Origin of the sequence: Pseudomonas sp. KCJK9000 (assembly GCF_046230725.1) — a bacterium.
GTDB classification, from domain to species: domain Bacteria; phylum Pseudomonadota; class Gammaproteobacteria; order Pseudomonadales; family Pseudomonadaceae; genus Aquipseudomonas; species Aquipseudomonas promysalinigenes.
The window spans coordinates 1-54,551 of record NZ_JBJJLN010000024.1 but is presented as its reverse complement, the minus strand read 5'-3'; the positions used below and the strand labels follow the sequence as shown (position 1 = coordinate 54,551).

Annotated in this window: 57 protein-coding genes (1 of these 57 running past the window's edge); 35 read left to right on the top strand and 22 right to left on the bottom strand. The window is 60.4% G+C overall.

What is annotated here, in order from left to right:
• On the bottom strand, positions 1–1,046 hold the 5' portion of the coding sequence (gene trpB, locus ACK59H_RS12910; protein ID WP_186476090.1) for a tryptophan synthase subunit beta. Its footprint begins 172 nt before the window's first position; the window shows 1,046 of its 1,218 coding nt (coding positions 1–1,046); the start codon lies at positions 1,044–1,046; its stop codon lies beyond the left edge, outside the window.
• Between the two features lie 110 nt (positions 1,047–1,156).
• On the opposite strand from trpB, the gene ACK59H_RS12905 reads away from it, so the two are divergent.
• Complete coding sequence (locus ACK59H_RS12905; protein WP_060479075.1) at positions 1,157–2,053, top strand: LysR family transcriptional regulator; 897 nt, start codon at positions 1,157–1,159, stop codon at positions 2,051–2,053.
• On the opposite strand, the gene ACK59H_RS12900 is transcribed toward ACK59H_RS12905, so the two are convergent.
• A complete protein-coding gene (locus ACK59H_RS12900; protein ID WP_060479074.1) occupies positions 2,050–2,373 on the bottom strand; it encodes a YqjD family protein in 324 nt (107 codons plus the stop codon). The genes ACK59H_RS12905 and ACK59H_RS12900 overlap by 4 nt on opposite strands.
• Positions 2,374–2,522: 149 nt before the next feature.
• On the opposite strand from ACK59H_RS12900, the gene ACK59H_RS12895 reads away from it, so the two are divergent.
• Positions 2,523–2,738, top strand: coding sequence for a dodecin (locus tag ACK59H_RS12895; protein ID WP_060479073.1), 216 nt, complete (start codon positions 2,523–2,525; stop codon positions 2,736–2,738).
• 103 nt (positions 2,739–2,841) lie between these two features.
• On the top strand, positions 2,842–3,063 hold the full coding sequence (locus ACK59H_RS12890; protein ID WP_060479072.1) for a DUF1161 domain-containing protein: 222 nt from the start codon (positions 2,842–2,844) through the stop codon (positions 3,061–3,063).
• 36 nt (positions 3,064–3,099) lie between these two features.
• Here the strand turns inward: ACK59H_RS12890 and ACK59H_RS12885 are convergent, their stop codons facing one another.
• Positions 3,100–4,104: an LLM class flavin-dependent oxidoreductase gene (locus ACK59H_RS12885; RefSeq protein WP_060479071.1), complete on the bottom strand. Its 1,005-nt coding sequence runs from the start codon at positions 4,102–4,104 to the stop codon at positions 3,100–3,102.
• A gap of 154 nt (positions 4,105–4,258) precedes the next feature.
• On the opposite strand from ACK59H_RS12885, the gene ACK59H_RS12880 reads away from it, so the two are divergent.
• Together ACK59H_RS12880 and ACK59H_RS12875 are read left to right on the top strand one after the other, a co-directional pair.
• Positions 4,259–4,684 carry an OsmC family protein gene (locus ACK59H_RS12880; RefSeq protein ID WP_060479070.1) on the top strand — a complete coding sequence of 142 codons (426 nt, stop codon included), beginning with the start codon at positions 4,259–4,261 and terminating at the stop codon, positions 4,682–4,684.
• A gap of 134 nt (positions 4,685–4,818) precedes the next feature.
• The gene (locus ACK59H_RS12875) at positions 4,819–5,052 is read left to right on the top strand and encodes a DUF1161 domain-containing protein (protein WP_060479069.1); all 234 of its coding nucleotides are present in this window, start codon (positions 4,819–4,821) and stop codon (positions 5,050–5,052) included.
• Positions 5,053–5,082: 30 nt separating this feature from the next.
• Here the strand turns inward: ACK59H_RS12875 and ACK59H_RS12870 are convergent, their stop codons facing one another.
• Positions 5,083–5,496 (bottom strand): hypothetical protein, encoded by a 414-nt coding sequence (locus ACK59H_RS12870; RefSeq protein WP_060479068.1) that lies wholly within the window; start codon positions 5,494–5,496, stop codon positions 5,083–5,085.
• Between the two features lie 53 nt (positions 5,497–5,549).
• Positions 5,550–5,963 carry a hypothetical protein gene (locus ACK59H_RS12865; RefSeq protein WP_060479067.1) on the bottom strand — a complete coding sequence of 138 codons (414 nt, stop codon included), beginning with the start codon at positions 5,961–5,963 and terminating at the stop codon, positions 5,550–5,552.
• 67 nt (positions 5,964–6,030) lie between these two features.
• Between ACK59H_RS12865 and ACK59H_RS12860 the strand changes: the two genes are divergently transcribed.
• Positions 6,031–7,113, top strand: coding sequence for an aminopeptidase (locus ACK59H_RS12860; RefSeq protein ID WP_060479066.1), 1,083 nt, complete (start codon positions 6,031–6,033; stop codon positions 7,111–7,113).
• 38 nt (positions 7,114–7,151) lie between these two features.
• On the opposite strand, the gene ACK59H_RS12855 is transcribed toward ACK59H_RS12860, so the two are convergent.
• Both ACK59H_RS12855 and ACK59H_RS12850 read right to left on the bottom strand, forming a co-directional pair.
• Positions 7,152–7,802 carry an HAD family hydrolase gene (locus ACK59H_RS12855; RefSeq protein ID WP_060479065.1) on the bottom strand — a complete coding sequence of 217 codons (651 nt, stop codon included), beginning with the start codon at positions 7,800–7,802 and terminating at the stop codon, positions 7,152–7,154.
• A gap of 20 nt (positions 7,803–7,822) precedes the next feature.
• Complete coding sequence (locus tag ACK59H_RS12850; RefSeq protein WP_060479064.1) at positions 7,823–8,371, bottom strand: gamma carbonic anhydrase family protein; 549 nt, start codon at positions 8,369–8,371, stop codon at positions 7,823–7,825.
• 102 nt (positions 8,372–8,473) lie between these two features.
• Here ACK59H_RS12850 and prlC point away from each other — a divergent pair, with 102 nt between their 5' ends.
• The 5 genes from prlC to ACK59H_RS12825 all read left to right on the top strand — a co-directional run bounded on the left by prlC (position 8,474) and on the right by ACK59H_RS12825 (position 14,674).
• On the top strand, positions 8,474–10,525 hold the full coding sequence (gene prlC / locus ACK59H_RS12845) for an oligopeptidase A (protein WP_060479063.1): 2,052 nt from the start codon (positions 8,474–8,476) through the stop codon (positions 10,523–10,525).
• Entirely contained in the window at positions 10,522–10,803 is a 282-nt protein-coding gene (locus ACK59H_RS12840) for a YheV family putative zinc ribbon protein (RefSeq protein WP_060479062.1), read from the top strand. Before prlC ends, ACK59H_RS12840 begins: the two co-directional genes overlap by 4 nt.
• An 86-nt stretch (positions 10,804–10,889) precedes the next feature.
• Positions 10,890–11,948: a PA0069 family radical SAM protein gene (locus tag ACK59H_RS12835; protein WP_060479061.1), complete on the top strand. Its 1,059-nt coding sequence runs from the start codon at positions 10,890–10,892 to the stop codon at positions 11,946–11,948.
• A gap of 294 nt (positions 11,949–12,242) precedes the next feature.
• Positions 12,243–12,962, top strand: a complete 720-nt coding sequence (locus ACK59H_RS12830; RefSeq protein WP_060479060.1) for a carbonic anhydrase — start codon at positions 12,243–12,245, stop codon at positions 12,960–12,962.
• 194 nt (positions 12,963–13,156) lie between these two features.
• Positions 13,157–14,674, top strand: a complete 1,518-nt coding sequence (locus ACK59H_RS12825; RefSeq protein WP_060479059.1) for a SulP family inorganic anion transporter — start codon at positions 13,157–13,159, stop codon at positions 14,672–14,674.
• Between the two features lie 2 nt (positions 14,675–14,676).
• Here the strand turns inward: ACK59H_RS12825 and ACK59H_RS12820 are convergent, their stop codons facing one another.
• The gene (locus ACK59H_RS12820; RefSeq protein WP_225915507.1) at positions 14,677–15,738 is read right to left on the bottom strand and encodes a hypothetical protein; all 1,062 of its coding nucleotides are present in this window, start codon (positions 15,736–15,738) and stop codon (positions 14,677–14,679) included.
• Between the two features lie 127 nt (positions 15,739–15,865).
• Positions 15,866–16,510: a hypothetical protein gene (locus tag ACK59H_RS12815; protein ID WP_060479057.1), complete on the bottom strand. Its 645-nt coding sequence runs from the start codon at positions 16,508–16,510 to the stop codon at positions 15,866–15,868.
• Between the two features lie 368 nt (positions 16,511–16,878).
• Between ACK59H_RS12815 and coxB the strand changes: the two genes are divergently transcribed.
• Genes coxB through ACK59H_RS12795 form a run of 4 tightly spaced genes read left to right on the top strand, consistent with a single transcriptional unit; the run spans position 16,879 to position 21,120 of the window.
• Positions 16,879–18,006, top strand: a complete 1,128-nt coding sequence (coxB, locus tag ACK59H_RS12810) for a cytochrome c oxidase subunit II (protein WP_060479056.1) — start codon at positions 16,879–16,881, stop codon at positions 18,004–18,006.
• Between the two features lie 43 nt (positions 18,007–18,049).
• Entirely contained in the window at positions 18,050–19,639 is a 1,590-nt protein-coding gene (gene ctaD, locus ACK59H_RS12805) for a cytochrome c oxidase subunit I (protein ID WP_060479055.1), read from the top strand.
• Positions 19,640–19,649: 10 nt separating this feature from the next.
• A complete protein-coding gene (locus tag ACK59H_RS12800; RefSeq protein WP_060479054.1) occupies positions 19,650–20,216 on the top strand; it encodes a cytochrome c oxidase assembly protein in 567 nt (188 codons plus the stop codon).
• Between the two features lie 16 nt (positions 20,217–20,232).
• A complete protein-coding gene (locus ACK59H_RS12795) occupies positions 20,233–21,120 on the top strand; it encodes a cytochrome c oxidase subunit 3 (protein WP_060479053.1) in 888 nt (295 codons plus the stop codon).
• On the opposite strand, the gene ACK59H_RS12790 is transcribed toward ACK59H_RS12795, so the two are convergent.
• Entirely contained in the window at positions 21,121–21,324 is a 204-nt protein-coding gene (locus ACK59H_RS12790) for a twin transmembrane helix small protein (protein WP_060479052.1), read from the bottom strand.
• A 49-nt stretch (positions 21,325–21,373) separates the two neighbouring features.
• Here ACK59H_RS12790 and ACK59H_RS12785 point away from each other — a divergent pair, with 49 nt between their 5' ends.
• Genes ACK59H_RS12785 through ACK59H_RS12765 form a run of 5 tightly spaced genes read left to right on the top strand, consistent with a single transcriptional unit; the run spans position 21,374 to position 25,257 of the window.
• The gene (locus ACK59H_RS12785) at positions 21,374–22,111 is read left to right on the top strand and encodes an SURF1 family protein (RefSeq protein WP_060479097.1); all 738 of its coding nucleotides are present in this window, start codon (positions 21,374–21,376) and stop codon (positions 22,109–22,111) included.
• A complete protein-coding gene (locus ACK59H_RS12780; protein ID WP_060479051.1) occupies positions 22,080–22,661 on the top strand; it encodes a hypothetical protein in 582 nt (193 codons plus the stop codon). Before ACK59H_RS12785 ends, ACK59H_RS12780 begins: the two co-directional genes overlap by 32 nt.
• Positions 22,662–22,670: 9 nt before the next feature.
• Positions 22,671–23,750: a COX15/CtaA family protein gene (locus ACK59H_RS12775; protein WP_060479050.1), complete on the top strand. Its 1,080-nt coding sequence runs from the start codon at positions 22,671–22,673 to the stop codon at positions 23,748–23,750.
• Positions 23,735–24,628 (top strand): heme o synthase, encoded by an 894-nt coding sequence (cyoE, locus tag ACK59H_RS12770; protein WP_060479049.1) that lies wholly within the window; start codon positions 23,735–23,737, stop codon positions 24,626–24,628. The genes ACK59H_RS12775 and cyoE overlap by 16 nt, the downstream gene beginning before the upstream one ends.
• On the top strand, positions 24,625–25,257 hold the full coding sequence (locus tag ACK59H_RS12765; RefSeq protein WP_060479048.1) for an SCO family protein: 633 nt from the start codon (positions 24,625–24,627) through the stop codon (positions 25,255–25,257). The genes cyoE and ACK59H_RS12765 overlap by 4 nt, the downstream gene beginning before the upstream one ends.
• A 158-nt stretch (positions 25,258–25,415) precedes the next feature.
• Here the strand turns inward: ACK59H_RS12765 and ACK59H_RS12760 are convergent, their stop codons facing one another.
• The 3 genes from ACK59H_RS12760 to ACK59H_RS12750 form a co-directional block, all read right to left on the bottom strand.
• A complete protein-coding gene (locus ACK59H_RS12760) occupies positions 25,416–26,186 on the bottom strand; it encodes a MetQ/NlpA family ABC transporter substrate-binding protein (protein ID WP_060479047.1) in 771 nt (256 codons plus the stop codon).
• A 64-nt stretch (positions 26,187–26,250) separates the two neighbouring features.
• A complete protein-coding gene (locus tag ACK59H_RS12755) occupies positions 26,251–26,922 on the bottom strand; it encodes a methionine ABC transporter permease (protein ID WP_060479046.1) in 672 nt (223 codons plus the stop codon).
• A complete protein-coding gene (locus ACK59H_RS12750) occupies positions 26,922–27,929 on the bottom strand; it encodes a methionine ABC transporter ATP-binding protein (RefSeq protein ID WP_060479045.1) in 1,008 nt (335 codons plus the stop codon). The genes ACK59H_RS12755 and ACK59H_RS12750 overlap by 1 nt, the downstream gene beginning before the upstream one ends.
• A gap of 225 nt (positions 27,930–28,154) precedes the next feature.
• Between ACK59H_RS12750 and katE the strand changes: the two genes are divergently transcribed.
• Positions 28,155–30,284 carry a catalase HPII gene (gene katE / locus ACK59H_RS12745; RefSeq protein WP_060479044.1) on the top strand — a complete coding sequence of 710 codons (2,130 nt, stop codon included), beginning with the start codon at positions 28,155–28,157 and terminating at the stop codon, positions 30,282–30,284.
• 77 nt (positions 30,285–30,361) lie between these two features.
• Here the strand turns inward: katE and ACK59H_RS12740 are convergent, their stop codons facing one another.
• The 4 genes from ACK59H_RS12740 to zur all read right to left on the bottom strand — a co-directional run bounded on the left by ACK59H_RS12740 (position 30,362) and on the right by zur (position 33,227).
• Positions 30,362–31,069: a PA5502 family lipoprotein gene (locus ACK59H_RS12740; RefSeq protein WP_060479043.1), complete on the bottom strand. Its 708-nt coding sequence runs from the start codon at positions 31,067–31,069 to the stop codon at positions 30,362–30,364.
• Positions 31,070–31,196: 127 nt separating this feature from the next.
• Complete coding sequence (gene znuB, locus ACK59H_RS12735) at positions 31,197–31,979, bottom strand: zinc ABC transporter permease subunit ZnuB (RefSeq protein WP_060479042.1); 783 nt, start codon at positions 31,977–31,979, stop codon at positions 31,197–31,199.
• Positions 31,972–32,745 (bottom strand): zinc ABC transporter ATP-binding protein ZnuC, encoded by a 774-nt coding sequence (gene znuC / locus ACK59H_RS12730; protein ID WP_060479041.1) that lies wholly within the window; start codon positions 32,743–32,745, stop codon positions 31,972–31,974. The genes znuB and znuC overlap by 8 nt, the downstream gene beginning before the upstream one ends.
• Positions 32,742–33,227: a zinc uptake transcriptional repressor Zur gene (gene zur, locus ACK59H_RS12725; protein ID WP_060479040.1), complete on the bottom strand. Its 486-nt coding sequence runs from the start codon at positions 33,225–33,227 to the stop codon at positions 32,742–32,744. The genes znuC and zur overlap by 4 nt, the downstream gene beginning before the upstream one ends.
• 66 nt (positions 33,228–33,293) lie before the next feature.
• Here zur and ACK59H_RS12720 point away from each other — a divergent pair, with 66 nt between their 5' ends.
• A complete protein-coding gene (locus tag ACK59H_RS12720) occupies positions 33,294–34,202 on the top strand; it encodes a zinc ABC transporter substrate-binding protein (RefSeq protein ID WP_060479096.1) in 909 nt (302 codons plus the stop codon).
• Positions 34,203–34,482: 280 nt separating this feature from the next.
• Here ACK59H_RS12720 and ACK59H_RS12715 read toward each other — a convergent pair whose 3' ends face one another.
• Both ACK59H_RS12715 and ACK59H_RS12710 read right to left on the bottom strand, forming a co-directional pair.
• Positions 34,483–35,433, bottom strand: coding sequence for a homoserine kinase (locus tag ACK59H_RS12715; protein WP_060480220.1), 951 nt, complete (start codon positions 35,431–35,433; stop codon positions 34,483–34,485).
• A 71-nt stretch (positions 35,434–35,504) separates the two neighbouring features.
• Complete coding sequence (locus tag ACK59H_RS12710) at positions 35,505–35,792, bottom strand: DUF2782 domain-containing protein (RefSeq protein ID WP_027917186.1); 288 nt, start codon at positions 35,790–35,792, stop codon at positions 35,505–35,507.
• Between the two features lie 74 nt (positions 35,793–35,866).
• On the opposite strand from ACK59H_RS12710, the gene polA reads away from it, so the two are divergent.
• Positions 35,867–38,614, top strand: a complete 2,748-nt coding sequence (gene polA, locus ACK59H_RS12705; RefSeq protein WP_060480219.1) for a DNA polymerase I — start codon at positions 35,867–35,869, stop codon at positions 38,612–38,614.
• Positions 38,615–38,997: 383 nt separating this feature from the next.
• Here polA and yihA read toward each other — a convergent pair whose 3' ends face one another.
• Positions 38,998–39,630, bottom strand: coding sequence for a ribosome biogenesis GTP-binding protein YihA/YsxC (gene yihA, locus ACK59H_RS12700; RefSeq protein ID WP_027917188.1), 633 nt, complete (start codon positions 39,628–39,630; stop codon positions 38,998–39,000).
• Between the two features lie 193 nt (positions 39,631–39,823).
• On the opposite strand from yihA, the gene ACK59H_RS12695 reads away from it, so the two are divergent.
• The 7 genes from ACK59H_RS12695 to ACK59H_RS12665 all read left to right on the top strand — a co-directional run bounded on the left by ACK59H_RS12695 (position 39,824) and on the right by ACK59H_RS12665 (position 47,012).
• Entirely contained in the window at positions 39,824–40,126 is a 303-nt protein-coding gene (locus ACK59H_RS12695; RefSeq protein WP_060480218.1) for a cytochrome c5 family protein, read from the top strand.
• 31 nt (positions 40,127–40,157) lie between these two features.
• Positions 40,158–40,775 carry a cytochrome c gene (locus ACK59H_RS12690; protein ID WP_060480217.1) on the top strand — a complete coding sequence of 206 codons (618 nt, stop codon included), beginning with the start codon at positions 40,158–40,160 and terminating at the stop codon, positions 40,773–40,775.
• 153 nt (positions 40,776–40,928) lie between these two features.
• A complete protein-coding gene (gene dsbA / locus ACK59H_RS12685; protein WP_060480216.1) occupies positions 40,929–41,564 on the top strand; it encodes a thiol:disulfide interchange protein DsbA in 636 nt (211 codons plus the stop codon).
• 11 nt (positions 41,565–41,575) lie between these two features.
• On the top strand, positions 41,576–42,430 hold the full coding sequence (locus ACK59H_RS12680) for an endonuclease/exonuclease/phosphatase family protein (RefSeq protein WP_060480215.1): 855 nt from the start codon (positions 41,576–41,578) through the stop codon (positions 42,428–42,430).
• A gap of 98 nt (positions 42,431–42,528) precedes the next feature.
• The gene (locus ACK59H_RS12675) at positions 42,529–44,469 is read left to right on the top strand and encodes a GGDEF domain-containing protein (RefSeq protein WP_060480214.1); all 1,941 of its coding nucleotides are present in this window, start codon (positions 42,529–42,531) and stop codon (positions 44,467–44,469) included.
• A 65-nt stretch (positions 44,470–44,534) separates the two neighbouring features.
• On the top strand, positions 44,535–45,311 hold the full coding sequence (locus ACK59H_RS12670; protein WP_060480213.1) for an N-acetylmuramoyl-L-alanine amidase: 777 nt from the start codon (positions 44,535–44,537) through the stop codon (positions 45,309–45,311).
• An 81-nt stretch (positions 45,312–45,392) separates the two neighbouring features.
• Complete coding sequence (locus ACK59H_RS12665) at positions 45,393–47,012, top strand: EAL domain-containing protein (protein ID WP_060480212.1); 1,620 nt, start codon at positions 45,393–45,395, stop codon at positions 47,010–47,012.
• Positions 47,013–47,024: 12 nt separating this feature from the next.
• Here ACK59H_RS12665 and ACK59H_RS12660 read toward each other — a convergent pair whose 3' ends face one another.
• Positions 47,025–48,803, bottom strand: coding sequence for a KinB sensor domain-containing domain (locus ACK59H_RS12660; RefSeq protein ID WP_409264477.1), 1,779 nt, complete (start codon positions 48,801–48,803; stop codon positions 47,025–47,027).
• Positions 48,800–50,146, bottom strand: coding sequence for a sigma-54-dependent response regulator transcription factor AlgB (gene algB / locus ACK59H_RS12655; protein ID WP_060480210.1), 1,347 nt, complete (start codon positions 50,144–50,146; stop codon positions 48,800–48,802). The genes ACK59H_RS12660 and algB overlap by 4 nt, the downstream gene beginning before the upstream one ends.
• Before the next feature lie 208 nt (positions 50,147–50,354).
• Between algB and ACK59H_RS12650 the strand changes: the two genes are divergently transcribed.
• The 5 genes from ACK59H_RS12650 to gltP all read left to right on the top strand — a co-directional run bounded on the left by ACK59H_RS12650 (position 50,355) and on the right by gltP (position 54,367).
• The gene (locus ACK59H_RS12650) at positions 50,355–51,176 is read left to right on the top strand and encodes a BON domain-containing protein (RefSeq protein ID WP_409264476.1); all 822 of its coding nucleotides are present in this window, start codon (positions 50,355–50,357) and stop codon (positions 51,174–51,176) included.
• A gap of 177 nt (positions 51,177–51,353) precedes the next feature.
• The gene (locus ACK59H_RS12645) at positions 51,354–51,647 is read left to right on the top strand and encodes a hypothetical protein (RefSeq protein ID WP_060480208.1); all 294 of its coding nucleotides are present in this window, start codon (positions 51,354–51,356) and stop codon (positions 51,645–51,647) included.
• Positions 51,648–51,676: 29 nt separating this feature from the next.
• Positions 51,677–51,838 carry a DUF1328 domain-containing protein gene (locus tag ACK59H_RS12640; RefSeq protein WP_003252966.1) on the top strand — a complete coding sequence of 54 codons (162 nt, stop codon included), beginning with the start codon at positions 51,677–51,679 and terminating at the stop codon, positions 51,836–51,838.
• A 2-nt stretch (positions 51,839–51,840) separates the two neighbouring features.
• The gene (locus tag ACK59H_RS12635) at positions 51,841–52,314 is read left to right on the top strand and encodes an inhibitor of vertebrate lysozyme family protein (protein WP_060480207.1); all 474 of its coding nucleotides are present in this window, start codon (positions 51,841–51,843) and stop codon (positions 52,312–52,314) included.
• Positions 52,315–53,038: 724 nt separating this feature from the next.
• Positions 53,039–54,367 carry a glutamate/aspartate:proton symporter GltP gene (gene gltP, locus ACK59H_RS12630; RefSeq protein ID WP_060480206.1) on the top strand — a complete coding sequence of 443 codons (1,329 nt, stop codon included), beginning with the start codon at positions 53,039–53,041 and terminating at the stop codon, positions 54,365–54,367.
• Positions 54,368–54,551 lie beyond the last annotated feature (184 nt).

The window sequence follows — 54,551 nt, the reverse complement described above, 5'->3', positions numbered from 1 at the left end:
CGGCAGGTGGCGTGGAATGCATCCAGCGCTTCGTCGTCGGTGATGCTGACGTACTCCACGCGCTTCACTTCGTGCAGGTAGGCGTGCTCAGGGCCAATGCCTGGGTAGTCGAGGCCGGCGGAAATCGAGTGGGCGTCGGTGATCTGGCCGTCGTTGTCCTGCAACAGGTAGGTACGGTTGCCGTGCAATACGCCTGGAACGCCGCCGTTGAGGCTGGCTGCGTGTTTGTCGGTATCGACACCGTGGCCGCCGGCTTCCACGCCGATGATCTGCACGCTTGGCTCTTCAAGGAATTCATGGAACAGGCCCATGGCATTGGAGCCGCCGCCAACACAGGCGATCAGGCTATCTGGCAGGCGGCCTTCCTTTTCTTGCAACTGGGCGCGGGTTTCCTTGCCGATGATCGACTGGAAGTCGCGGACCATGGCCGGATACGGGTGCGGGCCGGCTACGGTGCCGATCAGGTAGAAGGTGTCGTCGACATTGGTGACCCAGTCACGCAACGCCTCGTTCATGGCGTCCTTGAGGGTACCGGTGCCGGCGGTCACTGGCACGATTTCGGCACCCAGCAGCTTCATGCGGAACACGTTGGCCTGCTGGCGCTCGATGTCGGTGGCCCCCATGTAAATCACGCAAGGCAGGCCAAAACGCGCGGCCACGGTGGCCGTCGCCACGCCGTGCATGCCGGCGCCGGTCTCGGCGATCAGGCGCTTCTTGCCCATGCGTTTGGCCAACAGCACCTGGCCAATGCAATTGTTCACCTTGTGCGCGCCGGTGTGGTTGAGCTCTTCACGTTTGAAGAAAATCTTGGCGCCGCCGCAGTGCTCGGTCAGGCGCTCAGCGAAGTACAAAGGGTTCGGGCGGCCGATGTAGTCGCGCTGAAAGTACGCCAGGTCTTCGAGGAACTTAGGGTCGGCCTTGGCTGCTTCGTATTCGCGGGCCAAGTCCAGCACCAGTGGCATCAGGGTTTCAGCCACATAGCGGCCGCCGAACGAGCCGAACAGGCCGTTGGCGTCGGGGCCGGGACGGTATTGGGACTGGGTCATGGGGCGCTCCAAGGCGTGATGAATGAGTGATGGGCTTTACTCTAACCACGCCAAGCCCGGTTGAAAACCGATAAGATTGCGCAAACTTGTCAGGAAAACTCACAGGTATCATGGCCCACGACCTCCCTCCCCTCAACGCCCTCAGGGCTTTCGAAGCCACTGCCAGGCTCAACAGCGTCAGCCAGGCGGCCGAAGCGCTGCATGTTACTCATGGGGCCGTGAGCCGGCAGATCAAAGTGCTTGAAGAGCATTTGGGCGTGGCACTGTTCGTCAAGGACGGGCGGGGCATCAAACTCACAGATGCCGGGTTGCGTCTGCGAGACGCCAGCGCGGAGGCGTTCGACCGGCTGCGCAGTGTGTGTGCGCAGTTGAATCGCGATCTGAGCCAGGCACCGTTCGTTTTGGGTTGCTCTGGCAGCCTTTTGGCCCGCTGGTTCATACCCCGCTTGGGGCGGTTGAACGCTGAGTTGCCTGAATTACGCTTGCACCTTTCGGCGGGTGAAGGCGATCTGGATCCACGTCGGCCCGGTCTCGATGCGCTTTTGGTATATGCCGAACCGCCATGGCCGGCAGATATGCAAGTCCATGTGCTCGTTCAGGAGCGCATAGGCCCGGTGCTGAGCCCGCACTTTACTGGTTTTGAGCGCCTGCGCGCTGCGCCTGCCGAGGCGCTGCTCAGTGAGGCCTTGCTGCATACCACTTCCAGACCACAGGCGTGGCCGACATGGGCAGCTGATCAGGGGCTCCGGGCTGAGGCTCTGAATTACGGCCAGGGGTTCGAGCACCTGTATTATTTGCTCGAAGCCGCGGTTGCCGGCTTGGGCGTGGCAATAGCGCCGCAGCCATTGGTCGCTGATGACCTGCAAGCGGGGCGCTTGAGCGCACCTTGGGGCTTTTCGCCAACCCCTGCCGCGCTGGCGCTGTGGGTGCCCAGGCGCGCCGCTGACGGGCGCGCCGAGCAATTGGCGCAGTGGCTACGTGCCGAACTCGCCAGGCAGAACGCTTAGTTGCGCTTGCACAGCAGGTACGCCGCCAGCAGGCCCAGTGCGCCGATGGCTACGCCTGCGGTGGTGTACGGGTGCTCTTGGGCATAGTCGCGGGTTGCGATGCCGGTCTGGCGGGTACGCTCCTTGACCTCCTCATAAGCATCGCTGATCAGGCTGCGCGAATGGCGCAGTGCACTTTCAGCGCTGCTGCGCATTGCCTTCACTGATTTTTGGGTTTCCTCAGAGGCGTCGTGCTTCAGGCTCTCCAGGCTTTTCAGGAGGCTTTCGATCTCCGCTTCCATGCTCTCCAGGGATTTTTTACGCAGCGAGTTGCGGTGCATGTTGACTCTCCTTCGCAGTATGGGCTCTAAGAAATGCGACTACTGGGCTTGGGGAAAGTGCGATCGAACTTTAGCGAGCAGTCACCGCTCGCAGGTAAACCAGGCCTGCGCTGCTAGGCTGAATTTCACCGTCCCCCAAGGAGAGTGCCATGTCCGATCATCACACCTACAAAAAGACCGAGCTGGTAGGTTCGTCCCAGACCAGCATCGAAGACGCGATCAACAATGCCCTGGCCGAAGCCGGCAAGAGCATCAAGCATATGGAGTGGTTCGAGGTCGTCGAAACCCGTGGCCATATCCGCGACAACAAGGTTGAGCATTTTCAGGTCACGCTGAAAGTCGGCTTCCGTATCGCCAATAGCTGAAACATGACCGCTCTGGCACAGCCGGGCGTGATGGCGTTATAACTCTGGAGAGCGCCCAAGCGGCGTTCTTCAAGCTTTCTCATCTGTACAAGGAATGCAATCGATGAAGAAACTGATGTTTGCGGTAGGCTTGATGGCAGTGGCGAGCGGTGCGATGGCGGCTGGTAAACCCTGTGAAGAGCTCAAGGCTGAGATTGCCCAAAAGCTCGACGCCAAGGGTGTTCAAGGCTACACCCTGGAGGTCGTGCAGAAGGGTGAGGTCAACGGCAAAGTGATTGGCAGCTGCGAAGGCGGTAGTAAGGAAATTGTTTACCGCCGTAATTGATGCGGGCCTTCTTCGCGGGGCCACCCGCGAAGAGCGTCACTGCGCCTTGAGCGCTTGCGCTAGCAGCTCATAGGACCGAACACGGTCTGCATGTTCGTACAGATCACAGGTGAAGATCAGCTCATCCGCGCCGGTCTGTTCTAGCAGTACCTCTACCTTGGCTCTGACCTTCTGCGGGCTGCCGATCATCGCAAGGCCCAGGAAGCTCCCCACGGCATCGCGTTCATGGGGCAGCCACAGGCCATCCATGCTCGGCACAGGGGGCTTTTGCATCAGGCTCTGGCCACGGATCAACGCCAGGATGCGTTGGTAGACCGAGGTAGCCAGGTGTTCTGCCTTCTCGTCAGTCTGCGCCACTACCATAGGAATGCCCAGCATCACATAGGGCTTGGCCAGCGTTGTCGATGGCTTGAAGTGGTCGCGATAAATGCGGATCGCCTCATGCATGTAGCGTGGCGCGAAGTGCGAGGCGAAGGCGTAGGGCATGCCGCGCATGCCGGCCAATTGTGCGCTGAACAGGCTGGAGCCGAGCAGCCACATGGGCACCTCGGTGTCATGCCCTGGTACAGCGATCACTTTCTGATCATCGGTACGCGGGCCCAGATAGCGTGACAGCTCCTCGACGTCATCGGGGAAGTCGTCGGCGCTCCCTGCGCGGTCACGGCGCAGGGCATAGGCGGTCATCTGATCGGAACCCGGCGCGCGGCCCAGGCCAAGGTCGATCCGCCCTGGATACAGGCTGGCCAAGGTACCGAACTGCTCGGCGATTACAAGCGGCGCGTGGTTGGGCAGCATGATCCCGCCTGAACCGACGCGAATGGTCGATGTGCCGCCTGCCAAGTAGCCAAGCAAAACCGAAGTGGCCGAACTGGCGATGCCGTCCATGTTGTGATGTTCGGCTACCCAGAAACGGTTGTAGCCGAACTTTTCAACATGGCGGGCAAGGTCCAGAGAATTGCGCAGTGCTTGCGCCGGGCCTTGGTCGGCGCGCACTGGCACCAGGTCGAGGGTTGAAATTTTCAGGTCACGCAACTGCGTCATCGGAGCCTCCGCAATAGTGGTTGGCCCGAAGGCCCTAAGAACTCTGTATGGGCAGATTCGACAGAATCAATGCTCGCTGGGCAATTGCGCTGAACTTGCAGCCGGGCAGCACCCTCGTAGATGTAGGTACATAACCCTTGAAACCGGAGGCATCATGAAAAAGACAGCATCGGCGATTTGGCAAGGTGGCCTGAAGGATGGCAAAGGCCTGCTTTCTACCGAAAGTGGGGCGCTCAAGCAGAACCCGTATGGATTCAACACCCGCTTCGAAGGGTCGCCCGGCACCAACCCGGAAGAGCTCATCGGCGCGGCCCATGCAGGCTGCTTCTCGATGGCGCTGTCGATGATGCTGGGTGAAGCGGGCTTTACTCCAGAGCGTATCGATACCATTGCCGAAGTCACCCTGGACAAGCAGTCAGACGGCTTTGCCATTACAGCCGTTCACCTGATTCTCAAGGCCAAGGTACCTGGGGCAAGTCAGGAGCAGTTTATTGAAATTGCCAACAAGGCCAAAGCGGGTTGCCCGGTGTCCAAGGTGCTAAACGCCGACATCAGCCTGGATGCTTCATTGGTTGGATAAGGCCCGGGTGATGCGTGCTACTTGATGACGCTGCACATCTGGCTGTTCACACTGGCATGAAGCGGCGAAACAGGGACGCTTTGCTGTAGTCTAAACAGCGTCGGCAGCTCAGCTGCCTAGCCAGGAGCTGTTCCATGATTCGCGTAGCAATCGCCCTATTGGCTTCGCTTTTGGCCACTTCTGCATTGGCGGCGGTAAAACCGTGCGAAGAACTCAAGAACGAAATCGAAGCCAAGATCCAGGCCCAGGGCGTGACCTCCTACACCCTGGAGATCGTACCCAACAGTGAGGTCAAGGATCCGAACATGATCGTTGGCACTTGCCAGGGTGGTACGAAAAAGATCATTTACCAGAAAAATGATCGATAAATAGCTGGGGCCGCAACGCGGCCCCAGTTTTCATGGGATGCAGAATACGTCGCTCGGTTCGTCGACCAATACCTTGCGGCTAGCATCGTACAGCAGCACCTGCGGCTCCATTACCGGTGCGCGGGCTTCGAGGCGATAACGCTGGCCGGCCTTGAAGTCGTCATAACGCACAGTCAGATAGCACGTCCGATCCCTGGGTTGGGTCATCGTGCCACCGGCATATATCTCGTAATCGAAGCGCACAACCAGTTCGTGCTTGCCAGGCGACACCTGAAAGAAGCGGCCATCGTCAAGGCGTTGGCCGTCGAGGCGGTCGGCCATGATGACTCGGCCGGGTGTCATGGTATAGAGCTCGATCCAGGCCTGCTTCGGATCGGCCGGCGGCAAGGGGCTGGCGCAGGCTCCCAATGCAGTCAGGGCAATCAGCATCATGGGCTGGCGCATGGCAACACTCCACTGGCAATACTCAGTTACAAGCATAGCGCCGTTCGTGCACTTCAGGTGCGTTGGCAACCGGCTGGTAGGCCTTGGCTCACCAGTTTCTGCTGGTGGTCATAGAGCTTGATCCAGGGGCGAAAGCCAATGCTGCCGGCTTGTAACTGGTAGCGCTGGCCTGCACTGAAATCCTTGAATGTCAGTTTGACCCGGCAATCGCGCCACAAAGGCTCCTCGACCGGGCCGATATTGCTCGGCGCTACTGGAAACTGGTAACGCACGGTTAGCTCGTGGCTGCCGGGTTGGACCTCGAAATAGCGGCTGTCGGCCCAATCGCGCTGGTCAACCTGTGCTGCGTCGAGGGACGTTTCGCCGTATGGGGTAAGGTCGACCCAGGCGAGGTTAGGGTCCGGGTCCGGCAGTGTCGAGCAAGCGCTAATCAGCAGCAGTGGGGCGGTGAGCAGTAGAGCACGCATGGCGAAACTCCCCCTTGGCGAGATAGTCTTGGAGCGCATTGGCCTTGAGCGAGTTGGATAACCTCAGATGCATTTCTCTGTTCTTTTCAAGCGCTCAGGCCCCGGGCCACTCGACCGCTTTTTCAGCTGTTTGGTTCCTTTGCTGGGGGCTTTTCTGCTAAGCGGTTGCTCCAGCTTGGGTTACTACAGTCAGCTCGCACAAGGCCAGTGGCAGTTACTGCAGGCGCGTCAGCCTGTGGAGCAGGTGATAGCTGACCCGGCCAGCAGCCCTCGCTTGCGAGCACGTCTTGCTCATGCCGAACAGGCCCGGGCATTTGCCAGCGAGCGGTTGAAACTGCCAGATAACCGTAGCTATCGGCTTTATGCCGACCTACAGCGCCCATACGTCGTATGGAACGTATTCGCCACCCCGGAACTGTCGCTGCAACCGGTGACGCATTGTTTTCCCATCGCCGGTTGCGTCGCTTACCGCGGTTATTACCGCCAAGGGGCCGCACGCGGAGAGGCGGCGCTAATGCGCCAGCAGGGCCTGGACGTATACGTGAGCGGGGTTGAAGCCTACTCGACCCTGGGCTGGTTCGATGACCCGATTCTGTCGTCGATGGTGGCTTGGGGGGATGAACGGCTTGCTACGCTGATCTTCCATGAACTGGCCCACCAGCGCTTTTATGTGCAGGACGACACGGCATTCAACGAATCGTTTGCCACTTTTGTGGAACGTGAGGGCTCGCGGCAATGGCGCGTAGCGCGCGGGTTGGCGCCGCTTGGCACGGCGCAGTTGCAGCAGCGTGAGCAGTTTACCCGGCTGGTGCTGACCAGCCGCGAGCGGTTGCAGGCAATCTACGCAGCGCCCCTGGACGATGCGCACAAGCGTGTGGCCAAGCAGGCCGAGTTCGAGCGTTTACGGGCCCTGTACAAGCAGGTGCGCGACAGCCAGTGGGGCGGCGATAAGCGATACGACGCATGGATCTATGGGCCGTTGAGCAATGCCAAGTTATTGCCGTTTGGACTTTATGATCAGTGGGTGCCCGCGTTCGAGCGGCTATTTCATGAGGTGGGTGGGGATTGGCCGCAATTTTATCGACGGGTCGAGGAGCTTGGGCATTTGCCCGCAGCAGACAGGAAGGCGGCGTTACAGCGTTTGATGTGAACCCAGGATTCTGGGGCTGCATCACAGCCCCACAGTCATCAGGGCCGAGTCAAAGCCTGGTGCAGTTCGGCCAGTGTGGCGAAGTGGAAGGCTGGCGCCTCGGCGGCGAGTTCTGCCTGGCTGCCGAACCCATAGCCCACGGCCACCGCCTGGAGGCCGTTGCTGCGGGCACCGATCAGGTCATGCTTGCGGTCCCCGATCATCAGCGTCTGGGTAGGGTCCAGCCGTTCTTCGTCCAGAATATGGCGAATCAGCTCGACCTTGTTGGTGCGGGTGCCATCGAGCTCGCTGCCATAGATCACCTTGAAATGGTGGTCGAAGGCAAAGTGCCTGGCAATTTCCCGGGCGAACTTCCAGGGTTTTGAAGTCGCGATGTACAGCGTTCTGCCCTGCCCCGTCAGGTCTTCGAGCAGTGCTGGCACCCCTTCGAACACAAGGTTTTCGTAAAGGCCGGTGACACTGAAACGCTCGCGATAGAAATTCACCGCTTCCCAGGCCTTGGCTTCATCGAAGCCGTAGAACTGCATGAAGGCTTGTAGCAGTGGCGGGCCAATGAAGTGCTCCAGTCGCGTGAGGTCGGGTTCGTCGATGCCAAGTTTGGCCAAGGCATACTGAATCGAGCGGGTGATGCCCAAACGCGGGTCGGTCAACGTGCCGTCGAGGTCGAAAAGGATGTTCTGCTGGTGCATGTTCGTCTCGTGAGTCGGGTTCATTCCGGTTGGTCGTAGCCTTCGGCCAGGTGCTGGTCCTTGAGCTTGACGTAGTTGCCGGCGCTGTAGGGGAAGAAGGCGCGCTCCTGATCGCTCAGCAGCCTGACCTGCTTGACCGGGCTGCCCATGTACAGGTAGCCGCTGACCAGACGCTTGCCGGGCGGTACCAGGCTACCGGCGCCGATGATCACTTCGTCTTCGACGATGGCGCCATCCATGATGGTGCTGCCCATGCCGACCAGGATGCGGTTGCCCAACGTGCAGCCATGCAGCATGACCTTATGGCCGATGGTGACCTCGTCACCGATGATCAGCGGGAACCCGTCAGGGTTGAACGGCCCTGCATGGGTGATGTGCAGCACGCTGGCGTCCTGCACGCTGGTGCGCGCGCCAATGCGGATGCGGTGCATATCGCCACGGATCACCGTCAGCGGCCAGACAGAGCTGTCCTCGCCGATTTCCACATCGCCCAGAACCACCGCCGAGCGGTCGACGAATGCCCTGGGTCCCACTTTCGGAGTGTGTTGCTGGAAGCTGCGGATGGCCATGATAGCGTCTCTCATCTGTGCCGATAGGCAGGCTGCTTGCTGCGGTCGGCGTCGATTGTAATTAAGATGGGGTAGTGTTTCTTCTGCCAAGGTATCCGAACCGTGAGTGCGAACAACCCACTTCTGCAGTCCTACGATCTGCCGCCCTTCTCGCAAATCCGTGCCGAACACGTGTTGCCGGCGATCGAAGCGATCCTGGCCGACAACCGAAAAGCCATTGCCCAGATCCTCGAACAGCAGGGCAATAACCCTAGCTGGGCTGGCCTGGTACTGGCCATGGACGAACTGAACGACCGCCTGGGCGCTGCCTGGAGCCCGGTCAGCCACCTCAATGCGGTGTGCAACAGCGCCCAATTGCGCGAGGCTTACGAGTCCTGTCTGCCAGCGCTGAGCGCCTACTCTACCGAACTGGGCCAGAACCGCGCGCTGTTCGACGCCTATCAGGCGTTGGCCAACAGCCCTGAAGCAGCAAATTTCGACGTGGCGCAGAAGACCATCCTCGACCACGCCCTGCGAGACTTCCGCCTGTCGGGCATCGACTTGCCGGCCGACAAGCAGCAGCGCTATGCCCAGGTGCAGAGCAAGCTCAGCGAGCTGGGCAGCCGTTTTTCCAACCAACTGCTCGATGCCACTCAGGCCTGGACCAAGCACATTACCGACGAGGCCGCGCTGGCCGGGCTGACCGACTCGGCCAAGGCGCAGATGGCCGCTGCGGCGCAGGCCAAGGGGCTAGACGGCTGGCTGATTACCTTGGAATTCCCCAGCTACTACGCGGTGATGACCTACGCCAGCGACCGCGCCCTGCGTGAAGAACTGTACGCTGCGTACTGCACCCGTGCGTCTGACCAGGGGCCTAATGCTGGGCAGTTCGATAATGGCCCGGTAATGCAGCAGATCCTCGACTTGCGCCAGGAACTGGCCGAGCTGCTGGGCTACCAAAACTACGCCGAGCTTAGCCTGGCGACCAAGATGGCCGAGTCCAGCGATCAGGTGCTGAGCTTTCTGCGGGACCTGGCCAAGCGTTCCAAGCCGTTCGCCGCTCAGGACCTGGAGCAGCTCAAGGCCTACGCCGCCGAGCAGGGTTGCCCGGAGCTGGCCAGTTGGGATGCCGGGTACTTTGGCGAAAAGCTTCGTGAGCAGCGTTACAGTGTGTCCCAGGAAGCTCTGCGCGCCTACTTCCCGATCGACAAGGTGCTCGGCGGGCTGTTCAGCATCGTCCAGCGCCTGTACGGCATCGAAATCACCGAGCTCAAAGGCTTCGACACCTGGCACCCCGATGTGCGCCTGTTCGAAATCAAAGAAAACGGCCAGCACGTTGGCCGCTTCTTCTTCGACCTCTACGCCCGCGCCAACAAACGCGGGGGGGCGTGGATGGACGGTGCCCGTGACCGTCGCCGCACAGCGGCTGGCGCGCTGCAAAGCCCGGTGGCTAACCTTGTGTGCAACTTCACCCCGGCCAGCCCTGGCAAGCCTGCATTGCTGACCCATGATGAGGTCACCACCCTGTTCCACGAGTTCGGCCATGGCCTGCATCATATGCTGACCCGTATCGAACATGCTGGGGTGTCCGGCATCAACGGCGTGGCCTGGGATGCGGTAGAGTTGCCGAGCCAGTTCATGGAAAACTGGTGCTGGGAGCCAGAAGGGCTGGCGCTGATTTCCGGCCACTATGAAACCGGTGCAGCCCTGCCCCAGGACCTGCTCGACAAGATGCTGGCGGCGAAGAACTTCCAATCCGGAATGATGATGGTGCGGCAGCTGGAGTTTTCGCTGTTCGACTTCGAACTGCACGCCAGCCATGGCGACGGCCGCAGTGTGCTGCAGGTGCTCGAAGGGGTCCGTGATGAGGTCTCGGTGATGCGCCCGCCAGCGTACAATCGGTTTCCCAACAGTTTCGCGCATATCTTCGCTGGTGGTTACGCGGCGGGCTACTACAGCTACAAGTGGGCTGAAGTGCTGTCGGCCGACGCGTTTTCGCGCTTTGAGGAAGAGGGTGTGCTCAATGCCGATACCGGCCGAGCGTTCCGCGAAGCGATCCTGGCTCGCGGCGGCTCGCGCGCACCCATGGAGCTGTTCGTCGACTTCCGGGGCCGTGAGCCTTCCATCGATGCGTTGCTGCGCCACAGTGGCTTGACCGAAGCCGCTGCGGCATGAGTGAGGTGGTTGTGAACAAGACCAAGAAGCGCTTCATCGCCGGGGCGGTGTGCCCGGCGTGCAGCGAGCCCGACAAGCTGATGATGTGGAACGAAGATGACGTACCGCACCGTGAGTGCGTGGCCTGCGGCTTCACCGATACCCTTAATGAGCAGGGCCTTTCAGTTCCCAAGGAGCTGGGCACGCGGGTCAATCACCTGGCACCAAAAGCTGCGCCGGCCAAGGTCCAGACCGTGCAGTTCTTCCCTAATCCCAAGCTGAAGAAGCCTACCGAATAGGGTTGTACCGCAGCGCTCTGACCAGAGGTGCTGGAGCACTCACGCCAACTTCGATACTGTGTATGCATACAGTAAAGGATGAGGCGATGAGTACTCCAGCAGCGCAAAAGGGTCGTGGCACCTCGTACAACCCCGACAATCGCTTTGCCCCAAGCCGTAGCGTGGCCGAGGATGATGGCTGGTACCAGGAAGTGCCGCTGACCCAGGGTACGCAAGTCCGGGTCGAGCTCGCCAAATCGGTCATCAGCCGCAACTCCTCCCCCGACTTGCCCTTCGACCGCTCCATCAACCCTTACCGCGGTTGCGAACACGGTTGTATCTATTGTTACGCCCGCCCCTCCCACGCCTATTGGGACCTGTCGCCCGGCCTGGATTTCGAGACCAAGCTGATCGCCAAGACCAATGCAGCTGAGGTGCTTGCGCAGCAATTGAGCAAGCCAGGGTATGCCTGCGCGCCCATCAACCTGGGCTCCAATACCGACCCCTACCAGCCGATCGAACGCGAGCAGCAGGTGACCCGGCGGCTGCTCGAAGTGCTGCTGCGTTTTCGTCATCCGGTGACCATCGTGACCAAAGGTTCGCTGGTGCTCCGCGACCTTGACCTGTTGGCTGAGTTGGCCAGCCAGCGCCTGGCCAGGGTGATGATCAGCCTGACCACACTGGATGACGACCTGAAACGTGTGCTGGAGCCGCGCGCGGCCTCACCAAAGGCCCGACTGCGAGCCATCCGCGTGCTGCGCGGTGCCGGGGTGCCGGTGGGGGTGCTGTGTTCACCGATGATACCGATGGTCAACGACAGTGAACTGGAGCGCCTTCTTGAGGCGGCCAAGGAGGCTGGCGCACAAAGCGCGGCGTACATGATGCTGCGCTTGCCACTGGAGGTGGCACCCTTGTTCGAGCAGTGGCTGCAGGACCATTACCCGCAACGGGCCAACCATGTACTGAGCCTGATCCGTCAGAGCCGTGGCGGTGAACTGTACGACAGCAGGTTCGGTGCGCGGATGCGCGGTGAGGGCGTGTTTGCCGAGTTGCTCGCTCAGCGCTTTGCCAAAGCCATGAAGCGCTTGGACTTTGCGGGGCGGGAAACGCAAACGCTGGATTGTTCGGCATTCTGTCCACCTGGTGGGCAGATGGCTCTGTTCTGAGCGGGTCAGCCATAAGGTGCCACCCCCGAATGGGGCTCATGCAACCAAATAATCTGGGTAATCCCTCTTGGCAGTTGATGCTTTTTTGCTATTATTCAGTTCCCCCCTTTTCGATCTGGAACGCCCGTTCTAGAGCCCTCGAATTAAGTTTCAGTTAAGTTTTCCCCGCTAGCGTAGGAATCCAGCCAAAGCAGACTGTGATTTATCGCTCGTGCGTGTCATCTAAATCTGCGCATAGCCAGAATCTTTCACCGGTAAAATGGATTTACCTACACACCGCCAAGAGGATGAATCATGCCCGTCAAGGACCCATCCAAGGTCGTTCCGCAAGCCCCCGCGGAGAGCGCCGATGCCGCTCTGAAGCACATCGTCGACGGCTTCCTGCGTTTTCACCATGACGTGTTCCCCGAACAGCAAGAGCTGTTCAAAAAGCTTGCCACTGCGCAAACCCCACGCGCGATGTTCATCACCTGTGCCGACTCGCGCATCGTCCCCGAATTGATCACTCAAAGCTCGCCAGGCGATTTGTTCGTGACGCGTAACGTCGGTAACGTGGTACCGCCCTATGGGCAGATGAACGGCGGCGTTTCCAGCGCCATCGAGTACGCTGTGTCTGCGCTCAAAGTGCACCACATCATCATTTGCGGGCACTCGGACTGTGGTGCCATGCGCGCAGTGCTCAACCCGCAGTCGTTGGCCAAGATGCCAACCGTCTCCGCCTGGTTGCGCCACGCCGAAGTGGCCCGCACCGTGGTGGAAAACAACTGCTCGTGCGGCAGTGAGCACGAAACCATGCAGGTACTGACCAAGGAAAACGTGATCGCCCAGTTGCATCACCTGCGCACCCACCCGTCGGTTGCCTCGCGCTTGGCAGCCGGTGAGCTGTACATCCACGGCTGGGTGTACGACATCGAGACCAGCAAGATCGAAGCCTACGACGCTGCCAGCGACAGCTTCATGCCGTTGACTGCCGGCGAATCGATCCCCTGCGCCACGCCGAGAGGCCGCTACTAAGCGACCCGTCCACAGCTGAACCTTGAATAGCCGGCTGCACCCGTCATGGGTGTGGCGCGGCCTTCGGCTGCCTTGCAAATGCCTTGACTGCTCTGCCGGCGATCACGCTGGCGGCCTGCGCCTGCGTGCGCGTCAGGGATCAACCGTGCTCACGGCCAGCGGGATGGCCGTGCGACAGAGAAAGGAGAAACAGGGTGAACATTACACAGTTGAAAGCGGCCCTGCCGCGTGAGTTGTTGGCGTCGGTGGTGGTCTTTCTGGTCGCCCTGCCGTTGTGCATGGGTATTGCGATCGCCTCTGGCATGCCGCCGGCCAAGGGCCTGATCACCGGCATCATCGGCGGTATCGTAGTGGGCTTTCTGGCAGGTTCGCCGCTTCAGGTCAGTGGCCCGGCAGCAGGCCTGGCGGTACTGGTTTTCGAGTTGGTGCGCCAGCACGGCATGGCCATGCTCGGCCCGATACTATTGCTCGCCGGTGTATTGCAGTTGCTGGCGGGGCGTTTGCGCTTGGGGTGCTGGTTCCGGGTCACCGCTCCGGCAGTGGTTTACGGCATGCTGGCCGGCATCGGCGTACTGATCGTGCTCTCACAAGTGCATGTGATGTTCGACACAGCGCCTCAGCCTTCAGGTCTGCAAAACCTCTTGGAATTTCCCGCCACGCTGAGCGCTGCATTGCCGCTTGAAGCTGCAGGTTCCGGGTGGATGGCCGGTGCGCTGGGGCTGGGGACCATCTTGATCATGTGGGCGTGGGAGCGGATGCGGCCTCAGAAGTTACGCTTCGTGCCTGGTGCTTTGCTGGGCGTGGCGACGATGACCGCCATCGCGATGTGGCTGGCGCTGCCGGTCAATCGGGTGCAAGTGCCGGCAGACCTGTCCGAAGCCATCGACTGGATCCGCCCTGATGACCTGATGAAACTGGCTGACCCGACCCTGCTGGTCGCAGCCTTCGCCCTGGCCTTCATCGCCAGTGCCGAAACGCTGCTGTCGGCAGCAGCCGTCGATCGCATGCACAGTGGTCAGCGTTCGGACTTTGATCGCGAGCTCTCGGCGCAGGGGGTTGGCAATATGCTCTGCGGGCTGCTGGGTGCCTTGCCGATGACCGGCGTGATCGTGCGCAGTTCTGCCAATGTGCAGGCCGGTGCGCAAAGCCGCGCTTCGGCCATCCTGCATGGCGTGTGGCTGTTGGCATTCGTGGTGGTTCTGAGCAGTGTGCTGCAGCAAATCCCCGTGGCCAGTCTGGCTGGCGTATTGGTGTACACGGGTATCAAGCTGGTCGATTTCAAAGCTCTGCGAGGCCTGCGTCGCTACGGCCGAATGCCGATGTTCACCTATGTGGCCACAGCCATGGCAATCATCTTTACCGACCTGTTGACCGGGGTGCTGTTGGGCTTCGCGCTTACCCTGCTGAAGCTGGCATTCAAGGCGGCGCGCCTGAAGATCAGCCTCGTTCAGCTTAAGACACAGGGCCATATGGAGCTGCGCCTGAGCGGGGCGGCGACGTTCCTCAAGGTTCCTGCGCTGACCCAGGTGCTCGATAGCGTACCGGCCGGAAGCACCTTGCATGTACCGCTGAGCAACCTCAACTACATCGACCACTCTTGCCTGGAGCTGCTGGAGGACTGGAGCAAGACCAGCGGCAGCACCCTGCGCATCGAGCAGCGAGGGCTCAAGCGCAGAGTGGAAGGCCGCTTGCGCAGTGTTGCCGGTACCTAAGGTCAGTTGCTGACCTCGGTCATGTCTGGGGCACTCGGCCAGGTTCCGGTGAGGTTCACGGTGCGGGTGCCACCCAGCCATTGGCTGGCGGGGGTGTTCCACTTGATCGACTTACGGGTGTTGGAGCCGATGTTGATGAACTCGGCGGTCAGCACCATTTCGGTGGCGGTCAGCGGAATCTCTCCAAAGCTTGCCGAGCTTCCGCCGATGACGGTTCTGGAGTCTTCCACCGGGCCGGTCGGCGTTTTGTACGACAGCGTGACTTTGGTTGTGTAGGTGGTGAAGGCCGACGCCTTGCTGTTGACCAGAAGGTTCAGCACACCCACCTTGCCCACCCAGCTTGGGATCAACACCCGGCCGCCTGCATACGAAGAAAAGGTATAGGCAATGGGCAGTGGATTGGTTGCCACCTCACCACTTCTGGCCGGCAGTGTATGGGTCTCGACCTCGCTGGAGTTGCTGGTGAACACGTAGCTGGCCTTGCCTTTGCCGCTGATGCCTTGCTCACCCAGCAGACGGTTCAGGCCGCTTGCGCTGCCGGCAACGGTGAAGCTCGCTTTGCTCTTCTTGGCTACAGCGTTCAGGCCGCTGCTTGCGTAGATGACCGAGGTCACCACGCCAAAACCCTCGGAGATGCCGGCGCTGGTGGCCATGTTCATCTTGCGCGCCTGCTCCAGCAGCCAGTCGTACTGATCATCGAGCACGGTCAGATTGCTGATGGCATGCTCACCGGCGATCGCGAACTCCGACGTCATGGAGTTCTCCTTATCGAAGGTCCATTCCAGCGCCGCCTCAGGTTTGACCTCGGCTCCGGTGCTCGGATCGAGGATGGTCCCGCCTACATTGGCGTTGATGCTTTTGCACGTCACCCCCGTGGATTTGAAATCCCACTTGCGGCTTTGTTGGTTCTTGCTGATTTCGACCCCAGGCAGGCAGTCTGCGACCAGCTTGAAATCGCCAGAATCGGAATCGATGATGCCGACCGCACCCGGTTTGATGGCGGGGTTCAGGCCCCAGTTGCCCCAGATCGTCCGGTAGGTGCCGCGCAGCAAGTCTGTGTACATCCGGTTTCTTCTGATCGTCATTGTCATCACCTCGGAATGAAATAGGCCGCCCTGAGGCGGCCGGATGACAGTAAGGATCGAAGGCGGTAGTCAGCAGCAGGAGCGCTTTCCCTAATCGCCTGGCCGTTCAGGCACTGGCTTGGCCGAGTTCAACGTTCAGCTGACGCGACAGGCACGGCCAGCGCTTCCAGGCCTGGCCTGTCTGCGGGCTGCTTAGGGCTTCACGGTAGGCCTCTACCGACTCGGCGGCGAAGCTTTCGTCGTCGAGCATTTCGTCCACTGAATGATGCACCACTTCATCGAGCTGGTTGGCGAAGGTTTCACCGATCAATTGGTGGGCAATAAGGTTGGCGACCGTTGTATCAACAGGAATCAGCGGCTGCTGGAAGTGACGGATGTACAGGTCGTTGACCTCTTCGACCAGGCGGTGGGCCAAATAAGCTTCATCGAGCAGGCAATCGAGCCCCACATGCCCCTGCATCAGGCTAGGGGGTTGCAGGAAGTACGCCTCTGCAATTTTTAGCACCGGCTTGATCTGCGACTCGATGCCGGCCTCGAGCGCCACCGTGTGGGCGGCTTCCAATAGTTCAGGTACTTGATCGATGTATGCGCCGACGAAACGCGCCAAGGTACCCTGCGCGTCCTGCTCAGGCAGTTGGATCGAGGGGTGCAGGTGGGGCAGTTGCAGCTCGAGACGCGCTTTCAGCTGGCCGGTGCGGCCTTCATGATCGTGGGCTTGGCTTATTTGCTCGCGTACAGCGGCGATGTTCATGACAACTCCAGGGACAAAACGTTTCATACGGAAGACAGTAAATTAGCTCGGTATACAGAATACCTAAGACGCATTTGTTATAAAATTCGCAAACGTGTGCGCTCTCAGGCATATAGCACCCTTTCTATATTCCCATAGCCCCTCAAACTCGGGCTTTTGCGCGATTCATGGTGTTTGGTGAAGTTCATTTCATGGGCGCCGTTGCGGGGCGTTGCCTGCTGTCTATACTCCCGTTGAACGTGATTCGTTGATGAGGCCCGACTGCTTTTGCAGGGGCTCGGTCGTCGAAGTCAGGCAGTCTTGACCGCCGTTCCCTCTTGCCGCAGGCCACGCCTCCGGGACAACAAGAACGAGAAGGGGAACCCGCAATGATGCGACATCCACCTGTCTGGATGGGCCTGCTGTTGTGGTCGGTTCTAGGTCAGGCCAGTGCTGCCTGGACCGTGAACATGCACCCAGGGGCGACGGACGTTTCCAACGCCGTGTTCGACCTGCACATGACCATCTTCTGGATCTGCGTGATCATTGGCATCGTGGTGTTCGGTGCGATGTTCTGGTCCATGGTCGTGCACCGTCGTTCCACGGGTCAGCAGCCGGCGCATTTTCACGAGCACACCTGGGTAGAAATTCTCTGGACCGTGGTCCCTTTCCTGATTCTGGTCGCGATGGCTATTCCAGCGACCAAAACCCTGATCGACATCTACGACGCCAGTGAATCGGACATCGACATCCAGGTCACCGGCTACCAGTGGAAGTGGCATTACAAGTACCTGGGCCAGGATGTGGAGTTTTTCAGCAACCTGGCCACCCCCGCCGAACAGATTCATAACCAAGCCCCCAAGGACGAGCACTATCTGCTGGAAGTGGACCAGCCACTGGTGCTGCCGGTCGGCGCCAAGGTCCGCTTTCTTGTGACGGCAGCTGACGTTATTCATTCCTGGTGGGTGCCGGCCTTTGCGGTCAAGCGCGATGCCATCCCAGGGTTCGTCAACGAAGCTTGGACCCGTATCGAAAAGCCCGGTATCTACCGCGGCCAGTGCACCGAACTGTGTGGCAAGGACCACGGCTTCATGCCTGTGGTGGTCGAGGTCAAGTCCCAGGCCGATTACGACACCTGGCTCGGCGAGCGCAAGGCCGAGGCCGCCAAGCTCAAGGAACTGACCAGCAAGGAGTGGACGCTGGACGAGCTGGTCGAGCGCGGCGACAAGGTCTACCACACCACCTGCGTGGCTTGCCACCAGGCCGAAGGTCAGGGCTTGCCCCCAATGTTCCCAGCGCTCAAAGGCTCGAAAGTCGCGACCGGGCCCAAGAAAGAACACCTGAGCGTGGTATTCCACGGTCGTCCAGGCACGGCGATGGCCGCTTTCGGCAAGCAGTTGTCGGAAGTCGACATCGCCGCTGTGGTGACCTACGAGCGCAACGCCTGGGGTAACAACAAGGGCGACATGGTCACGCCGAAGGACGTGCTCGCGCTCAAGCAGGCAGAAGCCAAGTGAACCGGGTTTTGCGCGGCAATCAGCCGATTGCAGGAGACAGAACATGAGTGCAGTGATCGACGACCACGGCCACGGCCATGAACACGCCCACGGCCCCGCCAAAGGGCTGATGCGCTGGGTGCTGACCACCAATCACAAGGACATCGGCACGATGTACCTGTGGTTCGCTTTCATGATGTTCCTGCTCGGCGGCTCGTTCGCCATGGTCATCCGTGCCGAGCTGTTCCAGCCCGGGCTGCAGATTGTGGAGCCGGCGTTCTTCAACCAGATGACCACCATGCACGGCCTGATCATGGTGTTCGGCGCGGTGATGCCGGCCTTCGTCGGCCTGGCCAACTGGATGATTCCGCTGATGATCGGCGCACCTGACATGGCCCTGCCGAGGATGAACAATTTCAGTTTCTGGTTACTGCCGGCGGCCTTTCTGTTGCTGGTGTCCACCCTGTTCACCCCAGGCGGCGGGCCCAACTTCGGCTGGACCTTTTATGCCCCGTTATCGACCACCTATGCGCCAGCCAGCGTCACCTTCTTCATCTTCGCCATCCACCTGATGGGCATCAGTTCGATCATGGGCGCGATCAACGTGATCGCCACCATCCTCAATTTGCGCGCGCCTGGCATGACCCTGATGAAGATGCCGCTGTTCGTCTGGACCTGGCTGATCACCGCATTCCTGCTGATTGCCGTGATGCCGGTGCTGGCGGGCGTGGTGACCATGATGCTGATGGACATCCACTTCGGCACCAGCTTCTTCAGCGCCGCCGGTGGCGGTGATCCGGTGCTGTTCCAGCACGTGTTCTGGTTCTTCGGTCACCCCGAGGTCTACATCATGATCCTGCCGGCGTTCGGCGCGGTCAGTTCGATCATCCCGGCGTTCTCGCGCAAACCGCTGTTCGGCTACACCTCCATGGTGTACGCCACGGGCGCCATTGCCTTCCTGTCGTTCATCGTCTGGGCCCACCACATGTTCGTGGTCGGCATCCCGGTGGTCGGCGAGTTGTTCTTCATGTACGCCACCATGCTCATCGCCGTGCCGACCGGGGTGAAGGTATTCAACTGGGTCAGCACCATGTGGGAAGGCTCGCTGACCTTCGAGACGCCGATGCTGTTCGCCATCGCCTTCGTCATTTTGTTCACCATCGGTGGTTTCTCCGGGTTGATGCTGGCCATCGCCCCGGCGGACTTCCAGTACCACGATACCTATTTCGTGGTGGCGCACTTCCATTATGTGCTGGTGCCCGGTGCAATCTTCGGCATCTTTGCCTCGGCCTACTACTGGCTGCCGAAATGGACCGGCCATATGTACGATGAAACCCTTGGCAAGCTGCACTTCTGGTTGTCGTTCGTCGGTATGAACATGGCCTTTTTCCCCATGCACTTCGTGGGGTTGGCCGGTATGCCGCGGCGTATTCCCGATTACAACCTGCAATTCGCCGACTTCAACATGGTTTCGTCGATCGGTGCTTTCCTGTTTGGCACCACCCAAATCTTCTTCCTGTTCATCGTCATCAAGTGCATCCGCGGTGGAGCACCTGCCCCGGCCAAGCCTTGGGATGGCGCCGAGGGGCTTGAATGGTCGATCCCCTCGCCTGCGCCTTATCACACCTTCCAGACTCCACCGCACGTGAAATAGGAGCGCTGTGATGAACAGCCCGTCGCTCAAACGCTTGGTCACGCGCCTGCTGATGCTGACGGTTGTGATGTTCGCCTTTGGTTTTGCCTTGGTGCCGATCTACGACGTGATGTGCAAGGCGTTCGGCATCAACGGCAAGACCGGCGGGCAGTACGAGGGCAGCCAGGTCAGCGACCCGACGCGTTCGGTAAGGGTGCAGTTCATGTCCACCAACGCCAGCGACATGGTCTGGGACTTCTACTCCACCGCCGACCAACTCGAGGTCAACCCTGGCGCGGTGAACCAGATGATCTTCATTGCGCATAACCCGACCGACCGGCCCATGAGTGCGCAAGCGATACCCAGTATCACCCCAGCCGAGGCCGCGGCGTATTTCCACAAGACCGAGTGCTTCTGCTTCACCCAGCAGGTGCTGCAGCCGGGCGAGCGCATCGAGATGCCCGTGCGCTTCATCGTCGACCGCGACCTGCCGGCCAGCGTGAAGCACCTGACACTGGCCTACACCTTGTTCGACATCACTGCGCGTCACCCGCCGGTCGCCCATGCCGCGGTACAGGACGTTCAGGGCGCCCGCTGAGGGAAGGAGAACAGCAATGGCAAGTCATGAGCATTACTACGTTCCGGCACAGAGCAAATGGCCGATCATCGCCACCATCGGTCTATTCATCACGGTGTTTGGCCTGGGCACCTGGTTCAACGACCTGAAGGCTGGCCATCCTTCGTCCCATGGGCCGCTGATCTTTTTTATAGGTGGGCTGTTCTTGGCCTATATGCTGTTTGGCTGGTTCGGCGCCGTGGTGCGCGAAAGCCGCGCCGGGTTGTATAGCCCGCAACTGGATCGCTCGTTCCGTTGGGGCATGAGCTGGTTCATTTTCTCGGAAGTGATGTTCTTCATGGCCTTTTTCGGCGTGCTGTTCTATGTGCGCGTGCTGGCCGGGCCATGGCTGGGCGGCGAAGGGCACAAGGGCATTAGCCATATGCTCTGGCCAAGTTTCGAATTTGCCTGGCCCTTGCTGAACACACCGGACCCAAAGTTGTTTCCACCGCCTAAGGAAGTGATCAACCCGTGGCACTTGCCACTGATCAACACCATCTTGCTGGTCAGCTCCAGCGTGACCATCACCCTCGCCCACCACGCGCTGCGCCGAGGCCACCGCGGTGCGCTGAAACTCTGGATGGCACTGACCATTGTGCTGGGGCTGTGCTTCATCGCGCTGCAGGCTTACGAGTATCACGAGGCCTACACCCAGCTGGGGCTGACGCTGGGTTCAGGGATTTATGGCGCGACCTTCTTCATGCTTACAGGCTTTCACGGTGCCCATGTGACCCTGGGCACGATCATCCTGATCGTGATGTTCGTGCGTATCCTGCGTGGCCACTTCAACCCTGACAAACATTTTGGTTTCGAGGCGGCGAGCTGGTACTGGCACTTCGTTGATGTGGTGTGGGTCGGTCTTTTCATCTTCGTCTACGTGCTTTGATCAGAACGGTGCATGTGACACCAACTGGCCACTGATCAAGCCCCAAGCGACCAGGCCGATGGTCAGGGCCGCCAGGGTCACTCGCACGGTCAGGGCTTTGAGCAGGCGGGTCGAGTGGTCATCGTCCTTGACCAGAAACACCAGGCCACTGAACAGGCTGGCGATCGTGGCCAGCAGCAGCAGGACTATCGCGGCCTTGAGCATGGCGCTTCTCCGGGGGGTGCGGTATGTGGACAAGTATAGCGAGGCGTCGGTGAGGCCGTTTCGCCCAGGCTGGATCCCGACCCTGGTGGTGCTCGCGCTGCTGCCGGGGTTGGTCGGGCTTGGTTGCTGGCAGCTAAGCCGCGCCGAGCAAAAGCGTGAATTGCTGGCGACCTACACCGCGCATGAAGTCGATGCCCCGCTGCCTAGTACTGAGCTACAGCAGACCCAGGACGCGGCGTTTCGACGGGTGCATCTTTATGGCCGCTTCGATCCCGAGCACAGCCTGCTACTGGACAACCGCATGCGTGACGGCCAGGCCGGCGTCGAGTTATTGCAGCCCTTCCATGACCAGGCCAGCGGGCTGTGGGTGCTGGTCAATCGCGGCTGGCTGGCCTGGCCCGATCGCCGAGTCCCGGTGTTTTTCCAGACACCCGAACAGGCCTTGGCACTGAGCGCGTCGGTCTATGTGGCGCCAGGTAGTACCTTCCAGCTGCACCCGGACCCGGTAGGCGGGCAGTGGCCGCATCTGCTCACTGCAGTCGACCCCGCACAGCTCTGGCAACAGCTCGAGCGCGAAGGTTATGCCCATGAGTTACGCCTGGAACCAGGCCCCGCGGCTTATCGGCTGCAGTGGCCGGTGGTTGCCATGGGCCCTGAAAAACACCTCGGTTACGCCGTTCAGTGGTTTGCCCTGGCCGCCGCGCTGGTGCTGCTCTACCTCTATTACGGCTGGCACAACAACAAGGAGAAACAGCATGGCCACCGCCACTCCACTGGGCCTGCCTGAACGTAGCAAGCCCAGAGCCCGCGGGCGTTTGCAGCTGATACTGATACTACTGGTGGTGCTCGGCCCGATGGTCCTGGCCACTTGCATGTACAAGCTCAAGTTCTGGGTACCAGAGGGGCGCAGCTACCATGGTGCGATGATTGGCAACGGCCAGAGCCGCGCCGATATCGGTATTGCTGGTGAGGATCAGCGCTGGCAGCTGCTGGTCAGCGCCCCGGCAGCCTGCGCCGAGGATTGTCAGCGCTTGGTGTACCTGGTGCGGCAGATCCAGGTGGGCCTGGGCCGAGATGCCAGCCGCGCAAGCCATGCCCTGGCGGCTGCTCAGCCGTTGGCCAGTGACTACCAGGCGCTGCTGACCCGTGAGTATCCGCAGCTGCAGCGCTATTCACTGGATGCCCAGCGCTATCTGCAACAGGTTGGCGAAGCCGGCCCACAACTGTGGATAGTCGACCCACACGGCAATCTTGTGCTGCGTTACGACGCCAAGGTCAACGGCAAGCACGTGCTCGACGACTTACGTCATCTGCTCAAGCTGTCCAACATTGGCTAGGAGCCTGCCATGGCCAGACCTGGATTCCGCCTCGCTGTGTTCGCCACCTTGCTGGCACTGCTGGTCGTTCTGCTCGGGGCCTACACGCGGTTGACCCACGCCGGGCTTGGCTGCCCCGACTGGCCCGGCTGTTATGGCTTTATCAGCGTACCCAAAAGCCAAGCGCAGCTTGCCCATGCCGAACAGCACTTCCCTGATCATCCGGTGGAAGAGGCAAAAGGCTGGGCGGAGATGGTGCACCGCTATTTCGCCGGTACGCTGGCGGTGGTGATCGCTATCCTGGCGGTGCAGGCCGTGCGCCGGCATGCTCATGATGGCCAGCCTTACCGCCTACCCGTGTTGCTGTTAGGGGTGGTGCTGGCGCAGGCTGCGTTTGGCATGTGGACCGTTACCCTGAAGTTATGGCCGCAGGTGGTCACGGCACACCTGCTTGGCGGCTTTACCACCCTTAGCCTGCTGTTCCTGCTGTCTCTGCGTCTATCCCGGGCCTTTGCGCCCTTGCCGAAGTTGCCGCTCAGCCTCAGGCGCATAGCGGCGCTGGGCTTGCTGGTGGTGATCGGCCAGATAGCCTTGGGGGGGTGGGTCAGCGCCAATTACGCAGCGGTTGCCTGCATTGACCTGCCCACCTGCCATGGGCAGTGGTGGCCTGCGGCAGACTTCAGCAATGGCTTTCACCTGACCCAGCACGTTGGCCCCAATTACCTGGGTGGGCAGCTGGACAGCGACGCGCGCACCGCCATCCACATGAGCCACCGCCTAGGCGCCTTGCTGGTGACCTGTGTGCTGCTGCTGCTGAGCTGGAAGCTACAGCGTTGTGGCCTGCCGGGTTTGGCGCGGTTGGTCCTGCTGGCGCTGGCCGTGCAGATCGGCTTGGGGCTGAGCAACGTGCTGTTCCACTTGCCGCTGGCTGTGGCTGTGGCGCATAACGCCGGCGGTGCGCTGCTGCTATTGAGCATGGTGCTGGTGAACTACCGCATTCGTGTGGTCGACAAGGTGCGGGCTGGGGTTGGCCATGGCTGGCGGTTACGACCGGTGGCCGAGGTCGGTATCACCCATCACATGAGGAACGATTCGTGGCGACGCTTCTGAGGACGAAGGGTGCGAGCTGGCGCGATTACCTGGAGCTGACCAAGCCGAAGGTGGTGGTGCTGATGTTGATCACTTCGCTGGCGGGCATGTTCCTGGCGACCCGTGCTGGGGTAAGCCTGAGCGTGCTGTTGTTCGGTAACCTGGGCATCGGCCTGTGTGCCAGCAGCGCAGCGGTGGTCAACCATGTGGTGGACCGGCGCATCGATGCGCTGATGGCACGTACCCACAAGCGGCCATTGGCCCAGGGCCGGGTTGGCCCGGTGTCGGCTTTGCTGTTTGCCCTGGCTCTGGCGCTGCTTGGCATGGGCTTGCTGCTGACATTCACCAACGCGCTGACGGCCTGGCTGACCCTGGCCTCCTTGCTGGGTTACGCGGTGCTTTACACCGGCTTTCTCAAGCGCGCCACACCGCAGAATATTGTCATCGGAGGCCTGGCTGGCGCCGCGCCGCCCTTGCTGGGCTGGGTTGCGGTAAGCGGCCATGTCAGTGCCGAGCCCCTGCTGCTGGTGCTGATCATTTTCGCCTGGACACCCCCGCACTTCTGGGCCCTGGCCATCCACCGCAAGCAGGAGTACGCCAAGGCCGAAATTCCGATGCTGCCAGTGACCCATGGTGAGCGTTACACCAAGCTGCATATCCTGTTGTACACGCTGATATTGCTGGCGGTGAGCCTGCTGCCCTACGCCATTCACATGAGCGGCCCGTTGTATCTGGCTTGTGCCCTGGCATTGGGCCTGCGCTTCCTGCATTGGGCCTGGGTGTTGTACCGTGGCAGCCGGCCGCACGCGGCGATCGCTACGTTCAAGTACTCCATCGGCTACCTGTTCGCGCTATTCGTCGCGTTACTCGTTGACCACTACCTATTGCTGAATCTATGACTCGAACCCAGAAAACCGTCTTCATCCTCGTTGCCTTGGTCGCGCTGATCATGGGCCTTACCGTCAACAAGGTGCTCAGCGGACGCGGCCAGGCCAACCCGGCCGAGCTGATCGACGCAGGCATCATCCTGCTGCCGCAGAGCCGCGCAGTGGCTGATGTAACCATGACCAACCAGAATGGCCAGCCGGTGCAGATGGACGAGCTCAAAGGCAAATGGTCACTGCTGTTCTTCGGCTACACCTACTGCCCGGACATCTGCCCGACCACCCTGGCCCAGCTGCGCCAGGTTAAGAGCGAGCTACCCAAGGAGGCCGTGGACCGGTTGCAGGTGGTGTTGGTAAGCGTGGATCCGAACCGCGACACGCCTAATCAGCTGAAGCAGTATCTGGGCTATTTCGACAAGGATTTCGTCGGTGTGGCCGGGACCATAGACGATACCCAGAAGCTGGCCAATGCCCTGAGCATTCCATTCATCCCCGCAGACACCAGCAAGCCTGGGTACACGGTCGATCACAGCGGGAACCTGGCAATCGTCGGGCCGGATGGGCGTCAGCGTGGGTTCATTCGTGCGCCGTTCAACAACCAGAAGCTGGTGGCGCAGTTGCCTGGGCTGGTAAAGCGAGACTGAGCGATTTTCGAGCGTTTCGCGGGTAAATCCGCTCCCAACGGGTCAGGGGCAAGCTTGGAGATAAGCCAACCTGTGGGAGCGGTTTAAGCCGCGAACACGGGCATAGCCCGTGCCGTACATTGCGTCGAACGCTTAGCGGGTAAACAAGCGCGTTCGGCTTAGAACGCAGGCACTACGGCGCCTTTGTACTTCTCGTTGATGAACTGCTTGACTTCAGGCGAGTGCAACGCCGCTGCCAGCTTCTTCATGTCTTCGGAGTCCTTGTTGTCCGGGCGCGCAACCAGGATGTTCACGTACGGCGAGTCGCTGCCTTCGATGGCCAGCGCGTCCTTCTCCGGGTTCAGCTTGGCTTCCAGCGCATAGTTGGTGTTGATCAGGGCGGCATCTACCTGAGTCAGCACGCGCGGGATGGTGGCCGCTTCCAGCTCACGGAACTTGATGTTTTTCGGGTTCTCGGCCACATCCTTCACAGTGGAGAGGATGTTCTTGTTGTCTTTGAGTTTGATCACCCCAGCTTTGTCCAACAGCAGCAGGGCACGGCCACCGTTGGTGGCGTCGTTGGGAATGACTACGGTGGCGCCAGAAGGCAGCTCGTCCAGCTTCTTGAGCTTGGTGGAGTACACGCCCAGCGGTTCGATGTGCACACCTGTCACGCTGACCAGATCGGTGCCCTTGGCTTTGTTGAATTCATCCAGGTACGGCTGGTGCTGGAAGAAGTTGGCGTCCAGGCGCTTTTCGGCAACCTGCACGTTCGGCTGGATGTAGTCGGTGAACTCCTTCACCTTCAGGTCCACGCCCTCTTTGGCCAGCTGGGGTTTGACGAAATTGAGAATCTCGGCGTGCGGCACCGGGGTGGCGGCCACGGTCAGGGTATCGGCGTGGGCCGAAAAGGCCGCAACGGCGGCAGCAACAGCAAGCAGCTTCTTCATTGATCACTCCTTGTGAGGGCCGCGACGGCCCCCGAACGGGTCGGCTTGGCCGACCCCATTGGGGTTACTTACGGGAAAAATGCACGACCAGTTTGTCGCCCACGCTTTGCAGGACTTGAACCAGCACCAGCAACAGCACCACGGTGACTACCATTACATCGGTCTGGAAACGCTGATAGCCGAAGCGGATGGCCAAATCGCCAAGGCCACCCGCACCCACCACACCGGCCATGGCGGTGTACGACACCAAGGTGATGGCGGTGACGGTAATGGCCGCGAAGATGCCCGGACGGGCCTCTGGCAACAGTGCGCTGGTAATGATCTGGCGGGTAGTGGCGCCCATCGACTGGGTCGCTTCGATGATGCCGCGGTCTACCTCACGCAGGGCAGTTTCGACCAAGCGCGCGAAAAATGGTGTGGCGCCCACTACCAGCGGCGGGATAGCGCCGGCCACCCCCAGGGAGGTGCCGGTGATCAATACGGTGATCGGGATCATCACGATCAGCAGAATGATGAACGGCAGCGAGCGCAGGATGTTGACCACCAGAGACAGCAGTGCGTAAACACCCTTCTGTTCAAACATCTGCTTCGGGCCGCACAGGAACAGCAGCACGCCCAGCGGCAGGCCCAGCAGTACGGTGAAGAACAGCGAGCCGAACAGCATGATCAGGGTATCGACAGTGGCCAGCCAGATTTCGGCCCAGTCGACATTGGCGAAGAAATTCAGAGCGTCCATCAACGCAGTACCTCCATATGTACGTCAGCTGCCGTGAAGCGGGCGAATGCCGCTTCCATGTCCCCACCAATCAAAGCGAGGGTCAGCTGGCCATAGGGGACATCCTTGATGCGGTCGATACGCCCGGCCAGGATGCTGTAGTCCACACCCGTTTCGCGGGCCACGGTACCCAGCAGCGGCGCGTAGGTGGCGTCGCCCTGGAACGTCAGGCGCACGATACGCCCCGGCACGTGGGCGAAGTCATCACGTTGCTCGCCTTCATCGACCTGCTCGTCTTCCTGGACGAAACGCTTGGTGGTGGGATGTTGCGGGTGCAGGAACACCTCGGCCACCGAGCCTTGCTCGACGATCTGCCCAGCATCCATTACTGCCACGCGGTCGCAGACCCGGCGGATCACGTCCATTTCATGGGTGATCAGCACGATGGTCAGCTTCAACTCACGGTTGATTTCGGCCAGCAGTTGCAGCACCGATGCAGTGGTTTGCGGGTCGAGTGCGCTGGTGGCTTCGTCGCACAGCAGAATCTTCGGGTTGGTGGACAAGGCGCGGGCAATGCCTACACGCTGCTTTTGCCCGCCCGAAAGCTGAGCCGGAAACTTTTTTGCATGATCCGACAGGCCCACGCGGGCCAGCAGTTCTGTGACACGTTTGTCTATCTGGCTGCGCGACAGCTCACCGGCCAGGGTCAGCGGCAGCGCGACGTTGTCGGCGACTGTCTTGGACGCCAGCAGGTTGAAGTGCTGGAAAATCATCCCGACCTGCTGGCGGAAGCCGCGCAGCTGATTGGCGTTGAACGCCGTAACGTCCTCGCCGTCGACGATGATCGTGCCCCCGGAAGGCTCTTCCAGGCGATTGATCAGGCGCAGCATCGTGCTTTTACCGGCACCGGAATGGCCTATCAGGCCGAATACCTGGCCATCTTCGATGGTCAGGGTGGTCGGATTCAGTGCGGGGATTTCCCTACCGGCGACGCGGTAGGTCTTGTGTACGTTTTGGAACTCGATCACGTAGCGAACCTTGTGGGGCGCATGGAATTTGGGTCAGCGGTTGGCTGGGTCGCGCATTTTAGCCTTTTCCCATAGCTGTTCTTAGCATTTATTTCGTATTGGACCAATGCTTCGGGCATATGGCGACAATCGGTATTTCAGATTGAACGCTCGGTGAAGGGTTCCAGTCACTACTAGAACTAGCCCACCCAGGGCACGCCTGAAGACTGACGAGGAGAACCGATCATGCCCAGCAAGAAGCCGGATACGCCCAAGCACAGCGAGGCGGCAGGTACTCAAACCCCTGACCGGGCTAATACCAATGCCAAACTGCAGAGCCTGGAGGCTTTTCGCAGCGACGCCACAGGCCAGGCGCTGCGCACCAATCAGGGAGTGAAGATTGCCGACAACCAGAATAGCCTGAAGGCCGGTGCCCGCGGCCCCTCGCTGCTCGAAGACTTCATCATGCGTGAGAAGATCACCCACTTCGACCACGAGCGCATCCCTGAACGTATCGTCCACGCCCGCGGGACCGGCGCCCACGGCTATTTCCAGAGCTATGGTTGCCACGCCGAACTGACCAAGGCCGGCTTCCTTCAGGACCCTGAAAAGATCACCCCGGTTTTCGTGCGGTTTTCCACCGTACAAGGGCCGCGTGGCTCCGGCGATACGGTGCGCGATGTACGCGGCTTTGCTGTAAAGTTCTACACCGATGAAGGCAACTTCGATCTGGTGGGCAATAACATGCCGATCTTCTTCATCCAGGACGCGATCAAGTTTCCCGACTTCGTGCATGCGGTCAAACCCGAGCCGCACAACGAGATGCCCACCGGCGGTTCAGCCCATGACACCTTCTGGGATTTCGTTTCGCTGGTGCCTGAATCTGCGCACATGGTGATGTGGGCCATGTCCGACCGCGCCATCCCACGCAGCCTGCGTATGATGGAAGGCTTTGGCATCCACACGTTCCGCCTGATCAACGCACAGGGCGTGGCCAGTTTCGTCAAGTTCCACTGGAAACCACGCCAGGGCGTGCACTCGGTATTGTGGGACGAGGCGCAAAAGCTTGCGGGGAAAGACACCGATTATCATCGCCGCGACCTTTGGGAGGCCATCGAGACGGGCGATTATCCAGAATGGGAACTGGGGGTGCAGATCGTGCCCGAGGCCGACGAGCACAAATTCGACTTCGATTTGCTCGACCCGACCAAGCTCATCCCCGAAGAGCTGGTGCCCGTCACCCTGCTTGGCAAGATGGTGCTCAACCGAAACCCTGACAACTTCTTCGCCGAAACCGAGCAAGTGGCTTTCTGCCCAGGCCATATCGTGCCGGGCATCGACTTCACCAACGACCCACTGCTGCAAGGCCGTTTGTTCTCCTACACCGACACCCAGATCAGCCGCCTGGGTGGGCCGAACTTCCATGAAATCCCGATCAACCGCCCGGTCGCGCCCAACCATAGCGGCCAGCGCGATGCCATGCACCGCATGACCATCGACAAAGGCCGTGCCTCTTACGAGCCCAATTCCATCGATGGTGGCTGGCCCAAGGAAACCCCACCTGCCGCACAGGACGGCGGTTTCGAGAGTTATCAAGAGCGTATCGACGCGCACAAGATCCGCCAGCGCAGCGAATCGTTTGGCGATCACTTCTCCCAGGCCCGGCTGTTCTTCAACAGCATGAGCCCTACCGAACAGCAGCACATCATCAAGGCCTATAGCTTTGAACTGGGCAAGGTAGAGCGCGAATACATCCGCCAGCGCGAAGTGGACGAGATCCTGGCCAACATCGACCTGAAACTGGCGGCGGCCGTAGCGGCCAACCTGGGCTTGTCGGCGCCCAAGCAAGGGTCTGTCGCGGTCAAGGAAAGCAAACTCAAGCAATCGGCTGCCCTCAGCCAGATGAACCACCCCGGTGATGTGGGCATCAAGGGGCGCAAGATCGCAGTGCTGGTGACCGATGGCGTTGATGGCGCCAGCGCAGACAAGCTGATCAAGGCGCTAGAAGCACACAGCGCCCGACCTATGCTGTTGGGGCCGACCTCGGCGCCGGTGAAAACGGCAGATGGCAAGCAACTGACGGTGGATGCGTCCATGGAAGGCATGCCGTCGATCATGTTCGATGGCATCGTCGTGCCCAAAGGTGCGGACAAGGGGCTGCTTTCGAGCGGGTTGTCCAAGCACTTCCTGCTCGAAGGCTACAAGCACCTCAAGGCGATGGTGCTGACCAAGGATCTGCTCACGGGGCTTGGGCTCAAGGAAGACAAAGGCCTATTGCTCGGTGACGAGCAGAAAACCCTGGATGCCTTCGTCAAAGCGGTTGAAGGGCATCGAGTGTGGGAGCGCGAAGCCGCGGCTGAAGCGGTACCAGCCTAAATGGACCAAGGCCGCCCTTACAGGATCTGTAAGGGCGGCCTTTTATCGCCAAATCCAGGGCAGCATGCCCAAGGTACTCAGCGCTGATGCGGTACTAGCACCACTTGGGCTGGCATCGAGCGTTGGATCTCATGTTTCTGCTTGAGCTCGAAGCTGCTGTCTAGCTTGTGCACACGCTTGGCCAACAAATTCTTCAACCAGGGCGCGTCCTGCGTGCGCGGTACTTGGAAGACCACGTCGCAACCATAATTGACTACGTCTTTAGCGATGTCGTCGAGTTGGCGGCGCATGGCCTGGATATCAGTGGTTTTCAGTGCAATGACCGTGCTCGGTGCCGTAGGGTCGATCACTCGCGCCTGGGGCTTGGCCTCAGCGGCCTTCAACGCCGCCTCGGCCTTCTCCAGCTCGGCCTTGCGTGCCTGGCTTACGGCGTCACCACCAGTGACGGCCGGCGCCTGTGGCATCAACGCACGTGCCCGTGCCAGGGCGGTGGCGGCGGCATTGACATCGCCCTTCTGCAGCACGATCTGGCTACGCGCCAGATAGGCTTCGGCCAACTGGCGTTGGTTTTGCTCCAGGCGTGGGTCATCAGGTGACTGCGCTTGTAGGGCGGTCAACTGGTCTTCGGCGGTGGCCAGCTCATTGCTGGCGATGCTCTGTTGCAGCTGCTGCCAGGCATCGACTTGGGCAGGTACATCGGCCTGTTCGACCGGCGCACTGGAACAAGCGGCCAGGAGCAGGGAAAACGCGGCAACAAGCAGATAACGGGATGCGAACGGCTTCATTCCTGCGACTCTCTATTTGCGCAAAAAGCGAGCAAGTCTACACCCAGGTGCGCACGCTCGAAAATAAGTCTTACAGACCCTTTACCTGGGAAAAGGTTGCAGGGTACACCGGGATGTACCCTGATCGTCAGCGTTTGGGCAGGGCCAGGCTCAGCAAGAATAGCACTGCAGCGCAGACCACGATCGATGGCCCGGCAGGGGTGTCCTTGAACCAGGACATGGCCAGGCCACCGCAGACGGCAGTGATGCCCAGCAGGCTCGCGCCCAAGGCCATCTGCTCGGGCGAGCGGGCGTGACGCTGAGCGGCCGCAGCGGGGATGATCAGCAGCGAGGTGATCAGCAGCACGCCGACAATTTTCATGGCCACGGCAATCACCACGGCGATCAGCAGCATCAGCGCCATACGCAGGCCCGCCACCGGCAGCCCTTCGACCATGGCCAATTCTTCGTGCACAGTGATTGCCAGCAACGGCCGCCATAGCAGCGCGAGCAGCACTAATACCAACGCGCTGCCGCCCAGGATCCAGCCCAGGTCACTGGTGCTTATGGCCAGAAGATCGCCGAACAGGTACGCCATCAAGTCGATGCGCACGTCATGCATGAAACTCAGCACCACAAGGCCCAGTGACAGGGTACTGGGGGCGAGGATGCCGAGCAGCGTGTCGGAGGCCAGCGGCTGACGTTGCTGCAAGGTCACCAGCAGGATCGCCAGCAGCAGACAGCCCACGGTCACGGCCAAGGCCGGGCTCACGTCCAGCACGAAGCCCATGGCCACGCCCAACAGTGCGGCATGTGACAGGGTGTCGCCGAAGTACGCCATGCGTCGCCACACCACGAACGATCCGAGCGGGCCCGCCACCACTGCCAGAGACAAACCCGCAAGCAAGGCGTAGAGAAGAAAATCAGCCATGCTTGCAGTGCTCTCCGTGAACATGGGTGTTGGGGGCAATCACCGAGCCGTGCAGGTCGTGACTGTGGTCATGATGGTGGTGGTAGACGGCCAGGCTTGGCGCGTTCTGGCCGAACAGTTCGACGAAGGCCGGGTCGTTGCTGACTTGCTCGGGGTGGCCCGAGCAGCATACGTGGCGATTCAGGCACACCACCTGATCGGTAGCGCTCATCACCAAGTGCAAGTCGTGGGAAACCATCAACACGCCGCAGCCGTGACGGTCGCGTAGGCGGGTGATGAGGTTGTACAGCTCGGTCTGGCCGACCACGTCAACGCCCTGCACAGGTTCATCGAGTACCAGCAGTTGCGGCTCGCGCAGTAATGCCCGCGCCAGCAGTACGCGCTGCATTTCGCCGCCGGAGATGGTCTGGATCGGGCTGTCGATGACCTGCTCGGCGCCGACTTCCTGCAATGCCGACAAAGCCGCCGCGCGGTCGACCCCCGGCACCAGGCGCAAGAAACGCAACACCGAAAGCGGAAGCGTGGCGTCGACCTGGATCTTTTGCGGCATGTAGCCGATGCGCAGCTTGGGCTTGCGCCAGACCTTGCCGCGGTGGGGCTTGAGCAGGCCGAGCACTGCCCGCACCAGGGTTGTCTTGCCGGCACCGTTGGGGCCTATCAAGGTTACGATCTGGCCAGGCGCCACGGCCAAATCGATGCTGTCGAGCACGGCCTCGCCGCCAAAACTGACGCCGACCTGCTCCAGGCGGATCAGGGCGTCACTCATGCCGCACTCCGGCAGTTGGCACACAGGCCGACGATTTCAACGGTTTGGGTCTCGACGCTGAAACCCACGTCTTTGGCGCTATCGGTGATGGCGCTGCTGATGCTGTCCTGCTCCAGTTCGATCGCCACGTGGCATTCACGGCAAATCAGGAATTGACCCTGGTGAGCGTGCTCGGGGTGGCTGCAACCAATGAAGGCGTTGAGCGATGCGATGCGGTGCACCAGGCCGTTTTCCAGCAGGAAATCCAATGCTCTATATACCGTGGGTGGCGCGGCGCGGCGGCCATCCTGCTCACTAAGCACTGCCAGGATGTCATAGGCGCCCAGCGGTTTGTGGCTCTGCCAAACCAGCTCCAGCACGCGCCGGCGCAGTGCGGTCAGGCGCAGGCCCTGGCGCGTGCACAAAGCATCGGCCTCGGACAAGGCGCTATGCACGCAATGGGAATGATCGTGGGGACGGTGAGCCAGCGGCGTGATGGACATGGGCAGCGACGGTTCTGGATAGAGACGTTATTATGTTACCTGTTTCTGACGAGTCGAGTATTGATCGTGTCCCGATTCCTAGTGCTTTTTGTCGCTTTCATCGCCTGTTCAGCCCAGGCTGATGTGCGTGTATTGACCAGTATCAAGCCCCTGCAACAGATTGCCGCTGCCGTGCAGGAAGGCGTTGGCAGCCCGGATGTTTTGCTGCCCCCGGGCGCATCACCACACCACTACGCCCTGCGCCCCTCGGATGTGCGCAAGGTTGGTGATGCCGACCTGCTGTACTGGATCGGCCCTGACATGGAGAGTTTCTTGCCACGGGTGCTCGGTAGCCGTAGCAAGCCTACTGTAGCCCTGCAATCCCTGGCGGGCATGCAGCTGCGCCATTTCGGCGAGGACAGCCATTCCCACGAGCAGGCCGATCATGACGACCACGATCATGATCATCGCCCAGGCAGCCTGGACGCTCACCTTTGGCTGTCCTCGGTCAATGCCCGGGTGATCGCGGCGAAGATGGCCGCAGACCTGGCGGCGGTCGACCCGGGCAATGCCGCGCGCTACCAAAGCAACCTTAAGGGCTTCACCGAGCGCCTGGATGCACTGGATGCGCGGATCAAGGCGCGGGTGGCCGGTATCGCTGGCAAGCCGTACTTCGTGTTCCATGAAGCCTTCGACTACTTCGAGTCGGCCTATGGCCTGCAGCACACCGGCGTGTTCAGTGTGGCGTCGGAAGTTCAGCCCGGTGCTCAGCATGTGGCTGCGATGCGCAAGCGCCTGCAGGAAGTGGGTAAGACCTGTGTGTTCAGCGAGCCGCCGCTGCGCCCGCGCCTGGCCGAGACGCTGACCGCTGGACTTCCAGTGCGTCTGGCCGAGCTGGATGCCCTGGGGGGCACAGACCCGGTGGATGCCAAGGGCTACGAGCGCTTGCTCGAAAAGCTCGGCGATGACTTGGCGGGGTGCCTGGAACAGCTATAAGCCTTGGGTTTTTCTTCGGCTGTGAGATCGAGCGCCGCCCGCGCGGCGCATCGCGAGCTGCGCTCGCTCCTACGTCTGTTTCGGGCCAATTATGCCTGTGGGATTTGCGCGCGAACGCCTTGGCGCATGACGCAATATCGCGTCGTACGAACAAGGCGGTCGCGCGCACCTGCCACAGGCGTTACTGGCCCGAAACAAACGTAGGAGCGAGCGCAGCTCGCGATGCGCCGCGCGGGCGGCGCTCGATCTCAAAGGCGCTGAATCCCTCCGGTCGTAAACCTCAAAGGGCAAACGGCAAGTGCAAAGCCACTTCTTGGCGCTGTGCCAAACGTACCTCGAATTCGCTTGGGTCGTGAATCATCACGTCCATCCCGGCAAACGACTCTGCCGCAATCAGCCGCGATAGCCAGAAGCGTACGCAGCCGACCCGCAACATCTGCGGCCACAGCTCGGCTTCAGCGGCAGTGAAAGGCCGCAGCGCCGCATAGGCACCCAGCAGCGCCTGGGCACGTGGCATGTCGATCGCACCCTGCTCATCCAGGCACCAGTCATTCACGGTGATGGCGATGTCATACAGCATCGGCCCGGAACAGGCGTTGTAGAAGTCGATCACGCCAGTCAGGTGCGTACCTTCGAACATCACGTTGTCACGGAACAGGTCGGCGTGCAGGTTGGCTCTTGGCAGCGCCAGGATTTGCGCCTTGTGCGCGCGGATCTCGTCCAGCGCCGGTTGCAGCAAAGCCGCCTGAGCTGCGCTCAGGCGTGGCAGCAGTTCTTCACCCGCTGCCAGCATCCAGTCCAGGCCACGGTCGGTGCGGCGCTCGATGATCCGTTCGCGGGTAGCCAGGTGAATGTGTGCCAGCAGTTCACCGACCTGGGCGCAGTGCTGGGCATTGGGCGCCTTGATGTGCTTGCCCGACAGCCTGGGTTGCAGCAGCGCAGGCTTGCCGCAGAGCTCGCGCAGGGCATTGCCGTCACGGTCGCGCAGGGCGTAGGGCACCGGCATGTCGGCATCGTGCAGCACGTCTAGCAGGTCGATGAAGAACGGCATGTCCTCGACTGGCCCGCGCTCTACCAACGTCAGGACGAACTCCCCTTGTTCGAGGCTGACGAAGAAATTGCTGTTTTCGGTACCGGCGGCAATGCCCTGGAAGTCGAGCAGACGGCCCAGCTCGTACGGCGCCAGAAAGGTTTCCAGCTCAGGCCGGGTCACGGGGGTGAAGACTGACATGATGAAAAAAAGCCCATACGGGCACTTCCGCCGGGAAGTGCCGGGTTGATGTGAACGGTGCGCGCGTCAGATTACCACTCGAAGATCTTCCAGGACGGAATCAGCATGTCCGGTTGGTCGGAACGAATGAAATTGGCATCAGTGCCATCGGCGCGGACCAGGAAATACGGCTTGCCGTTTTTCGGCGTGATCTTGATTGCATACAGGAAGCCGTTTTGCCGGTATTCCTGGATGGTTTTATCGCCTTCCGTGCGAATGGTCACCTCGGGATCGGCCGAGGGGGCGTCTTCCGCCGCCAGGGTAACGACCGGCATGGTTGCCAACAGGCCGAGCAGTAACAGGCGATTGAGTGTACGCATGATAACCTAGTCCCTTTGTCGTCATTGATCCGGCTATTCTAGCTCCGGACCCGCCGAAAAGGTTGATTCTGCTCATGAGCCAAGCGCCCCTCGTCCTGGTGGACGGTTCCTCCTACCTCTACCGCGCCTTCCACGCCCTGCCGCCGCTGACTACGTCCAAAGGCATGCCGACTGGCGCGGTCAAGGGTGTGCTGAACATGCTCAAGAGCCTGCGCAAGCAATACCCTGACAGCTTGTTCGCCGTTGTGTTCGACGCCAAGGGTGGGACCTTCCGCGATGCCATGTTCGCCGAATACAAGGCCAACCGCCCGAGCATGCCCGATGATTTGCGAGTGCAGGTCGAGCCCTTGCATGCCAGCGTCAGAGCGCTGGGGTATCCGCTGCTATGTGTCGAAGGGGTCGAAGCCGATGACGTGATTGGCACCTTGGCGCGTAGCAGTGCCACTCAAGGCCGACCGGTGATCATCTCTACCGGCGATAAAGACATGGCGCAGCTGGTGGACGGCCACGTCACCCTGGTCAACACCATGACCGGCAGCGTGCTGGACATCGCCGGCGTGCACGAGAAATTCGGTGTCGGCCCGGAGCACATCATCGATTTCCTCGCCCTGATGGGCGACAAGGTCGACAACATCCCCGGCGTGCCTGGCGTCGGTGAAAAAACCGCGGTTGGCCTGCTGACGGGTATTGGCGGTGGTTTGAGCGACCTTTATGCCAACCTCGACAAGGTTCCGAGCCTGGCCATCCGAGGTGCCAAGTCATTGCCGGCCAAGCTGCAAGAGCACCGTGACGCGGCGTTTTTGTCCTATGAGCTTGCCACCATCAAGTGCGACGTGCCGCTGGATGTTGAAGTCGAGGCGCTGGTGTGCGGGGAGCCAGACCGCGAAGCACTGCTGGCGCTGTACACCGAAATGGAATTCAAGAGCTGGATCGCCGACATCCAGCGCGATGCGGCCAAGGTAGGCGAGGTGGTCGCGCCAGTCGAAGCGCCAGCGGCGAAGGTCGAGCCTAAATACGAAACCATCCTGGATCAGGCGCGTTTCGATGTATGGCTGCAGAAGCTGCGTGAAGCGCCGCTTTTTGCTTTCGACACCGAAACCACCAGTCTCGATGCTCAGCAGGCGCAGCTGGTTGGCCTTTCGTTCGCCGTCGAGCCCCACGAAGCCGCCTATGTGCCGCTGGCCCACGACTACGAAGGTGCTCCGGCTCAACTAGACCGCACGGCTGTGCTCCTGGCGCTCAAGCCTTTACTGGAAGACCCGACCAAGGCCAAGGTCGGGCAGAACGCCAAGTACGACATCAACATTCTTGCCAACAACTCGCCCGCCATCGAGCTGCGCGGCGTGGCCTACGACACCATGCTCGAATCGTACGTGCTCAACTCGACCGCCACACGCCATGACATGGACAGCCTGGCGCTCAAATACCTCGAGCACTCCACCATCGCGTTCGAGGACATTGCCGGCAAGGGTGCCAAGCAACTGACCTTCAACCAGATCCCCCTGGACAAGGCTGGCCCGTATGCCGCCGAAGACGCTGACATCACCCTGCGCCTGCATCATGCGCTGCAAGCCCGCCTGGCGCAGACCCCAAGCGTGCAGCCGGTGCTGATGGACATCGAAATGCCACTGGTGCCGGTACTGGCGAAGATCGAGCGCCAGGGTGCACTGGTGGACGCCGCGCTACTGAAGGTGCAAAGCGGCGAACTGGGGGTGAAGATGGCCGAGCTCGAACAGCGCGCCTATGCCCTGGCCGGTGAGGAATTCAACCTCGGTTCGCCCAAGCAGCTGGGGGCGATTCTGTATGACAAGCTGGGCATGCCGGTGCTGAGCAAAACTGCCAAGGGCCAGCCCTCCACCGCCGAGGCGGTGCTCGATGAGCTCGCCGAGCAAGGCTACCCGCTACCCGAAGTGCTGATGCAGTACCGCAGCCTGAGCAAGCTCAAGAGTACTTACACCGACAAGCTGCCGGGGCAGATCAACCCGCGTACCGGGCGCATTCATACTTCCTACCAACAGGCCGTGGCCGCAACCGGTCGGCTGTCTTCCAGCGACCCGAACCTGCAGAACATTCCGATCCGCACCGCCGAGGGGCGACGCATCCGTCAGGCTTTCGTTGCCAGCCCCGGCTATAAGCTGCTGGCGGCGGACTACTCGCAAATCGAACTGCGCATCATGGCGCACCTGGCCAAGGACGAAGGTTTGCTGCACGCCTTCCGTAATGACCTGGACGTGCACCGTGCCACTGCCGCAGAGGTGTTCAACGTGGCGCTTGAAGCAGTCACCACAGACCAGCGGCGCAGCGCCAAGGCGATCAACTTCGGCCTGATCTACGGCATGAGTGCGTTCGGCCTGGCCAAACAGATCGGCGTGGACCGCAAGCAGTCGCAGGACTACATCGATCGTTATTTCGCTCGTTACCCAGGCGTGCTGGCTTACATGGAGCGCACCCGCACCCAGGCAGCGGAGCAAGGCTTTGTCGAAACCCTGTTTGGCCGACGTCTGTACCTGCCGGATATCAATGCCAAGAACCCAGCCTTGCGCCGGGGCGCTGAACGCACTGCGATCAACGCGCCGATGCAGGGCACTGCTGCCGACATCATCAAGCGCGCCATGGTCAACGTCGACAATTGGCTCAGCGATAGCGGCCTGGATGCACGGGTGATCCTGCAAGTGCACGACGAACTGGTGCTTGAAGTGCGTGAGGACCTGGTCGACCAGGTGCAGCATGAAATACGCGCGCACATGAGCAGCGCTGCACAATTGGATGTTCCGCTTGTGGTCGAAGCAGGTATTGGTGCGAATTGGGACGAAGCTCACTGATTGAGCTTGGGAAGCTGTGTAGGATCTGCAGCGTGGTGCCGCAGATCCCGGCATGGCTCTATGCCATTAGTTCCCGAGTTTCATGAAACTATCGCAAATAGTTTTGAGGGCTCAGGAACTAAACCGGTGAAGCGGGACTCAGAGTAACTGAATGGCTGGTGAAGCCTTTCGATGCTCCTATGTTGTGTTAAGTGTTGGCAGATACCTGGACCCCGCCCTAGCGGTCCAGACTTGAACCCCGAACTTCCCCCTCCCCATACGAAGTCCGGGGTTTTTTTTGCCCGCAATTTGTCATCTGGTCTGTAGAGACGCCCCGTGGACACAGCTTGACCCGCAAAAGCGCCGGCCCATAGAGCGTCGCAGTCGCGGGTCCATCTCTGCTATCAAACAGCTGGCTTGTCTTCCAACTCCATCCAATCCGCCAGCACCCGGTACGCCTCTTCAAGGCCCAGACGTTTGGGTGCCGAGAATAACTGGATGGTCACACCATCCCCCCAGCCCTTGCGAATTTCCGACTGCACCTTGAGCAAGGTGTTCTTGCCTGCACCGTGGGTCAATTTGTCGGCCTTGGTCAGCAGGATGTGCATCGGCATGCCGCTGGCTTTGGCCCAGTCGAGCATCATCTTGTCGAAATCGGTCATGGGGTGACGCGTATCCATCATCAGGATGACACCGCGCAGGCATTCGCGGCTGCCCAGGTACGCTTCCAAGTGCTTCTGCCAGTGCTGCTTGAGCGGGATCGGGACTTTTGCATATCCGTAACCCGGCAGGTCGACCAATCGCCGTTCATCGTCCAGACTGAAGAAATTCAACAGCTGGGTGCGCCCTGGGGTCTTCGAGGTACGCGCCAGGCTGGCATGAGTCAGGGTGTTGAGGGCGCTGGATTTGCCGGCGTTGGAGCGGCCGGCGAAAGCCACCTCGTAACCTTGATCGTCCGGGCATTGTTCGACCTTGGCTGCGCTGAGGGCGAATTTGGCTTTCTGGCAGAGGCCGAGGATGGGGTTCTTGACTTGCATGGGATATCCGATGTGGGTGTTGCCAAAGCCTAGGCTGGCAAGCGGTGTCGTTTCCGTTTGGATGGCGGAAGTATATAATGCCCCAGTTTTTGTGTGCTCATTCTCCCAGCGAAGGGGAATGGGCATGGGGTGTCGAACAATAGCTCGCGCATCAGAACGCAGCGCGTCCCCCAACCCTGTCAGGTCGTTTCGCATGGCGAAGTGGCTGCTAGCTGTCGGTATGTTCCTGCCGGTTTTCAGCGCACAGGCTACACAGGATCCCGAGGCGTTGTACAACCGCACGTGTGCGGCCTGTCACGCCGGGCAGTTGCCGCAGGCACCCAAGAAGGGTGACACGGCAGCTTGGGAGCCACGGCTGGCGCAAGGCATGGAGCAACTGCTAGTGCATGTTACCCAGGGTTTCAAGGCTATGCCGCCGCGTGGATTGTGCATGGACTGCAGTACCGAGGACTACCGTTCGGTCATTCTTTGGATGAGCGGCAGTCCCGATACATAACATTTCACCCTTAGCCGTGTTGGATTAGCTGATGAACAAACTAGTCGTGAGTCTGCTGTTGACCCTGGGGGTCGCAGGTGCGGCCACTGCTGCAGAACCCCTCAAAGGCGATGCCGCTGCCGGCCAGGCCAAAACTGCCGTTTGTGGTGCCTGCCACAACCCCGACGGCAATAGCCTGGCACCGAACTTCCCGAAACTGGCCGGGCAGGGCCAGCGCTATCTGGAAAAACAGCTGCACGATATCAAGTCGGGCAAGCGCACCGTGCTGGAAATGACCGGCATGCTGGCCAGTTTCAATGACCAGGACCTCGCCGACATCGCTGCCTGGTTCGCCAGCCAGAAGGCCAGTGTCGGGGCTGCCGATCCCAAGTTGGTAGACCGCGGCCGCGCGCTGTTCAATGGCGGTAACCTGGAAAAAGGCATGCCCGCCTGTACCGGTTGCCACTCGCCCAACGGTGCAGGTATTGCCCTGGCTGGCTTCCCGCACCTAAGCGGCCAGCATGCGCAGTACGTCACCAAGCAGCTCACTGACTTCCGCGAAGGCAACCGCACCAACGATGGCGATGCCATGACCATGCGCACCATCGCCGGTAAGCTGAGCAATCACGAGATCGAAGCATTGGCCAGCTACATCCAGGGCCTGCATTAACATTCGGTTAATGCTGTAACGCTAAAGATGAAAGGGCGGCGCGGGCCGCCCTTTTTTCTGTCCGCAGCCGTTACACTACAGAACTCGGGCCCTTCGCCACCGGTCTCAGCACAGGTCGCGTCGAGGCGACCAATGAATGCTCAGGAGTAAAGCATGCGTAAACTGATTCTCAGCGCCGCGCTGGTCGCTGCCAGCGTACTCGGTATGACTGCCGTCCAGGCCGCCGAGCCTGCCACTGCCGGCAAGCAATACATCGAGCTGAGCAACCCTGTTCCGGTATCCCAGCCAGGCAAGATCGAAGTGGTCGAGCTGTTCTGGTATGGCTGCCCTCATTGCTACCACTTCGAGCCGACCATCAACCCCTGGGTCGACAAGCTGCCCAAAGATGTCAACTTCAAGCGGGTGCCAGCCATGTTCGGTGGGCCATGGGATGCGCACGGTCAGATGTTCTTGACCCTGGAAGCCATGGGTGTCGAGCATAAGGTTCACGCGGCCGTCTTCGACGCCATCCAGAATCAGCACAAGCGCCTCACCGATCCGAAAGACATGGCCGACTTCCTCGCCACCCAGGGTGTCGACAAGGACAAATTCCTTGCCACCTTCAACTCGTTCGCGATCAAGGGCCAGGTCAATCAGGCCAAGGAGTTGGCGAAGAAGTACGAGATCACCGGCGTGCCTAGCATGGTGGTCAACGGCAAATATCGCTTCGACCTGGGCACCGCCGGCGGGCCGGAAGGTGTGCTGAGCGTTGCCGACCAGCTGATCGCCAAGGAGCGCGCCGCTAAGTAAGCGGCGTAACCATGCGGCGCTTCAGATCCGCGCGTGGCATTGGCCTGCACCAGCCGCAGGTCAATGAGCATCACCTGCAGGCCCCAGGCCTGCCGGAAGATGGACGGCTGCGGCTGCTCAGTTTCAATATCCAGGTTGGCATCAGCACCGAGCGCTACCGGCATTACCTGACCCGCAGCTGGCAGCACCTGCTGCCACATACCGGGCGGGCGGGGAACCTTCAGAAAATTGGCCAGTTGCTCAGCGATTTCGACTTGGTGGCCCTGCAGGAAGCCGATGGCGGCAGCTTGCGTTCAGGCTATGTGAACCAGGTGGAGCACCTGGCTCAATTGGGTGCTTTCCCCTACTGGTATCAGCAGCTCAATCGTAATCTTGGGCGCTTTGCCCAGCACAGCAATGGCGTGCTCAGCCGGCTCAAGCCAAACCAGCTGGAAGACCACCCACTGCCCGGCCCGGCTGGACGTGGCGCTATCCTGGTGCGCTTCGGTGAGGGCGAGGACGCGCTGATCGTGGTCATGATGCACCTGGCCCTTGGCGCCAAGACGAGGGCTCGGCAACTGGCCTATATCCGTGAGCTGATTGGCGGTTATCGTCACCAGGTGCTGATGGGCGATATGAATACCCATGCCACCGACCTGCTGGAGCACTCGCCTTTGCGTGACCTGGGCCTGATTGCCCCGCAGGTCGAGGCCACCTTCCCCAGTTGGCGGCCCCAGCGCTGTCTCGATCACATCCTGCTCAGCTCAAGCCTTACCTTGGAGCGGGTCGAGGTCCTGGCCCAGCCGATTTCCGATCATCTTCCCGTTGCGGTCGAGATCCGATTGCCTGATGCATTGACTGTGGATACGCTGCCGGTCTTGAGCTAGATCAGCTCGATTACGGCCAGCCCTCAAGTGTTTGAGGGAGCCGCCGACAGCGTGTCATTACACAGCCCCCAGATGCATTACCCGTCGCGGATCAAGGCATGACCGAAGAAGCCGAGCGCTGGAAAGAAAAATACTTAAAAAGCATCGAAAAGCAGGAAAAGCTCGAGCGCCGTTGGGATGCTCGCCTTGACCTGCTGCGTCGCGGCCTGGTGCGCAGTACGCTGGCTGCAGAAGGCAGCGACAAGGTCGTGGACCAGTGCATGAAGGAAATGCGCGAGGTCATTCGCAGCGACAACATGGACGCCGGCCTCGCCGGCTTGATCCCGCGCTTGGAAAAGGCTGTGCTGGACTCTGAGCAGCGTCGTGAAACGCGCATGAACCAGGTCAGTGATGCCCTCAACGCGTTGGTGACCCAACTTCAAGGCCTGCCGGTGCCCGGTGACGTCGCCCGCCAATTGAAAAAGTTGGCGAAGAAGCTCGACGGCGGTGTTGCCCAGTCCCGAGAACTGCCGCCCCTGCTGGGTGAGCTCAGTGGCTTGCAGGGCCGCGCCCTTTCCTCTTTGAGCAAAGCCGACGACGAGGCCAGGCCTGGCTTTCTCCAACGGCTGTTTGGCAACCGTGAAAGCGAACCGCAGGCTGAGCGAGAGCAGTTGTCACCGCCCCCTTCGGCCATCGCCTCAGCCGCCGACTCGCAGCCGAGCGGCCCGGTACTGGTTGATTTGCCAGTGCAAGATGCCGATGAGCTTTTGCCGCTTGTACCGCCCGAGGCTGCAACACGGGTTGAAGAAACTGCCGACCCCACTGTACCTCAGGCCTACTCGGCACCTGAGCCTGCAGTCGAGCCTAGGGCGGAGCTGCCGCCTGAGCATGAACGCACCGACCAAGAAGCCCGCGAGCAGCATCAGGCACACGAGCCGCAGTGGCTAGCGGCCCCGGTCGATGACCCGCTCGGGGAAGACGGGCCGTACTCGCTACCCGATGCAGTAGAGCCGCCGTATAGCCAGGTGGCAGCGCACATCGAGCAGACCCTGATCGGCCTGCTGGACGACCTCAGCCTGCCAGAACGCCACAAAGCCCAAGCCTTGCAGATGCGCGAACGGGTGGCGCGCGGGCTCAACTGGTATGAGTTGATCCCGGTGCTCGATGACTTGGCTGTACTGATGCTGGCTATCACCGACAGCGGGCAGCATGAGTTCGAAACCTACTTGCAACAGCTCAATGAACGCCTCGAAGGCTTCCAGAGCCATCTGCACGAAGCCAGTGCAGGCCATGCCGATAACAGCTCGGCCGCCCGCGAACTGGACAGCCAACTGCGCGAACAGGTCGATGGCCTGCAAAGCAGTGTGCAGGGGGCAGTGGATGTGGACAGCCTCAAGCACATTCTTGAGAGCCGCCTGGAGGGGCTGCTTGGCACCATGGACGAGCACCAGCGCGAGCGGGACCGTCGCGAGCAAGAGCTTGCCGGGCGCCTTCAAGGCCTGGCCGAGCGTGTTGCCAGCATGGAACAAGAAGCGCTGGGTTATCGCGAACACCTTGAAGAGCAGCGCCAGAAGGCGTTGATCGACCCGTTGACCGGTTTGCCCAACCGCGCAGCCTGGGCCGAGCAAGTCGAGCGCGAAACTCGTGACTGGCAGGAGCAAGGTGGGCACTTGGCCATGGCCATTCTCGATCTGGATCACTTCAAGCGGATCAACGATAGCTACGGCCACCTGGCAGGCGACAAGGTGCTGAAGATAGTTGCCGACCAATTGCGCAAACGGCTGCGCCCACGTGACTTCATTGCACGGTTCGGCGGCGAAGAGTTCGTACTGTTGTTGCCGCAGACCTCGCCGGCGGCGGCTAGCCAAGTTGCTGAGGCAATGCGCGCCGCCATCGAGGCCTGCCCGTTTCACTTCAAAGGCGAGCGGGTGGTCATCACCACCTCAATCGGCCTGAGCGCCTGGCGTTCAGGCGAGCGCGGCGACCAGGTCCTCAAGCGCGCGGATGCGGCGTTGTACCGGGCCAAGGATCTTGGCCGTAACCGGGTAGAACAAAGCTGAGGGGGTAGCCAACCCATGTATACGTTATGCTATTGCATTACTGACTGCTGACTTTGGCTCCCCACATGAAAGCGCTATTTTCCGCCTTGCTGCTAATTGCACTGGCTGGTTGTTCGACCGGCCTGCGCATCGACCGCAGCCACCCCTCTGCCAACCAGGACAACCGTATCCAGTTCGTCGTCCTGCATTACACCAACGCCTCGCTGGAGCGTTCGCTGGCGTTGCTGACCAAAGGCGAGGTCAGTGCGCACTACTTGATTGGCGATGGCCCAGCCACGGTCTACCAACTGGTGGATGAGAATCGCCGTGCCTGGCACGCTGGTGAAAGCCAATGGCAGGGGCGCACCTGGCTCAACTCCAGCTCCATTGGCATCGAAATCGTCAACCCGGGGTTCGATGAAACCGCCAATGGTCGTGTCTGGTACCCCTACAGCGAAGCTCAGATCCAGTCACTGATCGCTTTGCTCAAAGACATCGTCAAGCGCAACAATATCGAGCCGCGGCACATCATTGGCCACAGTGATATCGCCCCATTGCGCAAGCTTGACCCAGGCCCCTTGTTCCCTTGGAAGCGCCTGGCCGATGCTGGCCTGGGAATCTGGCCCGAGCCCAACGCCGTGGCCCGCCAGCAGGCCTATTTCAACGTCAACCCACCGACCATTGCCTGGTATCAGCAGGAGTTGGCCCGCTTCGGTTATGCCATCGAGCAGACTGGGCAGCTGGATGTCGCCACCCGCCACGTCATAGCCGCGTTCCAGATGCACTTCCGCCCGCAGCGTTTCGACGGGATGCCGGACGCCCAGACTGCAGCCATGCTGGCGGTGCTCAACCGCATGCGATAAGCGCATTGCAGCCGGGCGCCAAACGGCAGAGCCGATTCTCATTCCAGTTGCTATACCTTGTTAATCAACTGGATGCTGCCCATGTCTGCTCTGATTTCTGCATTGCGCCAATTTTTCTACCGTCCCTGGATGCTGGCCACCCTTGCAGCATTGGCCAGCGCTGCGGTGTTGCTGGCCGCCAGCATCGCAATTGCATTGCAGCAGATGAAAGACAGCGAAATGGCGCAGATGAACGCCCAGGGCGAGCGCTTTCTCGAGCGTCTGGAGCAGGTATTCGGCCAACTGCGCGAGGGTGTCGACGAGCTTCAGGCTCAGCCAGTGCGCGGTTGCAGCCCGGCGATGGTTTCGGTGCTGCAGCAGGTTGGCCTGGGCTCGCGCTTCATCTATGAAGCCGCGTATGTGGACGCCAATGTCGCCTGCTCCAACAGGGGCGGGGCCAGGGCCTTCGTGCCCACCCGGGCGCCGGATATTCAGGGGCCGACCTATAGCTATTGGCTCAATACCACTACTGAACCCAACGAGAACCTCGCTGCCCTGATGCTCGCACGGGGCAATTTTCTGGTATCTACCTCGCGCGGGCACCTGACTGATGTAGTCGACCTGCCGCCAGGGGGCAGCTTGTTGGTCGTGCTGGATAACGGCACCCGCGCCATACCGGTGCTGGGCCCACCTCAGGCGTGGCCACCGACCAATGGCTGGCCGCCCCCCAGCCAAAAATCCTTGATCGAGCTGCAAGATCGGCTGGTGTATCGGATGCCCACCCGGTCACCGGACTATCAGTTGGCATTGATTGCACCCCGTGCCAGCTTGCCCTTACGCATGAATGGCATGCTCTGGCTGTTGTTCCCCGGAAGTCTTTTGGCCGCATGCTGTATCGGCTGGCTGGTACTGCAACTGATCCAGCAGCGGCGTTCGATGAGTTCGGAGTTGCAAAATGCGTTGCGCCGGGGCGAGCTGCAGGTGCTGTATCAACCGATCTTCGAGCTCGACAGTCGCCGCTGTGTCGGCGCAGAAGCCCTGGTGCGCTGGCGCAGGCCGGATGGCTCGTTGACCAGCCCTGACTTGTTCATCCCGCTTGCGGAAAATACCGGGCAAATTCGCCAAATCACCGACTTTGTGCTGCAACGGGTGCTCGAACAGTTAGGGCAGTTGCTACGCTCACACCGCAACCTCTATATCTCCGTCAACTTGGCAGCCTGTGACGTGATGGTGCCGCGTATCGGCAGTGTTGCTGCTCGACTGTTGGCGCTGCACCGCGTCGCGCCCAGTCAGATCGCTTTTGAAGTCACCGAGCGCGGTTTGATCGATGTAGTGGTAGCGCGGGATAACCTGCAGGCGCTGCGGGCGGTTGGGCATCAGGTGTTGATCGATGACTTCGGCACCGGGTATTGCAGCTTGGCCTATTTGCAGACGTTGCCCGTGGATTGCCTGAAGATCGACAAGGCGTTCATCGACGCACTGGGCCACGACGCCGCCAGCAGCGGTGTAGCGCCGCATATCATTCGCATGGCTCATGACCTGCATCTGCGAGTGATTGCCGAAGGCATCGAAAGCGAGGAGCAGGCGGTGCTACTGAACAGCGAGGGGGTCAATTACGGCCAAGGTTGGCTGTTCGCTCACCCGCTAAATGCCCGGCAATTTGCTGAACTTGTGATCCGCGGCCGCCAGCCCAGGCGGGCGCGGATCAATGATGAGCCTTGAGGGGGAGCCTGTTCAGACCGGCAGCGCCATGTAGAACTGCGTGCCCTGCCCCGGTCGGGAAAACACGCCCATGCGCCCTCCATGCAACTGCACGATTTCCTTGCACAGTGCCAGCCCCAGTCCAGCCCCTCCTTTTTTGCGCCCGACCTGCACGAACGGCTCGAAGATCCGCCCTTGCTGACCGTAGGCGATACCTTCCCCATCGTCCTCGACGCTGACGATCACGCGTTCTGCGTGGCGTCGAGCATGCAGGCGGATATGCCCGCCGCTAGGTGTATGGCGAATAGCGTTTAGCAACAGGTTGTCCAGTACGCGGTCCAGTTGCCCGATGTCGGCCTGAATACGTGGCAGCGGGGGCTCCAGCGCTTTGACCAGTTCAATCTGCTTGCTGGCTGCTTGGTCAGCAAAACGTAGCAGCGCTCTGTCGAGCAGCTCGTCGATGGCGCAAGGTGCAAGTTCTAGCTTCTGCAGGCCGCTCTGGTAACGGGAGAAGTTCAGCAGGTCGTTGATCAGCTGAGTCAGGCGCTGCATTTCTTCGCCGATGGTCTCCAGCAAGTCGTTTTCACGAGCCTCAGGCGGAAACTTCAATCGTTCGCGCAGCAGGCCGAACGCCATACTCATGCCGGTCACTGGTGTGCGCAGTTCATGCGAAGCGCGCAGCACGAACTCGCTGCGTACGCGCTCGAAGGCGCGTTGCTCGGTGACGTCGTGCAATACCATGACCGCGCCGAGAATCGGCCCCTGGGGATGGCTGACCGGAGTCAGACTGTAGGTGAGCAGCCGGGCTTCCTCTTCAACCTCGATGCTCAGGTCCTCAGGAGGCCGGTCCAGGCTGCCGCCTCGCAGTACCTGGCGCAGTTGCTGATTGAGTTCCGGGCGTTGCAAGGCCTCGGCCAAGCCAGTACCGACACGGCTGTTGTCCCAGCCCAACTGCCGCTGAGCGACTGGGTTGAGGTGCTCCAACAGGCCTTGGCGGTCGATGATCAGCAAGCCATCGTCAATGCTGTCGAGCACGGCTTGCAAGCGCTGTTGACCTGCCAGCAGTTCATCGACATTGGTAGCCTGATGCTTGCGCAGCGCATCGGCCATTAGCCCGAAGCGACGGGTCAGCTGGTTAAGCTCGATAGCGTGGGTCACCGGTAAGGTGATCTCGAAGTCCCCTTGGCCGAGCTGGTCTGCAGCCTTGGCCAAGGCTTCAATAGGCTGGCCGAAACGCCGGGCGATGTTGTGGGCAGTTATAAAACCCAGCACTAGCACCACAAGGCCCATCAGGCCCAGCGCGCCGCTGACCAGAAGCGCCTGATCGCGGGTGTGCGCTTCGCTATTGAGGATTTGATCGAGGGCTTGCTTGTGTGAATCGATGAGGTCTGTGCGCACTTGGTTGAATGCAGCGCCCAGCGGTTGCTCCACATCCATGCTCCGAGACGGGTCCGGAGTGGCACGATAGGCTTGCAGAAAGGCCTGGTAGTTCTCATTGGCCTTAACGAAACCGACGCGGTCACCGCTTTGGGCCAAGCCGTGGTCGAGCAGCGCCTGGAAGTTCTCCTGCAGCGTGGGCAAGTTGTTCGGGGAGTTGTCCTTGTCCAGCAGCAGTACCAGCTGGTCCCCAAGGTTCTGCCTGAGCTTCAAGCCCACTTCCAAGGAGTGGGTGGTTTCCAGTACCGATTGCTGCTGAGCCGCCGCCATCTGCAGCACACTGACTAAGCCCAATAACAGCCCCAGCAGGGCCACGGTCACTAATGCCGAAATGCTGAGAAACAGCCGCGTACGCAGCTTCATCGGCAGCCTCATAGGTTGTACTGCTTGCGCTTGCGGTAAAGCGTCGAGGCGTCGATACCAAGGGTTTTGGCCGCCTGGTCAAGGGTGTCACTGGCGGCAAGCACCGCGCCGATGTGGGCGCGCTCCAGCTCATCCAGGCTTAACGCAGCACCTACACGGGGTGCATTGCTGGTGGGCTGCTCACCCATGCCCAAGTGGCTCACTTCAACGCGCTCCTGTGGGCAGATGATGCTTGCGCGTTCGATGACGTTACGCAGCTCCCGGATGTTGCCCGGCCACCGGTAGTTGAGCAGTGCACTGCGTGCCTCATCGCTGAAACCCCGCGCCGGGCGGGCATATTCCTTGACGAAGCGGGCCAGGAAGCGGTCGGCAAGGGTGAGGATGTCGTCGCTGCGCTCGCGCAGGGGTGGCAGATGCAGAGTAATGACGTTGAGGCGATACAGCAGATCTTCACGGAAGCGGTTCTCGCGCACCATGTCGTCCAGGTTCAAGTTGGTCGCCGCAAGAATTCGCACGTCGGCGCGGCGGGTAACGGGGTCGCCCACCCGCTCGTATTCCTTGTCCTGGATGAAACGCAGCAATTTCGGTTGCAGCGTGAGAGGGAAATCACCGATCTCGTCAAGAAACAGCGTGCCACCATCTGCTTGACTGACGCGCCCCAGGGTACTTTCACTGGCGCCAGTGAAGGCCCCGCGTGTATGGCCGAACAATTCGCTCTCCATGAGCTCGGCATTGAGCGATGGGCAGTTGATGGTCACGCAGGCTTTGCGCGCCCGCTTGCTCCAGCCGTGAATGGCGCGGGCCAGCTCGCCTTTACCGGTACCCGACTCGCCAAGGATCAGGATATTGGCATCGGTTGTGGCCACTTGGCGGGCAGTTTCCAGCACGGCCATCATCGCTGGGCTGTGTGAGTCCAGGCCGTCCTTAGGCTTGCGTACTTCCCCTTCGAGCGCCTCCAGGCGCGCCGAGAGTTGGCGTACTTCGAGCTGCTTGGCGGTGGCCAGGCGCAGTTGGTCGGGGCTGCAGGGTTTGACCAGGTAGTCGGCGGCGCCGGCCTGGATGGCGTCCACGGCGGTATCGATCGCCGAATGCGCGGTGACGATGACTACCCGCATCCAGGGCGCTTGGATACGCATCTGCGCTAGCACGTCCAGCCCATTGTCCTCACCCAGGCGCAAATCCAGGAAGCACAGGTCGAACACCTGGCGTTGCAGCAAGGCTTCAGCCTGTGCGGCGCTGTTGGCCGTGGCGACGCTATAGCCTTCATCTTCAAGGCAGTAGCGGAAGGTGCGCAGGATTGCGGACTCATCATCCACCAGCAGAATGCGGCCTTGATTGTCCTGGGCTGGTTGCATTTCCTGCGCTCCTTGGGATGGTTCTGTAATTAGTGTGGGAAAAATCGGGCAAGTTGCACGGTCAATTGTGACGGATTCTGTCCTTTGCATGCTAGCCAATGTCCGTTTAATGCCGTGAAGCTGGATATCCCTATGCTTTCCTTAGAGCCCTTACCTGGCACATTGGTTGCGAAGTATTTCTATTTTTGCCTATCAACGAGGTATATCCATGCGCCCTCTCATTCGAATGACCGTATTGGCAACCAGCCTTCTAACCATTTGCACATCTGCGTTGGCTGATCCAGTGCAGGACGCGCGGCGGCTGGGCTCCGTGCAAACGGCCTTGGCGCTCAATCCTATGCTCAACCTGTTTCGTATCGAGGTCGCCGTCGATGGCCAACAGGCACGTTTGTCGGGCGAAGTCGAAAACCAGGTCGAGCGACAGCTCGCAGAGGAAGTAGCACTGGCAACCCATGGCATCGAACAGGTTGATAACCAGTTACGGGTTAACGCCCAACTGGTCGAGCGCCCGCTGGAGCGTCGCGCTTACGCTCAGCGCCTTGAGGATGCGACCCTTGCCGCAGTTGTACGGGCGCGGCTGCAGTGGAGTCGCATCACGAACAAGGCGCCCATCGAGGTTCAGAGCAGTGATGGCGTGATTACCCTGCGCGGCAAAGTGGACAGTGCAGAGGCGAAGGCGTTGGCAGGCGTACTGGCGGGCAGCACAGCGGGTGTGTATCTGGTCAATAACCTGGTCAGCCTGGATAGCGCTGCCATGGCAAAAGCTAGGGAGACCCCCGTTGGCGCCGACAGCGAGCCTCAGCCGAGCGACAGTTGGATAGTCGACAAAATCCAGACCAGCCTGCGTTTCAGTCGCAATCTCGATGGCCTGAATATCAAAGTCGCCAGCGACAAAGGCATGGTCAGGCTAAGCGGTGAAGTACTGAGCCGCGAACAGAAGACCATCGCTCTGGAGATCGCTCGGCAGATCATTGGCATACGCGGTGTGGACGTTGATCTTCTAAAGGTAGCCGCCAAGGCCGAAGCCTGAGTCGTGCATTTCGCACGACCCTGGCAGGGGTATCGTGCAGTATACGTCCTCACTCCTGCCGGGCTAACTGTATAAGTCATTGATTTATAACGATTTTTATAAGCTTCCAAAGCTGGCATGCAGGCTGCAATTACTTGTTCAGGTTTGAACAGAAAAATTACAGCAGGAGAAGCCGGCATGAACCGCCCAAACGTCAACCGCTCGCTCAATGTCGCACTTCCAGTGCGCCAGTTCCTGTTGCTTGGGATGGCTTTGCTGCTGACCTTGGCCGCCGGCCTCTTCTACTACAGCTGGCAGACCTCGCGTCTGGCCGATCAAGTCGCCGCGCAAACTGCGCTGCTGGCTCAAATTCAGGCAAACCGGACCAGCTCGCTGGTCCAAGCCAATGAGCCTGCAGGGCAGCGTCCTGCAGTCAACACCTCGCCGGCCACCGTCGCAAACGTTGTGCCTCAGGATCGCTGGGTGTTCTGAACATTTTTCAAAAAGAAAGGAGAAGCATCATGCTGAGCTGGGCAATTACTTTTCTCATCATCGCCATTGTTGCCGCCGTGCTCGGCTTCGGTGGTATCGCTGGCGCCGCTACAGGCATTGCGAAGATCTTGTTCATCGTCTTCCTGGTCCTGTTCGTAGCCTCCTTCTTCTTTGGACGTGGTCGAGGTTGACGATGAGCAGGAAGCTGAGCACGGCACTGGTTTTCGCTGCCCTGATGTCGGGTGGTAGTGCAACAGTGCTGGCGGCCAATGATGGCCAGGTTCGGGTCGAGCAACTGCTCGGCTCGGACCCCGAGTATCGAGAGGCATGGCAAGACGCGATCAAAGGTGAGGAGCGCCTGCCCGATTGGGTGATCAACCTCAGCGGTAGTGGGCAGGAGCAAATGACTGCCCTCACTGAGGACGGTGACAAATACTTGGTTGGCCCGCTATGCGAGTCGCCACAGAACTGCACCTACAAACGCCTGATCGTCGCGTTCAGTTGGGACAAGGAAGATGCCTACGGGATGCTCGTGGAGGTACCCGAAGGCCTGCCCAAGGACAAATCGCCGACCCGTCATGCGCAGTATCGCTGGCTGGGTAAGCCAGACGATGGCATGAAGGCGATGTTGCAGGAGCAACTCAAGCGCGATCCCAACTGGTACTAACCAGGTTTCGCGCACTGTCACGCAATAGAAGCGAAACTTTCGTATCGTTTTCGCTTCTATGATGCGCCGCCCCGAGGAGGGGTAACGCATGACCATGGGGCCGGGCTGTTCTGATTGTTGCAGGATCGGAGTGGCCTAGGGGTACAGGGAGTGCCTCCAGTAGTGGGCCGGGTCAGGAAAGGCAGAATCGGAAGCTTCCGGTCAGGCGTGCTGAATATGTCTCGCCGGCGGGGCTTCCGAGGCGCCATCCCATAGCTCAATGAGTACCTTTCTTACTTTCTCTGTTAAGACACATTTTGTTGCGACCACACGTCACTTTTTTTGGTGATCGATAGCGTCCAGGCAAGTGCCATTTCTGCCATTCGGATTGCCGAACAGGCCTTTTTGAACCTCACTCCTTCCCCCGCTAAAACTGGCTAAAAATAGCGGTTTAGCTCTGTTCGGATTCCCGAACGTTATAAATCAATGACTTACATGCTATTAAACGCCGGCGCTTTGCCCATGCTGAACCGGTATAGGGTATGCGTTTCCGGCATTAGATTTCGTGCTGTGCCATCGCAATAGTTGCCGCCTTTTTCGCTGGCACGGGCGCCTTGTCGCTCGCTCGCGGTGTCCTTACACGAGGTCTCCGGACGGAAGCCAAAAGCTCCCGTGACATTGCCACCGGCTTTGTTGCGCGCTTTTCCAGTCGGTACCCGTGACCACTACAACAAAGGGTAAAGACATGAAGAAGGCAAAACTGAGCCTCGCCTGGCAGATCGTTATCGGTCTGGTTCTGGGTGTTGCAATCGGCGCGCTGCTGAACCACTTCAGCGCTGAAAAGGCCTGGTGGATCAGTAACGTTCTCCAGCCCGCCGGTGACATCTTCATTCGCCTGATCAAGATGATCGTCGTCCCGATCGTGATTTCGTCGCTGATCGTGGGTATTGCCGGGGTTGGCGATGCGAAGAAACTAGGCAGCATCGGCCTGAAGACCATTCTGTATTTCGAAGTGGTTACCACCATAGCCATCGTGGTTGGCTTGGTACTGGCCAACCTTTTCCACCCGGGCGCCGGCATCGACATGAGCACCCTGGGCACCGTCGACATCTCCAAGTATCAAGCTACTGCGGCGGAGGTTCAGCATGAGCATGCGTTCATCGAAACCCTGCTCAACCTGATCCCGTCGAACATTTTCGCAGCGCTGATGCGTGGCGAGATGCTGCCGATCATCTTCTTCTCGGTAATGTTCGGCCTTGGTCTTTCGAGCCTGCAGTCCGACCTGCGCGAGCCGCTGGTGCGTACTTTCCAGGCTGTGTCGGAGACCATGTTCAAGGTCACCCACATGATCATGAACTACGCGCCTATCGGGGTGTTCGCCCTGATCGCCGTTACCGTTGCCAACTTCGGCTTCAGCTCGTTGCTGCCGCTGGCCAAGCTGGTGCTGTTGGTTTACTTCGCCATCGCCTTCTTCGCCTTCATGGTGCTGGGCTTGGTAGCACGCTTGTTCGGCTTCTCGGTCATCAAGATCATGCGCATCATGAAAGATGAGCTGATTCTTGCGTACTCCACCTCTAGCTCCGAAACCGTGCTGCCGCGCGTGATCGAGAAGATGGAAAAGTACGGCGCGCCGAAGTCGATCTGCTCGTTCGTGGTTCCGACTGGCTATTCGTTCAACCTCGATGGTTCCACCCTGTACCAGAGCATCGCGGCCATCTTCATCGCCCAGCTGTATGGCATCGACCTGTCCTGGAGCCAGCAGTTGCTGCTGGTGCTGACCCTGATGGTCACCTCCAAAGGCATTGCCGGGGTACCGGGTGTGTCCTTCGTAGTGCTGCTGGCTACTTTGGGCAGCGTGGGTATTCCGCTGGAAGGTCTGGCGTTCATCGCCGGTGTCGACCGTATCATGGACATGGCACGTACTGCCCTGAACGTGATCGGCAACGCCCTGGCCGCCCTGGTAATTGCACGATGGGAAGGTATGTACGATGCCGCCAAAGGTGAGCAGTACTACGCCTCGCTGATGGCGGACAAGCAGCAGGGCGTCGTTGTTGGTGAAGCTGCCAAGCGCTGACCCTGATTCACTCAAACAAAAAGCCTCGACTTGTCGGTAACGCTGTTCACTTAAGCATTTGAGTCCAGGTTTGGGGTCGAAAAATCCGATACCAGTGATCTGGTGTCGGATTTTTTTGGGTTCAATTTGAGCCTTTTAGCGCCTGTGAGATCGAGCGCCGCCCGCGCGGCGCATCGCGAGCTTT

What these genes read in the sequence shown, in the direction of transcription:
- ACK59H_RS12670 (WP_060480213.1), top strand. Translation starts at nt 44,535, where the DNA reads ATGAAAGCGCTATTTTCCGCCTTGCTGCTAATTGCACTGGCTGGTTGT.
- ACK59H_RS12690 (WP_060480217.1), top strand. Translation starts at nt 40,158, where the DNA reads ATGAACAAACTAGTCGTGAGTCTGCTGTTGACCCTGGGGGTCGCAGGT.
- ACK59H_RS12755 (WP_060479046.1), bottom strand. Translation starts at nt 26,922, where the DNA reads ATGGACGCTCTGAATTTCTTCGCCAATGTCGACTGGGCCGAAATCTGG.
- gltP (WP_060480206.1), top strand. Translation starts at nt 53,039, where the DNA reads ATGAAGAAGGCAAAACTGAGCCTCGCCTGGCAGATCGTTATCGGTCTG.
- ACK59H_RS12905 (WP_060479075.1), top strand. Translation starts at nt 1,157, where the DNA reads ATGGCCCACGACCTCCCTCCCCTCAACGCCCTCAGGGCTTTCGAAGCC.
- ACK59H_RS12895 (WP_060479073.1), top strand. Translation starts at nt 2,523, where the DNA reads ATGTCCGATCATCACACCTACAAAAAGACCGAGCTGGTAGGTTCGTCC.
- ACK59H_RS12675 (WP_060480214.1), top strand. Translation starts at nt 42,529, where the DNA reads ATGACCGAAGAAGCCGAGCGCTGGAAAGAAAAATACTTAAAAAGCATC.
- ACK59H_RS12760 (WP_060479047.1), bottom strand. Translation starts at nt 26,186, where the DNA reads ATGAAGAAGCTGCTTGCTGTTGCTGCCGCCGTTGCGGCCTTTTCGGCC.
- ACK59H_RS12885 (WP_060479071.1), bottom strand. Translation starts at nt 4,104, where the DNA reads ATGACGCAGTTGCGTGACCTGAAAATTTCAACCCTCGACCTGGTGCCA.
- ACK59H_RS12880 (WP_060479070.1), top strand. Translation starts at nt 4,259, where the DNA reads ATGAAAAAGACAGCATCGGCGATTTGGCAAGGTGGCCTGAAGGATGGC.
- ACK59H_RS12900 (WP_060479074.1), bottom strand. Translation starts at nt 2,373, where the DNA reads ATGCACCGCAACTCGCTGCGTAAAAAATCCCTGGAGAGCATGGAAGCG.
- ACK59H_RS12850 (WP_060479064.1), bottom strand. Translation starts at nt 8,371, where the DNA reads ATGGCCATCCGCAGCTTCCAGCAACACACTCCGAAAGTGGGACCCAGG.
- ACK59H_RS12640 (WP_003252966.1), top strand. Translation starts at nt 51,677, where the DNA reads ATGCTGAGCTGGGCAATTACTTTTCTCATCATCGCCATTGTTGCCGCC.
- ACK59H_RS12875 (WP_060479069.1), top strand. Translation starts at nt 4,819, where the DNA reads ATGATTCGCGTAGCAATCGCCCTATTGGCTTCGCTTTTGGCCACTTCT.
- ACK59H_RS12680 (WP_060480215.1), top strand. Translation starts at nt 41,576, where the DNA reads ATGCGGCGCTTCAGATCCGCGCGTGGCATTGGCCTGCACCAGCCGCAG.
- ACK59H_RS12820 (WP_225915507.1), bottom strand. Translation starts at nt 15,738, where the DNA reads ATGTACACAGACTTGCTGCGCGGCACCTACCGGACGATCTGGGGCAAC.
- ACK59H_RS12830 (WP_060479060.1), top strand. Translation starts at nt 12,243, where the DNA reads ATGCCCGTCAAGGACCCATCCAAGGTCGTTCCGCAAGCCCCCGCGGAG.
- ACK59H_RS12835 (WP_060479061.1), top strand. Translation starts at nt 10,890, where the DNA reads ATGAGTACTCCAGCAGCGCAAAAGGGTCGTGGCACCTCGTACAACCCC.
- znuC (WP_060479041.1), bottom strand. Translation starts at nt 32,745, where the DNA reads ATGAGTGACGCCCTGATCCGCCTGGAGCAGGTCGGCGTCAGTTTTGGC.
- ACK59H_RS12660 (WP_409264477.1), bottom strand. Translation starts at nt 48,803, where the DNA reads ATGAGGCTGCCGATGAAGCTGCGTACGCGGCTGTTTCTCAGCATTTCG.
- ACK59H_RS12650 (WP_409264476.1), top strand. Translation starts at nt 50,355, where the DNA reads ATGCGCCCTCTCATTCGAATGACCGTATTGGCAACCAGCCTTCTAACC.
- ACK59H_RS12790 (WP_060479052.1), bottom strand. Translation starts at nt 21,324, where the DNA reads ATGCTCAAGGCCGCGATAGTCCTGCTGCTGCTGGCCACGATCGCCAGC.
- zur (WP_060479040.1), bottom strand. Translation starts at nt 33,227, where the DNA reads ATGTCCATCACGCCGCTGGCTCACCGTCCCCACGATCATTCCCATTGC.
- ACK59H_RS12710 (WP_027917186.1), bottom strand. Translation starts at nt 35,792, where the DNA reads ATGCGTACACTCAATCGCCTGTTACTGCTCGGCCTGTTGGCAACCATG.
- ACK59H_RS12800 (WP_060479054.1), top strand. Translation starts at nt 19,650, where the DNA reads ATGAACAGCCCGTCGCTCAAACGCTTGGTCACGCGCCTGCTGATGCTG.
- ACK59H_RS12870 (WP_060479068.1), bottom strand. Translation starts at nt 5,496, where the DNA reads ATGCGCCAGCCCATGATGCTGATTGCCCTGACTGCATTGGGAGCCTGC.
- ACK59H_RS12740 (WP_060479043.1), bottom strand. Translation starts at nt 31,069, where the DNA reads ATGAAGCCGTTCGCATCCCGTTATCTGCTTGTTGCCGCGTTTTCCCTG.
- ACK59H_RS12890 (WP_060479072.1), top strand. Translation starts at nt 2,842, where the DNA reads ATGAAGAAACTGATGTTTGCGGTAGGCTTGATGGCAGTGGCGAGCGGT.
- znuB (WP_060479042.1), bottom strand. Translation starts at nt 31,979, where the DNA reads ATGGCTGATTTTCTTCTCTACGCCTTGCTTGCGGGTTTGTCTCTGGCA.
- ACK59H_RS12715 (WP_060480220.1), bottom strand. Translation starts at nt 35,433, where the DNA reads ATGTCAGTCTTCACCCCCGTGACCCGGCCTGAGCTGGAAACCTTTCTG.
- ACK59H_RS12865 (WP_060479067.1), bottom strand. Translation starts at nt 5,963, where the DNA reads ATGCGTGCTCTACTGCTCACCGCCCCACTGCTGCTGATTAGCGCTTGC.
- dsbA (WP_060480216.1), top strand. Translation starts at nt 40,929, where the DNA reads ATGCGTAAACTGATTCTCAGCGCCGCGCTGGTCGCTGCCAGCGTACTC.
- ACK59H_RS12695 (WP_060480218.1), top strand. Translation starts at nt 39,824, where the DNA reads ATGGCGAAGTGGCTGCTAGCTGTCGGTATGTTCCTGCCGGTTTTCAGC.
- ctaD (WP_060479055.1), top strand. Translation starts at nt 18,050, where the DNA reads ATGAGTGCAGTGATCGACGACCACGGCCACGGCCATGAACACGCCCAC.
- coxB (WP_060479056.1), top strand. Translation starts at nt 16,879, where the DNA reads ATGATGCGACATCCACCTGTCTGGATGGGCCTGCTGTTGTGGTCGGTT.
- ACK59H_RS12635 (WP_060480207.1), top strand. Translation starts at nt 51,841, where the DNA reads ATGAGCAGGAAGCTGAGCACGGCACTGGTTTTCGCTGCCCTGATGTCG.
- ACK59H_RS12780 (WP_060479051.1), top strand. Translation starts at nt 22,080, where the DNA reads ATGGCCACCGCCACTCCACTGGGCCTGCCTGAACGTAGCAAGCCCAGA.
- ACK59H_RS12840 (WP_060479062.1), top strand. Translation starts at nt 10,522, where the DNA reads ATGAGTGAGGTGGTTGTGAACAAGACCAAGAAGCGCTTCATCGCCGGG.
- ACK59H_RS12765 (WP_060479048.1), top strand. Translation starts at nt 24,625, where the DNA reads ATGACTCGAACCCAGAAAACCGTCTTCATCCTCGTTGCCTTGGTCGCG.
- katE (WP_060479044.1), top strand. Translation starts at nt 28,155, where the DNA reads ATGCCCAGCAAGAAGCCGGATACGCCCAAGCACAGCGAGGCGGCAGGT.
- ACK59H_RS12795 (WP_060479053.1), top strand. Translation starts at nt 20,233, where the DNA reads ATGGCAAGTCATGAGCATTACTACGTTCCGGCACAGAGCAAATGGCCG.
- yihA (WP_027917188.1), bottom strand. Translation starts at nt 39,630, where the DNA reads ATGCAAGTCAAGAACCCCATCCTCGGCCTCTGCCAGAAAGCCAAATTC.
- ACK59H_RS12855 (WP_060479065.1), bottom strand. Translation starts at nt 7,802, where the DNA reads ATGCACCAGCAGAACATCCTTTTCGACCTCGACGGCACGTTGACCGAC.
- ACK59H_RS12815 (WP_060479057.1), bottom strand. Translation starts at nt 16,510, where the DNA reads ATGAACATCGCCGCTGTACGCGAGCAAATAAGCCAAGCCCACGATCAT.
- ACK59H_RS12860 (WP_060479066.1), top strand. Translation starts at nt 6,031, where the DNA reads ATGCATTTCTCTGTTCTTTTCAAGCGCTCAGGCCCCGGGCCACTCGAC.
- polA (WP_060480219.1), top strand. Translation starts at nt 35,867, where the DNA reads ATGAGCCAAGCGCCCCTCGTCCTGGTGGACGGTTCCTCCTACCTCTAC.
- ACK59H_RS12645 (WP_060480208.1), top strand. Translation starts at nt 51,354, where the DNA reads ATGAACCGCCCAAACGTCAACCGCTCGCTCAATGTCGCACTTCCAGTG.
- ACK59H_RS12775 (WP_060479050.1), top strand. Translation starts at nt 22,671, where the DNA reads ATGGCCAGACCTGGATTCCGCCTCGCTGTGTTCGCCACCTTGCTGGCA.
- ACK59H_RS12665 (WP_060480212.1), top strand. Translation starts at nt 45,393, where the DNA reads ATGTCTGCTCTGATTTCTGCATTGCGCCAATTTTTCTACCGTCCCTGG.
- algB (WP_060480210.1), bottom strand. Translation starts at nt 50,146, where the DNA reads ATGCAACCAGCCCAGGACAATCAAGGCCGCATTCTGCTGGTGGATGAT.